The following is a 57,671-nucleotide window of genomic DNA, read 5'->3' as shown; positions in this document are numbered from 1 at the left end:
GTTCTCAGGTTGAAAAGACCAGACGCCATATGGCGCAATCATGATATCGAGGTAAGTCAAAGGAATACTGTGTCTTATGGGACTTGTTTCTGTTTTGAAATCACCGACAAGTATCTTAGTTGTTGCATCTTCTTCTTCAACTAAAGGAAGCTTATCTGCGGAAATGTTACTGCTTATAGCATCGGACATTTCGGTTTCACCCGCAGGTAGGGCTGTCCACAGACTGAATGATTCGACATAGCCGTTATTGGGGGTCATGGTGTCTTTGTGTATGACTCCGTTACCTGATGTCATCACATGGATATCACCACTTGCTAACGTTACCCGGCTACCGGCTGAGTCAAGATGACGCAGCTTTCCAGTGACGGGGTAACTTATAGCTTCGATGCCTGAGTGGCCGTGGTAATCAAGACCTGTATTCAGCACAACTTCTTTTGCTTCAAAGTGATCCCATAGTACAAAGGGGTCAATTTCACTGATGTTATCGTCTGTAATAAAGGCCGTAATGGTACCTGCTTTTTGGCCGTAGCGGACTTTTGTTATCTTTCTTGTGTTTTTCATGAGCCAATACCAGATTAAAAGAGCGAGCAAGATGAAAATTTATAAGTTTGACTTTTTTAATTGAGAAATGATTTCAAATATATTCATATTGATTAAATCTTAGACCTTTGATGATAATTTTCTCAAGGTGAAATCACCTTAAAATTAGTGAAATTTAAAGGGATTAATAATTGTTAATTATTAGTTTTAAGATGCAATCTCACATGCGCAATGCTTAAATCGTCAATCTTTATGCCAGGTAATGAAATCAATACATGCGGGTATGTCTGATTGGTTAAACATCTTCAACCAGCGAGCCTGGTTACTTTGAAGTTTATCGCCTGGTCCCTTCACCTCAACCCATTGGTATTGATTGTTTTTGAACATAATAAGATCAGGAAAGCCTGAGCGATTATTCCTGGGATCAAATAGCATACGTTCAAATAAGTGGGATAGGGTAGAGTAAGGAATGCTATTTACCGTTAATTCGATGATGTCTTTGCTTAGACTATGCCAGTTAACCCAGTCGTTACTCAGGCCTTCCTTCTGATTATAGATTTCCAGCCAGTTACACCATGAGCCTGAGGATATGTGTTCAAGGCGCTCTGCTATCATCTCCGATCGCTGAGTTCTGAATTCCGGAGTGAACATATCCCGTGGTGAGCGTTGATATGGGTTCAGAAATGCTCCCGGAATGGGAGAAAAAATGATATCCCAGAAAGCCAGACCAAACAGACCGCAAATCAGGCTGTTTTCAAGATAAAAAACAGTCCACCCTTGCTCGGTATAATAGTCAACGACTGCCAGCTCAACGCGTTGTTCGGTATGAGGTAAAACCAAGTGGTTTTCGTTAAATGAAGTTTTTTCCGCAGGAGAGAAAGGGCGTTTTAGTTGACGACTTAGCTTCTTTTCTAACGTCAGGGCGACTTCACTTTCTTCTTCAGTTAGCGGAGTGTTCTTCAATTTAAGTGTTAGTGTCAGCGCTTCGTCCTGAATACCGAGCTTATCTAGGATACGGATTTGACGCTCACGAGATGGGGGTAATTCACTTTGTCTGAAAAGTGTCAGTGCTTCCTCTTGCATGCCAAAACGTTCAAGGTCTCTGGCAACATGATTGATGAGCTTCTGACGCTTCCGCTCCAGTGGCGGCCACTCAAAGCGGGTGGGAATATTACTTACCATATTAACAATGGCATCATGGTTTTTCTGTTCTTTCGCATTCCAGTAGTCATCCGCCAGCGAGGTCAGAACAAGCCAGCTCTCAATTTGTTCTCGTGACTGGAATAAACGCGTTTCTTTATCAACCGGGTAGGACTCGAACTGATGAAGTCCGAGGTCAGAAAGGACAAACTGGCTCAAATCCTGATGGCTGTTACCAAAGAAAAGCAGCAGAAAAATCTCCAGGTTCTGCTGGTGGCAGATGTAGAAGATAGTTTGTCCGAATTCTTCGAGCTTCGGAGATAGCTGATAGAGTTTCTCAAGTAACGCCGCTTTATGGGTGGACTTGTGTTTGTTAAGAGCGGGAAACAGTGTGAGCAGTTCCGGCTTAGTAAAAAGAGGTGCTATGTGTTCTGTGCACCAGTCTGGGTTATTGATTTCAATGAAACCCGCTTTTGCCAGTTCTCTGGCAGGCTGAGTCAGTTCACCAATTTCAGGGTAGTGGAGTTTGTCTTTTCTGTAATAAAGGCCTTTTCTCGAAAGCAGACGTACATAAAGCATCCTGGCTGACGGGGATAGCTGCCTGAAAGCTTTAAGCCAATCTGTTTCATTTTGGTTGAGGAGATCAAGGTAGTGCTGTTCAACTGAATCAACCAGTCGTTGGAAGTTATGGAGGTAGTAATCTGAAGCGAGTTCGGATGGTTGCATATTGTTGTCTTAATCGAATAACTCAACGCTAAGGACAAATAATTATTCTTATAACCCATGAATTTTTTGGAAAAAAGTTATATTCATAATAATTCTCAATCGCTAACCCTGCGCGATATTGATATCATAACAGTAACGTCTTGATTGTATAAGGTTTGTTGTGTTGACTCAGTTAAATGTCTTCATTCGATTATCAGTGCTGCTTCTGTTGGTAAGCGTAGCATTGCCTGCATGGGCAACAGGTTTACCAGCAGATAATGATGCAAAAAGCTCACGGGATATCGTCGGTGCTGTTTGCATTATTCGGCATGATAATCAAATGATTATGTTGTCTGAAGTTATCACCCAAAAGTTTGCGTTGCCCGGCGGTTATATTGAGCGAGGGGATTCTCCGAAAGAGGCAGCCATAAGAGAAGTGCTGGAAGAAACCGGTATAGATGTAGAAGTTGCAGAACTGCTTCAGTATCGCGAGCGTGCTGCAATATTCAGTTGTGTTGCTAAAACACCAATTCTGGTCTCTTCATTTAAGGATCGGACCGGTTACCCGATCGTTGCATCCTGGTTTGCTAAAGATTATTCCGTTGAAGTTAAACGCGTCTACCTTGCGACCCCGAATGATATTGCGCAAAAGGATTATCGTTATCCGGATGATGCGCCTCTGCTGAATTCATGGTTGGAAAGAACCCCGAACAGCGAAATTGAAATTTATCGTGACCTGTTGGAACAGGTTAACCCTATGCATAAGTTGGAGTTAAGCTGGATTCAGCAGCTGCAATCGACTGTCAGGGCAATGCCGGATGCTTCCCGAGCGATTTTGGAAGCCATCGTCTATTTGGGTAATTTACCCGGCGAACCGATCTTTATTGCTTTACTCATTATCTTTGTTGCCGGATTCTTTGGTCCTCATGCCTTACTTCAGCTGGCTGTATTATTGTTTGTTGCTATTTTTACAGCCAATGCGCTTAAGCTTGGTTTTGCATCACCGCGACCGTCCGACATTATGCCTGAATTGCAGCAAGCCAATGCTTACGGTTATGGTTTCCCAAGTATGCATACTTTGTTGGCGACCATATTATGGGGCATGTGTTGGCAATTGCTTTCCCTTCGTGTCGGCAGAACATTCAGGTGGCTATCACTGCCACTATTCCTGTCTCTTGTTGTTTTAATGGCTCTGGCTCGTGTCTGGTATGGTGTTCACTTTATTAGCGACACGTTAGCCAGTGTATTGCTGGGAATTGTAATGGTGGCGATGATGATTCTCTGGCATGGAGCATCATCTTTTTCCTTGCAACGTTGTATCTCAGATAAATGGTTCTGGTTCTATTTAACAATGCTGGTGGGTATTACAGCTGCGCTGACCTTCACACCTTCTTTTGCTTATCTTTTTGCTTTGTTGCTGGGGATCTTTTTGGCCGTTGACTGGTTGCCAAAACATGAAGTTTCTATCGGACTGTTACCGAAGGCTCTGACAACTGCCTCGATACTGGTTGGTATTCTACTGATTAACTTCTGTGTGAAATGGCTGGCAGCGCAGGCATCAGTGAGCCTGATTGTGTTGAGTATTCGTTGTTGTGGTTTTGCGTTTGCCGGACTGTGGCTTGTTGCCGGATCATCAATTTTGTCAGAAAAAATAGCGGCTAAATTTTCTTAAATGTCATAAGGCTGCTTTATTGCTCTTCGTCACACTTTGTTTCATATACTTTGTGAGGTAAAGTGGATGAAAACGATCTTATAAGAGGCCAGTAGTCGTAGGATACGGCAGCAATACTGGACAAGGAGAGCAATGTTACCTGCACTGACACATCAGCACAGTATTGACGATGTCGTACTGTCTTTTCTGACTGAACTCGAAAACGCCGGTTTCAGCGGCGATATTGAGCAGACTTACGCCAGCCGTTTGGCTGTTGCTACCGATAACAGTGTTTATCAGCAATTACCGCAGGCGGTGGTTCTGCCAAGATCGGTCGACGATCTTATTCTGATAGGCAAAATGGGTAAGAACCCGGCCTATAAATCAGTCACTTTCTCGGCCCGTGGGGGGGGGACTGGCACCAATGGTCAGTCGCTGACACCGGGTATTGTGGTTGATTTGTCCCGCCATATGAATCAAATCCTTGAAGTGAACCCGGAGCAGGGGTGGGTCAGGGTTCAGACTGGTGTCGTAAAGGATCAACTGAATGATGCCTTGCGTCCGCATGGCTTTTTTTTCTCACCGGATCTGTCGACCAGTAACCGTGCAACCATTGGTGGCATGATTAATACCGATGCTTCCGGACAAGGCTCGCTTAAATACGGTAAAACGTCTGATCACGTGTTGTCACTGAAAGCCGTCCTTGCTGATGGTTCACTGTTGGATACTGAGCCCTTATCCCAGGCGGCTATTGCCGATATTCCTGATAACAGCGAACTGGCTACCGGTGCACTCAAAGTTGCTTCTCAAGTTTGCCGTGATAAACGTCAGCAGATCCTCGATAAATTCCCTCCGTTAAACCGTTTTCTGACTGGTTATGACCTGAAGAATGTTTATGATGAAGAGCTGAAAGAGTTCGATATCACTCGCTTGCTATGTGGCTCTGAAGGATCTTTGGCTTTTATTGCCGAAGCCAAACTCAATATTACCCCGATCCCGAAATCTCGTACCCTGGTTAACATTAAATACGACAGTTTCGATTCTGCGCTACGCAATGCTCCAATGATGGTGGAAGCTAAGGCACTGTCAGTCGAGACGGTTGACTCGCGGGTATTGAATCTCGCTAAGCAGGATATTGTCTGGCATACCGTCAGTGATTTATTGACCGATGTTCCCGGTAAAGAACTGCTGGGGATCAATATGGTGGAATACGCCAGCAATGACTCTGAAGAAAATCGGTCTCAGGTTGATGCTTTGTGTCAGCAGCTGGATAAGTTGATGGAGCAGGGCGAAAGCGGAGTTATCGGCTATCAGGTTTGTGATGATCTTGCCAGCATCCAGAAAATTTACGCCATGCGTAAGAAAGCGGTAGGTTTGCTGGGGGCCGCGAAAGGCAGTAAGAAGCCGGTCGCATTTGCAGAAGACACCTGTGTGCCACCTGAAAATCTGGCGGATTTCATTGCTGAGTTTCGTCAGCTACTTGATGATAAACAACTTGATTATGGCATGTTCGGTCATGTCGATGCTGGGGTGCTGCATGTTCGTCCTGCGCTGGATATGTGCGATCCGAACCAGGAACGCCTGATGAAGGAAATTTCTGATCAGGTGGTGGCGTTGGTGGCTAAATACGGCGGCCTGATGTGGGGGGAGCACGGTAAGGGTTATCGCTCTGAGTATGGTCCGGCGTTTTTCGGTGATGAGTTGTTTACTGAGCTGAGGCGCATTAAGGCGGCTTTTGACCCTGATAACCGGATGAACCCTGGTAAAATCTGTACGCCGCTGGACAGTGATGCTGACCTTGTGAAAGTCGATAGTGTAAAGCGTGGCTTTTATGATCGCCAGATCCCGCTAAAGGTGCGTGACAGCTTTAAACAGGCGATGGAATGTAACGGTAACGGCTTGTGTTTCAACTACGACACCAGTTCGCCGATGTGTCCGTCAATGAAGATCACAGCTGATCGTCGCCATTCACCGAAAGGCCGTGCCGGACTTGTTCGTGAATGGCTGAGACAGTTAGCAGAGCTGGGGATTGATCCGACCAAGCTTGAAACAGAGTTGATGACAAAGGCGCCGACTATTAAGCAGATCATTGATCGTTTCCGTAATACTTTCGGCAAAGGGCGAAATGAGTACGATTTTTCTCATGAAGTAATGGATGCGATGAATGGTTGTTTGGCTTGTAAAGCCTGTGCCAGCCAGTGTCCTATCAAAGTTGATGTTCCAAGCTTCCGGGCGCGTTTTCTGAACCTGTATTACAGTCGCTATCAGCGTCCGGCCAAAGATTACCTGGTGGCTTATGTTGAAAATTACCTGCCGTTGATGGCAAAGGCACCGGCCACATTCAATGCCCTTATGAGACCAGAATGGTCGAAAAAGCTGACGGAAAAAACTATCGGCTATGTTGATATGCCGAGCCTGTCTGTTCCTACCCTGAAAGAAGGTCTGGACGGCCACCATTCGACACGCTTTGATTTGCATTGGCTGCAGGTATTGTCTGAACGTGAACGCCAGGACTATGTGCTGATTGTCCAGGATCCGTTTACCAGTTTCTATGATGCAGAAGTGGTCAGGGATTTTGTTTTCTTGATTGAGAAGTTGGGCAAGAAACCTATGTTGGTGCCGTTTAAGCCTAATGGCAAGGCGCAACATATTAAAGGTTTCCTACGTCAGTTTGCCAGAACCGCACAGAACACTGCAGAGTTCCTGAATCAGCTGGCTGATCTGGGCATACCTATGGTGGGCGTGGATCCTGCTTTGGTTCTTTGTTACCGCGATGAATACAACGAGATTCTGGGGGACAGCCGAGGTGATTTTCAGGTGCTGACAGCACATGAATGGTTGTTGCCATTGCTGAATGAATTCCCGTCTTACCCGCTGCGTAAAGAAGATATTTGGTATTTGTTTGCGCACTGTACGGAGAAAACCCGATTACCTAATGCAGAAGCAGAATGGGGAACCATTTTTGCCCGTTTCGGCGCTAATTTACAGCCTGTTTCAGTCGGGTGCTGTGGTATGGCGGGTACTTTCGGGCATGAAAAAGATAAGGTGGAATGGTCGAAGAATATCTACGGTCTTAGCTGGCAGCCAAATCTTGAGCAACTTGATAACGAGCGTTGTATGGCGACAGGTTATTCATGTCGGAGTCAGGTGAAACGCCTGGAGCATATCAAGATGAAACATCCGGTTCAGGTGTTGCTGCGTATAGTTAACAACTTACCAACTTGCTAATTTATCCTGAAATAAGAGCTAACTACTAGCGTAGCTAGTGGTTAGCTTTAAGCAAGTATTCCTCAAGCTGTTCTGAAAGCCACTGAATTATTTCCCCGCGTCGTGATTCTGCAGGGCTTATTTCGCCGTAAGTCTGCCAGTTCATGGCTTTGTTATGTTTCAGTACTTTTATCGTCCCTTTGCGCAGGTATTGATTGATCAGCAGGGCTGGAACATAAGACCAGCCTGTACCATCCAGTACAGCATCTCTCAGGTGCTCAAAGAACGGCAGGGCGATAAATTTGCTGGTATGGGGATTCACCGGCTTCAGGCCATTTTCGTCTATATAAGCCAGTACGACTTCTGTATAAAGCGCCAGATCTGTGCTTAACACCTTTCGCAACCGGCTCAACGGATGATCTTTGTGCGCAACAGACATCATCCGGATTTGTCCCAGTTCCAGGTGGTTGGAATGGGTCAGTTGCTGATTCGGAGGAAGGAGACAATAAGCCACATCGATGATGTTTTGCTGTACCATCTCTTCCAGCTCAGGTGGCGGTGCAACATAAATTGAGATGCTGGTGCCGGGGAATTTTTCACTGAGCTGCTGAACCAGCTTTCGCCACAAGGATTCTGGTAAAGCATCATCTCTCGCGATTCGCAGGGCCGATTCGACACCGTCGTTATGGTGTTGGCATTTAGATTTAATTTCATCGGCGATCATCAGTAAACGCTCACAATCATTGGCAATGGCTTCACCGATATCTGTCAATTGAACCGTGTTTCCGCTGCGTCTAAGCAGGCTAACACCAAGTTCGTCTTCAAAAGCGCTGATAGCTGCGCTTACAGTTGTGCGGCTTTTATCGAGCTTACGAGCGGCTTCGGCAATGGAACCGCACTGACCGGTATGGATAAACATTTCTATCTGGCTGACTTTCATGGTTAAGCCCTTGTATTTGATATGAACATGAAGTTAGGCTTCGTTTTTGATTTTTTCAGCGACGAAAAATTTAGCGCTCAGTGATTGTAGCAATAAAAAAATATTAGGTAACATTAACTTAGTTACATAAGTGAAGTGTGTCCGACGAAAATAACGTCGGTTGGTTGAGGTGTTTATGTCTTGTAATGTGCAGCTTGAACGTCGCCTGCTGCAGTTTTCGACCATGTCCTCTTTCTTATTTGCCATCATGGGCATTGGGTTAGGACTGTGGATGGGCTCTCTGGTCATCGTATTTGATGGTGCTTATTCATTTATCAGCCTTGCATTAACCGTGGTTTCACTTTTAGCCGCTGCTTATATCCGTAAACCTGAAGTGGCAAATTCTTCTCACACGGTTGCGAAAATCGAACCCGCAGTTATTGCCTTTAAAGGTATGGTAATTACTGTAATGTGTTGTATTTCGTTCTATTCGGCTGTGGTTGCGATTATTAACGGCGGGCGAGAAGTTGATACCGGGTTGGCTTTATTGTTTGGTGTGATCAACGTAGTCGGTTGTACTGCAACCTACCTGGTGCTTAAAAGCAAAGGCCAGCAAGCACGTTCGGCGTTGGTGGAAGCCGAGTCAAAGCAGTGGGTAATGGATACTGTGATCAGCGGGGCGGTGATGTGTGGTTTTATTATCGCTACGGTTATGACTTGGACAGGCTATGGCGAGTATGCTGCTTATGCGGATCCCGTGATGGTTGTGGTTGCGTCTGTGTATTTTGTGATTGTGCCGCTGAAAATGGTTTATGACGCGGTGAATGAACTTAGGGGGTTATCCCGAACTCAATATGACGAAGTCTCAGAATTGAGTTAATGCTTAAAACCGTTCACATATCGAAGTGAAGATTTAGGCGGGAAGGTGTAAACCTCCCCGCTTTCTTTATTGGCTTTTCTCGTTGATAAATTGCCAAGATAAGCCGCTAAAGTTCTATTTGTGGCAAAGCAGCAGCGTTTGTTCGATTTCACGGAAAAATGACGCGGTATTAATCAGCGATCCTGCGGTCAGCCCCGGCACACCGTAAATCTCAACTTGGGTGCTGTATTTTGTCTGGACTTTATCGACAAGCAGATCAAAATCACCGTCACCGGAGAGCAGAATAATGCGGTCAACGTCCGGAGCATGTTCGATTACATCCAGAGTGATACCGACATCCCAGTCACCTTTTGCCGAGCCGTCGCTGCGCTGGATAAAAGGTTTCAGTTTAACTTCAAAGCCAATACCGCGGAGGATATTTTGAAACTGACGTTGCTTTTCGTCACCGCGATGGATGGCATAGGCGTAGGCTGCGACGACTTCACGATCTTGCGTGGCTTCAGCCCAGAAAGCGTTGTAATCGAAATTGCAGCCATAGGTATCTTTGACTGTGTAATAGATGTTTTGAACATCAACAAAAATAGCGACTTTTTCCACAATAACTCGTAGCAAATAAATGACGATGCACAGAGTGCCTATTCACGGAAGAAAACTCAAGTCACAAAGGCCTATAAACATAGATTATGTTTGAACTTTGAAGAATGATTGCGGACTTGTAGAGTGGCCTGAAACGTGTGACAGTATCAATGAGTCAGATATTTAGATTTGCAGAGAAGAATTATGCTGATGAAAAAAGTGCTGGTGGCAGGGTTATTACTTAGCTCGGCAAGCGTATATGCGCAAAGTTGTCCGGTTGATGTTCAGAATGAAATTCACATCGACGGTGAACAGGTATCTGTTTATCAGGAAGGGCAGCCGAAAATGCTGATAGATGAAAACAACCAGGTCTATATCAATGGTAAAAAGGTAGATTTGGATGCAATGCAGCAGAGAGCCGTAGCGGCCTACAGCCATGGGGTGAAAGAATATTTGCCCAAGATGGCTGATATTGCCAATGACGGAGTAGGTATTGCCGGGGATATTCTGAACGAAGTGTCATCGAGCTTTGATTCAAAAGCTTCTTTTGCCAAGGTTGAGGCGCTGATTGGTGAATACGGTCAGAAAGCGCATGACAAGTTTTATCAAAATGGCGAATTCGTCATGCCTGCCGATATGTTTCAGACAGTTGATACAGACTGGAAACAGGAGTTCGATCAGGCGATGAAACACGTTAGTGTCGAGTCGATGTCAGGTTTGTTTGCTGCTTTATCGCAGGAGATGAAAGACGGCGAGATTAACTTCACTGAGCTTCAGAAAAAGTTCTCTGAAATGAAAGCCAGGATTGAAGAGAAAGTTCGAGCCCGTTCTGGTGAAGTCTCTGAGAAAGCAAATGAATTGTGTGATTCAATTCAGGGGCTTGCTCAAGAGGAAAAAGAGCTACATCGCACCATTCCTGAACTGAAAAACTACCAGATGTTTGAGATCTGATAGGCCAGATCAGTGTTTGGTTTGGCATAGATTAAACGAGTTAGGAAAATAATGTTGCCTCACTTGATGTTAGAGACAAACCTGACTTGTAATATGTGTTAAAGTGCATTGGTGGATAAGTGAGATAGCCGAGGTAGGACAATGTTAAAGCTTGCCGTTATTTTGGTGCTATTGATGCTGGGTATTTTGGCAACGAAATACCTTGATGAGAAATCGCAGCAGAAACTGTTAGTTGGCCTAGGTATCATTGTCGGCTGTGCGGTGGCTTTCCTTATGGCAACAGAGCTGATGCGCTAGCCAGATAAAGAAAAACACAGAATACTGAATAAAACAAAGCCCGCAAGAATGTGGGCTTTGTTTTTATCGGATGGCTAGTACAGGGGAATTACCTTGCCTTGGCACGACTACGGTTTGGTTTTCCGTTTCCGCCCTGACGAGGCTTCGAGCCAGCCGGCTTACCATTGCTGCCATTGCGGTTTGGACGACCGGTATTATTACCGTTACCGTTGCGGTTACCAGCGGGTTTACCGTTATGACCATTGCCGTGTTTCGCGTCTGGTTTGCCTTTGTTATTGCCGCCGTTTCGGTTGCCGGACTGACGCTTGCCATCAGTGCGGATATCCGGCTGTTTGGCATGCTTGGTTGCAAAGCGTTTGGCACCATGACGACCGGAACCACGACGTTGTGCCGGTGTTAGTTCAGCTTCGCTGCCTTCAGCCGGTATCAGGCAACCCGGACGATCACCGATCAGGTGCTTTTTGCCCATGTTGACCAGCGCTTCTCGAAGCAACGGCCAGTTCGCAGGATCGTGATAGCGAAGAAGAGCTTTGTGCAGGCGACGCTGGCGCTCACCTTTGGCAACAAACAAATCCTCACGCTTCTTGTATTTCACACGCTTCAGCGGGTTGGTTTCCGAATGGTACATCGCGGTTGCGTTACACATAGGCGACGGGTAGAAGTTCTGTACCTGATCGCACTGGAAATCATTTTCCTTCAGCCATAGCGCCAGATTCAGCATGTCCTCATCTGTTGAGCCTGGGTGCGCTGAAATGAAGTAAGGGATCAGGTACTGTTTTTTACCTGCCTCTTTACTGTATTTCTCGAACAGCTCTTTGAAGCGGTCGTAAGTGCCCATACCCGGTTTCATCATCAGATCCAGAGTGCCTTTCTCTGTGTGCTCCGGTGCGATCTTCAGGTATCCGCCAACGTGGTGGGTAACCAGTTCACGGATGTATTCCGGCGATTCGATAGCCAGGTCATAACGGACACCGGAAGCAATCATGATCTTTTTGATACCGTCGACCTTGCGGGCTTTGCGGTACAGATCAATGGTGTGCTTATGGTCAGTGTTCAGCTTCCTACAGATCTCCGGGAAGATACAGGAAGGACGACGACAGTTAGCTTCCGCTCGCGGATCAGAACAACCCAGTCGATACATGTTAGCTGTCGGGCCACCAAGGTCCGAAATCGTGCCGGTAAAGCCTGGAACCTTGTCGCGGATATCTTCCAGCTCGTTCAGGATCGATTCTTGTGAGCGGTTCTGAATAATGCGGCCTTCGTGCTCGGTGATAGAACAGAATGAGCAACCGCCGAAACAGCCACGCATAATGTTCACACTGGTTTTGATCATGTCGTATGCCGGGATCTTGGCCTTACCGTATGAAGGGTGTGGCACGCGGGCATAAGGAAGACCGAATACGAAGTCCATCTCTTCAGTTGTCAGCGGGATTGGCGGCTTGTTAATCCAAAGATCACGGTCACCGTGTTTCTGGATTAGCGCACGGGCTGAATGCGGGTTAGCCTCCAGGTGCATTACTCGGCTGGCATGAGCATAAAGAATACGGTCATTACGCAGCTTTTCGTATGACGGCAGACGCACAGCCGTGTATTCAGAATCATGGCGTGATGGCTGAATCTGAATTGGTTTCGCTTCCGGTTCCTTCTGCGCTTTATTGGTTTCACAGTTGGATTCGGTTGCGTAAGGGTTTGGCATCTGCATTGCCTTGCCCGGCTTTTCGATACGGCTTGAATCGATTTCCTGATAGCCTTCAGGAACTTCTTTCATGATTACTGCAGTACCGGCAATATTGGTCATGTTTGCGATGTCTTCACCGTTTGCCAGGCGATGAGCGACTTCAACCAAAGCACGTTCTGCGTTACCGAACAGCAGAATATCGCCCTTGGCATCAAACAGGACTGAGCGGCGTACTTTATCTGACCAGTAGTCATAGTGAGCCAAGCGACGCAGGCTGGCCTCAATACCGCCAAGTACGATAGGGGTATCTTTATAAGCTTCACGGCAGCGTTGTGAGTAAACAAGCACGGCACGGTCAGGACGCTTACCACCTTCGTTATTTGGCGTATAGGCATCATCATGGCGAAGCTTGCGATCAGCCGTATAGCGGTTGATCATTGAATCCATGTTACCGGCAGTAATACCGAAGAACAGGTTCGGTTTCCCCAGCTCCATGAAGGCGTCTTTGTTGTTCCATTCCGGCTGGGCAATAATACCGACCCTGAACCCCTGTGATTCCAGCAGGCGGCCAATGATAGCCATACCAAAGCTTGGGTGGTCAACGTAGGCATCACCGGTAACGATGATGATGTCACAGCTATCCCAGCCTAGCGCATCCATTTCCTTGCGAGTAGTCGGCAGGAAGGGTGCGGTGCCGTAGCATTCCGCCCAGTATTTCGGGTATTCATTAATCTTTTGTAAAGTCATTTGCTTACAGTTGCTTGCTTACTTTAAGGGGCATAAAAGGGGCAGTTCGCTTTGCGCGATTGTTATTAATCTTTGGTGCCCCAGCCGATAACATTCCGCATATTGGATGCGTTATGCCTGAATGAGTTTATAGCCAGTATTAATCATGGTTCGCAGCTCTGTACCTTCATCGGTCAGAAGCCGAATAAAACAGGGAGAGACCATCATCTCTGTATTGTTGCCGAAGTCGACAAACACAGAGGGCTACAAAAAGGGCATGAGTTTACCATGTTCAGGCTGTAATACATCAATTTCTCTTGCTGAATACATGAATGTTAGTTGTTATTGAAGGATTTGTGCTTTTATTGCGGTTTTTGATGGCAATAACCACAAATTATCACAGGTTTTAAGCGGGTGAAGTTGATCATATGATTGGCATCAGCTAAGTCATAATTCTTGTATATAACGCACAATACGCTATTCTGTATCGCGACAGGCAGTCGTAGTGGTTTTTAGCGGAACAGGAAAATATGTACACAATATTTTCGTTGCTCAAGTGGGTGGTTTTGTTCTACCTGGTTAAAATAGGGCGTATTTCTGAATCGACTTTTTTGAAGTTCAAGCGTTTGACATTAAGCATGCTGACAATGGCGATGCTGCATGTCTCTATGGCTGTCCATCTGGTTGAATCGGTAGACTTGGTGAACAATGGGACCGGTGATGGTTACTATTTAAGGCGTGACATTAGTATTTGATTTTGAAGAAGGCACAGCTGGTTACGCTGTGCCTATTAGTATTTCTTGCTCTGTGAATAATATAACCTCCTCAGATAAGCCATTTCTATCCAAAGGATTTTGCGAGTCCTTTTAACAGTGAAATCTTTTCCTGCATTTGATGCGATGACTGTTCCAATTGTTCTATCTGAGCTAGGTTGCTTGTTGATGAATCAGAAATGTGATGAACATTCTGGCTGATATCGGCTGATACTGTTCCTTGTTGTTCGGCTGCTGTTGCTATTTGGGTTGCGATATCAGAGATTTCATCAACCATAGTAATGACTTCATGTATGTTGCCGGCAGTAGTTTCGGTGTTTTCGACACATAAACGGGTTCTTTCAATGCTTTCAGTTGTCCGTGTCTGCCACTCGCTGAGGCTGGCATGAATGCTTTCGATGCTGGTCTGAATTTTCTCGGTCGCTCCGTGGGTGCGCTGAGAAAGGGCGCGAACTTCATCGGCAACAACGGCAAAGCCACGTCCCTGCTCTCCGGCCCGGGCTGCCTCAATTGCAGCGTTGAGCGCCAGCAAGTTAGTTTGTTCGGCAATGCCTTGAATTTCGCTCATCATAGCTTCGATTTGTTCCGAAATTTTCACTAGAGCTTGTGCTGTTTCTGCGGTTTTTTGTGTTTCAAGCGCCAGCTCATCCATTGCGTTTTGAGTGACATTCAACGCTTCAGAGGTTCTTGCGCATTGCTCTTGAGCGGCATATGCCTTATCGGCTGTCTGCTGGGTATTTTGCGCGATTTCACCGGATACGGCCGACAGTTCTGCGACGGCTGTCGCTATCATTTGGGTTTCCTGATCCTGTTGAGTAATCGCATCTTTGGAAGTGAGTGATATTTGATGCAAGTTTTCGGATACATTAACCAAAGCGACAGAGGCATCATCAACACGACCCAGTACTGTTTTCAGTCTGGCGTCGTTAAGCTGAAGGTGGAAATCAGCAATGGATGCTTTTGAATCGCCACTGTAAATAATTCGGGTAAGGCTATCGTATTCTTGGGTTAGCTGTTCGAAAAACAACGGGGTAGAAAACAGCTCTTTACGGTAAAGCAAAAACAAGAGCGTGACAGGAAATAGGGAGCTGATAGCAGCGTATTCAGCCATGAAGTAATGAGCCATTGCGATGGTGACCGTTGTTATCAATGCTGCAAGTCCAAGCTTTTGCCAAACAGACAAGTGAAAGGAGTAGGGATTGTTTTTGTTGTTAAGCTGCAGGTAAACCCTGGTGGCGTTGTTGACCATTTGCTGGCTGGGCTTTCTTCGGACAGATTGGTAACCGCAAACCCGGTTATTTTCGTAGAGTGGTGTGACATAGGCATCGACCCAGTAGAAGCTGCCGTCTTTACAACGATTTTTTACCACCCCTCGCCACGGTTTTTCGTCTTTCAGATGTTGCCAGAGGTCGGCAAAGGCTTCGGGTGGCATATCCGGATGACGGATGATATTGTGGTTATGGCTGACCAGTTCTTCTTCCGAGTAACCACTGACATTAATGAACTCTTCATTGGCATAAGTGATAATACCTTTCAGGTTCGTAGTGGTTACCAGTTGGGCATTTTGTTCCAACACGACTTCTTTGTCAGTTACATAGCGATTCTTTCGCATTGAAAATCCCTCTTCATTACATCAATTTATGGCTTGACGACAGAGGCGGTACAAGGTGCTCTACAAGTCATTGTTCGGTTTGGTATTCCTGCAACAATACGGTATAAACGCCGTTCACTAATAAATCTAGATGCATATAAAAGAAAAGCCCACAATTAGTGGGCTTTTGTCGGGATATGGTCGAGTTTTTATGCCGGAACCATGATTTGTGTAGCAACAATAACAATTACTACACCAACGAAGACCGGTACAGATGTACGTTTAACGACGTCAAATGGAGACAGTTTTGCCATACCTGATACCGCAACAACCACGCCAGATACCGGAGAAACGGTACGGCCAAGGTTAGATGCCTGAAGCATTGGAACAACCAGGTAAGCCGGGTTGATGCCCATTTTCGCAGCAAGGCTTGGGATCAGCTCTACGAATGCGTAGAAAGGTGCGTTACCTGAACCTGTAGTGATCGCGGCAATAGTGGTAATTGCAACCAGCAGGATCATCAGGAAGATACCGCCTGCACCGGCAACCTCTGCCAAGTGAAGTAGGTTGTCGATAAAGCCGACAGCTTTCAGACCCTGAGCAAATACACCTGCGGCAATCAACAGCATAACAACGCTTGAGAAGGCTTCAGCCATGCCCTGGTAAGCGGCGTTCAGACCTTCAAATACGGCATTGGCTTTACGGTGGCGGATAAGTTCGATGATCGCAGCCAGGAACATGCAGATAACCAGAATGGTTACGATGTGCAGTTCAGGCAGAAGCTTACCGCTGAACAGCAGAACGCCGATGATTGGTGTGAAAGGCAGAATGCAGAAGAACTTAGGTGCATCGACTTTTAGTTCACTGACATCCAGTTTTTCATGAACAACACCTTCTTTGTCATCCAGGTAGCGCTGCCAGAAGAAGTGCGCGGTTGCCATACCGATAATGGCGATAATTGAGATTGGCAGGGTAGTTTTGAATGCAAAGTCGATCAGTTCCATATTGGCTGATTCTGCTGCAATGATTACGTCGCCTGAAGTCGGTGACAGAATAATCGCTGCCGGTGATGCACAAATTGCGGCTGCCGCACCACGGCTGATACCCATGTTAACCATTACCGGGAACAGGGTTGCCATCAGCAATACACCAAGGCCAGTTGCAGAAGCAACAGCCAGTGACATCAGGCAAGCAACAAAGTAAGCCGCAACCATCAGTACATATGGTGATTTGATGAACTGCAATGGTTTTGAGGCCATTTTAACAACCATGTCGTTGGCACCGATCTTGGTCATATAAGTGGCAAAACCACACAGGATCATGATCATCATACCAAGACCACCGGCACGGTAGCCCAGCAGGTATTTGATGTATTCGAAAACGTCAGTAGCCGCGTTACCCGTTGAGGTAACACCGGTTGGCAAAACGTCTTTACCTAATGCAGCAGTGATAGCGAGCAGAATAATACCGCCGGTCAGTAGCACTCCAGTTGCTGTGTATCCTTTAAAAATGTAACGGCCTACACCCACAGCGACCAGAAGACCAATAAGTAGTTCCAACATGGAAAAGTCCTCTAAACCATAAAAATAAGACAAATAAAGTCGAAATGTGCACCAGATCAAAATACTTTGTTACACATTATTTCTGGAGAAATTTACCGTAAAAACACGTATTTAACGACATGAAATGGTTGTGTTTATGATCTGAAACAGTATTTTTATTTGATGGTTATAGGGCTGATATCATTGTGATAAATTTGATTTTCCGGATTGTTTTTGCAGTGTTAAATCATAACTTTGGGAGATACTTCCAACGAATGCATTATGGTCAAATGCAATGCTCTTTTAACGTCAGAAATATCAATTATTTGTGGTGCTTTTGAGAAACTCCATAAAGGCTCGATCAGCAATAGAGAGGTAACCGTTTTTACGCCAGGCAATAGCGATTTCCAGGTCGACTCTGTCTGTGAAAGGAACGGCAACCACGTCTTTTTCGTGCTCAGTTACCATTTCAAGCAGGGCTGTGATTGCAAAGTCATTACGGACAATTTTCAGAATCATCTGAAGCAGATTGGTTTCAAAAGCTATATGTGGTTCGAAGCCATGTTGTAGACACACGCTGTCGATAAATTCTCGGTGGAAATAACCTTCTTTGAACATCACCAGTTCATGTTTAAAAAATTCACTGAAGGTGATCGATTCTTGTTGTGTCAGCTCACTGTCTTTGCTGACAACTGCCACCATCTGTGAGCTAAGAAGATGCTCTGTTTCCAGGTGTTCGGGCACATCGGCATTGTGGATTATGCCGAGGTCTAATTCACCGTTGAGCAACATTTTACGAATAGATTGGGTGCCAGCTTCAACAATAGTCAGTTTGAGGTTCGGATAGCGACTTTTGAAGCCCATCAGGATTTCCGGGAAATAGTATGATCCCAGCATACTTGGCAGACCGAGCCGGACTTCACCTTTCTCCAGTCCTTTCAGTTCGGCCATTGCAATATTGGCATCTTTCACCTGCTGAAGTATTAATCGGGCATGAGTCAGCAAAGTCTCACCTTCATGGGTCAGCACCACTTTGCGTTCATTGCGGTGAAACAAGGGTAACTCCAGCTGCCCTTCCAGTTTTTTGATTGCAACGCTTAGTGCTGGCTGGGCGATATTCAGCCGCTCGGCGGCACGAGTAAAGTTAGCTGTTTCGGCGAGTGTGACAAAGTAGGTGAGTTGGCGAATATTCATGGCTATAAACTTTGTTTATCGTAGTTATACTTTTAATATATTTTCATTATTAAGGGTGGATTGCTACCGTTTTAATAGATTTTTAACGTTTGGCAGTTACAACCATGATTGATATTAAAACGCTCGAATACAAGCGTGCGAGCTTTGCCCTGGCTGTAGGGTCTTTTCTGATATTTTGTAATTTGTATCTCTTCCAGCCGATGTTGCCATTGATGGCTGATGAGTTCTCGGCAAGTGCGACTCAGGTTAACTGGTTGCTGGCAGCGGGGACACTGGCATTAGCTGTCATGCTGGTGCCTTGGGCGGTGAGTTCTGAAGTGGTTGGGCGTCGACGGATCATGTTGGTCAGTCTGTTTTTGTTGCCTGTCATTGGTATGCTGATGTTGTTCGCCGAAGGTTTGTTGATGCTTAGCCTGACAAGAGCTGCGATGGGGGCTGCTCTGGCTGGTTTTGCTGCGGTGGCCGTTGCTTATATGGCGGAGGAGTTTACATCAAGGGCTTTAATGTTGGCGGTTGGCAGTTATATCAGTGCAAATTCTCTCGGTGGAATTGCCGGTCGTTTGGTTGGTGGGTTTCTCTCTGATCATTGGGGATGGCATGTCGCAGTGGTAGCAATGTCGATTTTCAGTTTAGCCGGAGCCATTTTGGTTTGCTGGTTGTTGCCAAAACAAAAGAATTTCAAACCCAGAAAAGGGCAGCTTAATGTCCACCTGATTAGTGTTATAGAGCATTTGAGAATACCTGTTCTCAGGTATGCCATGCTGATTGGCGGAGTAAACTTTGCCCTGTTTGTTAACCTCTATTCGGTAATGGGGTTCCGCCTTGTCGCTGAGCCGTATTCAGTACCTGTCAGCTGGGCTTCAATGATCTTCTTGTGCTACCTCAGTGGTACGGTTACGGCCCGGCTTAGTGGTCAGTGGAGTTTAAAACACAGCCCGGTGACAGGCATGATCCTTGGTACAACAATTAGCTTACTCGGTATGTGGGTTGCGGCAGCCGACAGTATTGCGGCGATGCTGGCTGGTCTGATGCTTATTAGTTCCGGCTCGTTCTTCTCTCATTCATTGGCTTATGCCTGGGTAAGCCAGAAGGCTGTTAGAGCTAAAGCCACTGCTACGGCACTCTATTTGGTTCATTATTATGTCGGTGGCAGCTTAGGTGGTTTTTATCTGATTGCCTGCTGGCAATATGCGGCATGGTCGGGTGTACTGGTTGGTGGCTCAGTTCTGTATGGATTGATTTATTTTCTTTGCTTCATTCTGAGTAAAGAAAAAGCCGCAGCAGAAATAACAGCAACCACGGCTTAACGGAGAGAAGAGGTGGATGGTCGAATCAGAATTTGAACTGGCCGACTACTTCGTCAAGTTGCTGCGCCATTTTCGACACATTCTGGCTTGCTTTAGATGATTGACTGACCGCAGTGGCGGTATTCATGGCCAGCTCTGAAATTTGGGTGATGTTCTTATCAATTTCGGCCGACACCATAGCCTGTTGCTCCGAGGCTGAGGCTATTTGAATGTTCTTGTCAGAGATCTCTGTAATGGCGGCAACAATGCGGTTAACGGCGTCAGTCGCCTGATTGGTCTGACTGACAGTAACCTCCGTCTGCTTCTGACTTTTCTGCATGATATCGACGCTTTCAGCCACGCCATGATGCAATTTGTCTATGGTGTTCTCTATCTCTTGGGTCGAACTGTGGGTGCGCTGAGCCAACTGGCGAACTTCGTCTGCAACAACAGCAAATCCCCGGCCATGTTCACCGGCTCGCGCGGCTTCAATTGCCGCATTGAGTGCCAGAAGGTTGGTTTGCTCCGTGATTTCACGAATAACGCCGATCACTTTGTTAATATTGGCACTTTCGACTTCTAAGCGTTCTATCAATGACTGTGAGCTGGCGATGTCTGTTGCCAGTGCTTTAATAGATTGACCTGCTTGCTGACTGATTTGCAGACTCTGGCCAGCTTCTTCTTTTACGCGTTCCGCGGCATTGGCGGCATCATTGATGTTGCTGGCGATTTCATTACTGGTCGCCAGTAATTCGTTGATGGCCGCTGCAACACTTGATGATTCGCTTTGTTGCTCTTCGGCGTTTGTTAGACTGTTGGCCGATGCAGCGGTTGATTCTTTGGCTGCACCGGACAGCGATTGAGATATATCTGCGATACCAGAGATGATGGACTGGAGTTTTGAGGTGAATTTATCAAAGGAGTGGCTTAACTGAGCCAGTTCGTCATTGCCGGTGTCGTTCATCCGGACTGTCAGATCGCCGTTACCTTCCGCTATGTCTTTCATCATACGGTTGACGTTACTCAGGCGACGGGTGATTTGATGGCTGATAAACAGCAAGACAATACTCATAATGACAGTGATGAAGGCGCCGACAATACCCAGCGTTAAGCGCTCTCTGGCCTGTAGTGTACTGATTTCATTTAATATGGTCCGTTCCAGTTGATTGAGATCTTGCTCTAAGGTTCTGACTGCTTTGCGAAGCTCGCCATATAAACCATCGGTATAACTGAAACCAATCGTCGCGTAACCTTCCACTAATTCGTCAAACATGATTTGGTACATGGTTAGGTTTCGCCTCAGTGATCTGAGTTCTGCTCTGCTGTAGGGCTTGTCTTTGATGGTTTGCTGCAGCGTATCAAGATTATTGTTGAAGTAAGTCTGGTGTTCCGGGTTTTTGGTGATGATGAAGTCTTTTTCATTGCGTCTCAGAGTGAGCAACATGCGGTAAAGCTGTTCATCTCCGGTCATCAGGATGGCCTCTTCGGCTGTGTTGGCGGCATTAGCTATATTGCCTCGTAAGCCTTCATCCATATTCAGACCAATCAGGATAGCCTGATCGGTAATCACATTAAATTGCGTGGAGTACTGGTCTAGTGCAGCTAAGGCATGATTAAAACCGGCTTCATGCTGCGGGTTATATTTTCCTAATGTGTCTTTGACTCGGTTGAGCCTGTTGGTAAGTGTGCTCTGGTCCTGGTTGAATTTTTTGATGTAGGTCGCATCAAGTCGGGTAAGGAAGTCTTTTTCATGACGCCTGAGTTTAAGCAGATCAGTTTTGCTTTGAGCTGTTTGCTGAGCGGCTGTTTGTAATTCTTCGACTTTGGTGAAAGAGAGCTTTTCGAACAGGGCAAAGCCGGCCATAGCGGCAATAAGAAGAAAGCTGATGAGGTACAGCTTTGCTTTAATCGTTTGAAAGGAAAGTATGCGCATTAAGTGACTCCCGTAGGTGTTGTAAACGTTGCCAACGAATAACGATTGCCATAGGGGGTATTAATCCGAACGAACGTTTTATGTTTTCGGTAAACGGTTCGTCGTTCGGTAATAGCTACTGCGCACTTCAGCTACTGGATAATCATCCTGATTATGTTTCCCTGGCTGGGCCGTCAGAAATAAACCTAGTTAAATTAGCTGTACATAGATGACGGAATTTCTTCTGGCACATTGATAACTATAGGATCTCATTCATTAAATGAGTAACTTGATTCTCATTAATTTTATAAATTGAAGGGAATCCAGCATTAACAGAGAAATGTATTAATGGAATGATGAGAGCGGAGAAGAGGCATAAAAGAAGAGGGCCTGTAGGCCCTCTTGATGCTGTCTTGTTACTCGATAGCCATTGCTAGCAATGAAATCGGGTGGATGGTTTCGAGATCTGTGTTTTCTTCAATTTGCCATTTACAGGTTTCACAGTCTGTAATGGCAAAGTCAGCATTAGACTGACGGATTTGTTTAAACAGGCTCTCACCGATAGCCATTGAAGTATCGTAGTTTTCGGTTTTGAAACCGTATGTACCAGCAAGGCCGCAGCACTGGCTGTCCAGTACTTCTACTTCAAGTCCCGGAATCATCTTCAGCAGCTCAATGGTATACAGACTGCCGCCGGTGCGCTCAAGGTGACACGGTGTATGATAAACAATCTTCTTGTTGATAGGCTTCATCTTCGGCTTTCTGCCGTTCATGAAAGCTTTTAGCAGGAAGCGGGTAACATATTCAATTTTATCGGCAACCTGGCTGTTATCGACTTTCAGTACGCTCGGGTATTCTTCACGCAGAGTGAAAGAGCAGGTTGAAGATGTAGACACAATTGGAGCGTCATATTTCTCGATCGCTTCAGCGAATTTTTTGACATTCAAGCGGGCATTTTTCTTTGCTTTATCGAAGAAACCATTGGCAATCAAAGGTACGCCACAGCATTTTTCTTTATCAAGCAACTGAACGCCGATACTCATCGAGTTCATTACTTTCACGAAGTCTTTACCAAGCTGCGGGTTGTTGTAATTTACGTAACAACCGTGGAAGTAGTGAACCTGTTGCGGATACAGTGCCTGGCTGGTGCAGTTTTGTTTGTACCAGCGGCGGAATGTTCCGTGGGAATATTTCGGTAAGGTTTTATGGTCATGCACACCAATGGTTTTGTGCATGATTTTTTTTACCGGTTTTAAGGCGGTAACAGCATTAACAATCGGTGCAAACGGTGTTGCTGTTGTACCCATCAGATCGGTATGGCTCAGAACAAAATCACGGATTGTTTTAATGTTCATCGGCATTTTGGCATGCTCAGAGCGTGCCGCTGCAATCATGTCACCGATTTTTACTCCGGAAGGACAAGCGGTTTCACAGCGCTTGCAGTTGGTACATAGCTTCAGGGTTTCATCATAGAAATCCGGGCTCTTGATTCGAAGACGCTCGCCATCAGGGCCACATTGCTTTGGTCCAGGGTATTGCGGGTTAGCTTTTGCTACCGGGCAGTAAACGGTGCAAACAGTGCACTTGATACATTGATCAAAGCTTGTGTCTTTTTTTGGAAGGCTCATGCGAAAGTCCTTTCTTGTTGTTCGTTTTCCAGGGTCTGATGCCGTTGCTGTTTCGCGATGATTTGCTCGGCGACATAGTGGCCGGTGCTGATTGCCACGCCGCTGCCACAACCTTCATAGACCGGATCATAATGGGCGAGTAGGGCGCCCGCGCAATAGAGATTGCTGATGGTCTGATTGGCAATGGATGGCTGTAGCTGCTCGTTGCAACGAACGCCCATTTTCATAAATTGATGACTTTGCTTGGCAAAGAATTCGTCCTGATACCAGTCATCACGGTTTGCCGGCGTCGCCATATCAAGGCCAAAGACCGGCTCTTGTACCTGATGACGTTCAGCTGCCATTCCACGACTAAAGAAGCTGCCGGTTGCGATCAGGAAATGATCGGCGGTCAGCGGCATATCATGGTGATGGCGAGTGTAGATGCGGGTAAGTTTTCCGTCTTCGATATCACCGCGCAGTACTTCATCACCGGAAAGGATCAGTCCGCCAAGCATCTGGAAGTGCGATTTCATCGCTTCTTCGAGGCGGATACCAAGCAGTGACGGCGGCATGGTCGGAATTTCACAAATCTTAAATCCGGTCAGGCCTTCAAGTAGCTTGATAGTCGCAGCACCATCCCCGTTACCAAAGATTGAAGGCAATACCACTAAATCGGCTTTGCCGACTTTTTGGATTAGCCCTTTAGCAAAGGCATGAAGTTTGGTTTCATCACGCAATACGCGGGAAATATCGATAGAACGGAATTCACAAGGATTACGTTGCATGTTTTCGAAATTCGGCAGCTCTACGGCGGCCGTTATTATTTCAACGTCCTTGAATTGTGGCAGTTTTGCCAGGTTATCAGCAGCCAACTGAGGTTGAAAATCACGGAAGCCGTCAATGGTGACCAGAGCAATTTTGCTCAGGCCGGCAGCCAGTTCATTTTGCGGGAACTGATGAACAGTCTGCTGAGACAGCCAGGTTGAGCGGAATGTACCCATCGGGGTGATACGGAAGTGGTTTGAGCCATCTTCCTGAGCCGTCAGGTAAACACCGCGTTTTTCCATCGTACCTTGGTACCAGGCAATTGCTTTTCGGGCGGCGTCTTCACCCAGTTTGCTGTAGGGATGCTCCGGGCTCTGTTGTTTCAGGGCTTCGAAAGCGGCAAACGGGTCAGATACCGGCTGGCCGTCAGGCAGATGGCTAAGAATATCAATGGAGCCGGATGAGAAGTGCAGGGCACTTTGGCCTGCTGCAATTACAGCAGTTTTTAGTCCGGCTTCAGCACAGCGGATTGCACAACTCAGGCCGGCAACACCACCGCCAATAATCAAGCTATCGAATTTCATTGTGCAACCTCTTCTGTTTTTTCTTCTGTGTTGAGTGGTTTTTCTGTTACTTGTTCTTCTGTAGTTTGTTCTGTTGCGACGGTTTGTTCTGGCAAATCACTGACGCCGAACAAGCCTTCGTAAATCCAGTAAGTAAATTCACCTTCGCGCATTGCATCGCCCCAGAAGACCGGCTTGATGCCTTTCCAGCGTTCTTCAAGGAAGTCGCTTAGCAGGTGGCTGGCCTGAGTTCCGGATGTCTGGCCGTATTCGGAGAACAGACCTGCGGCACGGTAAGAACAAAGCTCGCCCTGACATGGTCCCATGCCGACACGGGTACGGCGGCGCAGGTCAACCAGGTTGTGGACGTCCAGCTCTTTAATGGCATACTCAACTTCGCCGCAAGTTACCATTTCACATTCACAGATGACGGCCTGGCTCTTCTTGTCGTTCTTAAGGAACTTCTCTGCTCGTCCGCCGTGGCGATAGTAAGCAGACTGGTAAATAGGTTTTGCCAGGCTGGCGGTATGTTTGGTTTTCTCCGTTGTTGCCTGCTCTGAACCCGGCAGCGGTTTTTCATGGGTGATACAAGGCTGGGTGTTACCCAGTTTCTTGGCGACCAGATCAGTTGCCCACTCGGCCATCATGCGGTAGGTCATCAGCTTACCGCCGGTGATGGTGACAAAGCCGTCCATTCCGTCACGCTCAGCGTGATCAAGTAGGACAATACCGCGGCTGATGTTTCGGCCACTGGTGTCTCCGTCTACGGCTACCAGCGGACGAACACCGGCATAAGCTCGTAGCACGCGGGTGTTAGCCATGATTGGAGCCAGCTTGGTGCCTTCTTCAAGCAGGATATCAATTTCTTTGCTGGTGACACGTAGATCGTCGATCTTGTCGTAGTCAATTCGTTCAGAAGTGGTGCCGATCAGGGAAATGGTGTCACCCGGTACCAGGATGTCTGCATCAGACGGTTTACGGCAGCGGTTAATTACCAGATTGTTGATTCGGTAATCGAGGATCAGCAGGGAGCCTTTTGCCGGGAACATCTTGATATTCAGATCGCCGTACTCACAAATCTGCTGACCCCAGATCCCGGCGGCGTTGACTACCTGTTTTGCTCGAATCTCAAAATCTTCACCGGTTTTCAGGTTCAGGCATTTGACACCACGAACTGTGTGTCCGTCACGGATAAGGCCGGTAACCATGGTGTGGTTGAACAGGCGGGCACCGTGTTCGACCGCATCCAGCACATTAGATGAAGACAGGCGGAACGGATCCAGTGTGCCGTCTGGTACTTTTACTGCACCAATCAGGTCAGGGTTACAGTTCGGCTCAAGTCGAAGTGCTTCCTGTGGGGTTAATTGCTCAACATCGATATCTGCTTTCTGACAAGCGGTAATAAAGTCTTTCTGAAAATTGAGATCGTCATCAGGTAGAGATATAAAGAGGCCCTGTGTATCTTCAACGCAGTGGCGGGCAATCTTTTTCAGGATACGGTTTTCCTGAATACATTCTTCAGCTGACTCCTGATCAGTTACCGCATAGCGGGCACCAGAGTGGAGCAGGCCGTGGTTGCGTCCGGTTGTCCCTGACGCCAAATCATCCCTTTCAACCAGAATGCATGGAATGCCTCGTAGTGCACAGTCGCGCATAATGCCAGTACCCGTGGCACCACCGCCGATAATCACAACATCTGTTTCAAACCAACTTTTCATGTTCGTTTTCGCTTATCGTTATTGGTCAGGTTTGCAGGGACTATGTAAATTCCCTTTCTTATGGGAATAAATATGCCACTTTTGATGAGGGTATTATTTGATCTGTTACACATAAATGAGCGAACGAACATTCGTATACGCTCATTATGGCTCGTTTGTTTGAAAACTAAGCAAAATAAGAGCCACTTTGGGCTCTTATCATTGATTTAAGACTCTTTGACACGGTGAAAAGGGAGTTATTGCGATCAGGTGTATGCTTTTCGACATTCGTTTCCCTGATATTTATAGCCGGCGGATGGAAGCGGTAACAGTCACGACCCGAATCCTTGCATTCATACAATGTTCGATCTGCTCGATCTGCTCGATCTGCTCGTTCGACAAAGGATGACAGGATATCGCTGCTGAATAAGTGGATGATCCTATGCAAATGATTATTATTTTAAGTGTTTTGATCGAGGTTTGTGTTTAGATTAAGGGCGCGGATATACTGCTGCATTCACTGCCTGATATTGGTATGATCCGGGCCCGTTTTATTTAACTCAGGTTTACATATGTTTTCAGGTTATTTGCCGCTTTTAATCCCGGCATTGCTGGGCGCTCAATTGATTCTGACGCTGGTGCTTACAAAAGGTGAAATTTGCCCGGGTCAGCGTGGCAGGGTCCATAAAACATTGCCTGTTATTTTGGTTGGGTGGGTGCTGGTGGTGATTAGTCAGCCTGTTGCTTTGCTGCCTCTGCTGACGCTGGCATTTTTTGCATTCAAGGTGAAGACCGGCAAGACGCGTGATGCGGGGCCACTCAAAATGCTTTATGCTTCTGACGCTCTGGCATTTTTGAGTTGGGTAATGTTGCTCCCAGCAATGTCATTGCCTCAGATTGGCCTGAGTTTTATGGCTGTTGCACTGTTCGGTGCTTTGTTGGCACATCTGCTTCTGACCCAGGCTCGTACTCGTTTGCAAGCTTTTCACCGTCTTTTGCCTTTTAGTGGTTTTGTCAGTGCGATCCTGAGTGTATTGATGATGCTTTGGCTGCTGAGCGGCCTTGAGGAACAGACGATAACTGCGATGACAGGCGATGTTGTTGCTGCGCTGGCCTTATTAGTGTTGTCTCTGTTGGTCTGGAGTGGCCATATCTTGTTGACTAAAACTGTTAATCGTTGGCAATTACTTGTCGCAACTGTGTTGCTGACATCATCCGGTGTGATGCAGATGGCGATGTTCTGATTTATTTCGCCAAATCGATATTTTGTGATGAGCCCTTCCAATCGGAAGGGCTTTTTTTCGCAGGTTACTGTGGAATAGCTATGCTTAATTTGAGCAAGTGACCAACTGAGCAATGTACGAGATGTAAGGGGTTAGTATGGAAATTAGTAATCTGCTTAAAATGGATGGCAATATTGTCCTCGGCATTATTAATGAAAAACTTCGCCTCGAGTGCGACACAATTGATGATCTGGTAAGCCGCTACGAACTCGATTCTGAAGAACTGAATAATAAAATGGCCGAATTGGGTTATCGTTACGATCCGATCACCAATCAGTTCAGATAAAATCTGATAAGCGATCAAAAGAGTTACATAAAGCCGCCTTGATCTGGTGTTGGCTTCAGATCAGGCGGCTTTAATTCCTTCCAAATGAGTCTGGCACTGCTGTTTTGCTGTGGCAAAAAATGCTTGTAGGTAATGTCGGTCTCTTTCCGATGAGCGGATTGCGGCAAACAGCCTGCGCCAAAGCCCGTCACCCAATGGTTTACTGACAATCAGCCCTTGCCGGGCAAAATCATAGATAGCCCAGTTGGGCAGGGCGGCAACGCCCAATCCGGCAGAAACCATTTGCACCAGCATCAACGTATTGTCGGCCTGTTTCCAGTTAACCGGTTCTATCTCAGCTGGTTGAAGGAAATGCTTCACCACATCAAGGCGACTTTTTTGTACCGGATAGCTGAGCATAGTTTGATCCGCAAGATCCTCCGGAGAGATGTAATCTTTGTCAGCCAGTGGTGACTGAGGTGAAACCACCAGCCGCATTTCGAAATCGAACAGAGGTTCAAAGTGAATTTCACTGCGCGGCTGAATATCGGATGTGATCACCAAATCAAGTTCTCCAGCACTCAGTGCCGGTAGCGGTTCGAAGCCGAAACCTGACGAGAAATCCAGTGTTACGCTGGGCCAGTTGATTTGGTATTCCTTGAGGGCGGGCATCAGCCACTGGAAACAGGAGTGACATTCAATGGCCATATGCAGGCGACCGTTAGCATCTTCTTTCAGGCTGGCGAGCTCATATTCGGCTCTGGCAATACGCGGAATCAGTTCGTCGGCCAGGCGCAGCAGAATTTCACCTTCAGCAGTAAATTTTACCGGACGGGTTTTGCGCAGGAACAGCTGGCCGCCAAGTCGTTGTTCCAGATCTTTCAGTTGGTGGGAAAGGGCGGATTGAGTCAGGCACAGTGTGTTAGCTGTTGCTGTCAGTGAGCCGGTATCTCTGAGTACGGATAATGTTCTTAAGTGTTTTATCTCAATCATCGCTGTTGTGCTGTCCTTATCACTGTTTATTTCTATATCCCTGTAAAACAGGTGGTTTTAAACTTTTCCTTCACACCTGGCTACTCAGAAACTGTTTTTCAATGTAACCGTTAATTTTGGATGTGTAAACATCTGGACGTCTATTTGGTTTTTAAAAAAATGCAAGCTCTTGTATATGAGTTTTATTCATAATCAATGTGAATGATAAGAAATTGTTCACATCAGAGCCTTCCGTCATTGTTGAAGCATCAACACTTACAGGATGTGAGAAAGAACAATGACAACACAAACCGCTAAAACAAAGACACATATTCTCGGTTATCCACGTATTGGTAGTCAGCGTGAATTGAAATTTGCTCAGGAGAAGTATTGGCGTGGCGAAATTGGTCAGCAAGAGCTGAAGGAAGTCGGTAGTCTGCTTCGCCACCGTCACTGGGGAGAGCAGGTCGGTGCCGGGCTGGACTATGTCTCGGTCGGTGACTTTGCCTGGTACGATCATGTTTTGGGTACCAGCATGTTGTTAGGGCATATCCCAAAGCGTCATGACAACGGTTTTCCAGACCTTGATACCCTGTTTCGTGTCGCAAGGGGCAGGGCTCCAACAGGTTGCGCGTGTGCCGCTTCAGATATGACCAAGTGGTTTAATACCAATTATCACTACATAGTGCCGGAATTTACCGCAGACGATCAGTTCAACGTCAGCTGGCAACAGCTGTTCGAAGAGGTCACCGAGGCCAAACAAGCCGGTCATCAAGTTAAGCCGGTATTGTTAGGGCCTGTATCCTACCTATGGCTGGGCAAAGAGAAAGAGCAGGGGTTTGACCGTTTATCACTGTTACCGCGATTGCTAACGGCCTATCAGAAAGTTCTGGCCAAACTGGCCGCTCTGGGCGTTGAATGGGTGCAGATTGACGAGCCGGTTCTGACGCTTGAGTTGCCGAAAAACTGGGTAGAATCTTTCAGGTTGGCGTATCAGGTGCTTCATGGTAGTCCCAAGCTGCTGTTGACCACATACTTTGATGATATCACTCATCATCTGGATAAAATCGTTGAGCTGAATGTAGATGGCCTGCATGTTGACTTGTCCGCTTCACCTGAGCAGCTTGAAGCTGTTGTTGCTCAGCTTCCGGAGCAATGGGTGCTTTCTGCCGGCGTGATTAACGGGCGTAATGTCTGGCGGGCAGATCTGGCAAAGCTGCTTGGAATTCTTGAACCGGTGAAATCTAAGCTGGGAACGCGCTTGTGGCTGGCAAGCTCATGCTCATTACTTCACAGCCCGATGGATTTGGAGCTGGAAACCGATCTTAACCCTGAAGTGCGCCAGTGGTTGGCTTTTGCCAAACAGAAATGCCGAGAGATTTCTCTGTTGGGTCAGGCACTGGATGGTTGTGAGGCTTCCCGTTCCGAATGTATTCATTACAGCGCACCGATTAAGGCAAGGGTCAACAGTGCTTTTGTAAATAACCCGGATGTTCGTCAGCGAACATTAGCTATTTCACCGATATTTGCCGAGCGTAAGGCGCCTTATTCCGAGCGAGCACGGTTACAACGATCAGCTCTGGATTTACCCTTGTTGCCGACAACGACGATAGGTTCGTTCCCGCAAACGGATGAAATCCGTGTTCAGCGTCGTGACTTCAAAGCGGGAAGGTTGGTTGAAGCTGACTATAATACGGCGTTGAAAGGCCATATCACGGACGCTATAAAACGCCAGGAAGCATTAGATCTGGATGTGTTGGTTCATGGTGAGGCAGAGCGAAATGATATGGTGGAATATTTCGCTGAGTTGCTGGAGGGCTTTGCTGTTACTCGTTTTGGCTGGGTGCAGAGTTATGGCTCACGTTGTGTGAAACCCGCGGTAATTGTATCTGATATCTATCGTGCGAAGCCGATGACGGTTGAATGGGCTACTTATGCCCAATCTCTGACTGACAAGCTGGTGAAAGGTATGCTAACCGGGCCGGTGACGATTCTTGGCTGGACATTCCCGCGTGAAGACTTAACCCGTGAAGAGATTGCGAATCAGATTGCGCTGGCACTGCGTGATGAAGTTGCTGATTTGCAGGCTGCCGGAATTAAAGTTATCCAGATTGATGAGCCAGCTATTCGAGAAGGCCTCCCGCTTAAAGCCAGTCAGTGGCAGGCTTACCTGGACTGGGCAGTTAATGCCTTTAAGATTGCGGCGGCGAGTGCTGATCCGGAGACACAAATCCATACCCATATGTGTTACAGCGAATTCAATGACATTATTGAGTCGGTGGCAGCACTGGATGCCGATGTGATTACTATAGAAACATCTCGTTCGGATATGGAGTTGCTTAAAGCATTTGAAGAGTTTGACTACCCGAATGAGATTGGCCCCGGGGTTTACGACATCCATTCCCCGAATATTCCGGAAGTTGAGCATATCGAAAAGCTGGTGGAGAAGGCTGAATCGTTAATTTCGGTTGAACGTTTATGGATTAATCCGGATTGTGGTCTTAAAACCCGTAACTGGGAAGAAACAGAGGCAGCGTTAAAGAATCTGGTGACAGCGGCGAAACAGCTGCGTGAGCGTTACGTTTCGAATGTACGGGTGAAAACGGGTTAACATGAAGTCGCCAACTCAGTGAGCAGCAATTAAACAAAAAGAGCGCTACTGGCGCTCTTTTCTGTGAACATAAAGCTATAGCCAAAGAATCGTTTGATGGCTATTTCAGTGGGCGATTATTGCTCCACTGTCCGCTGGAAAGTCAGGCTGTGAGTAGCGTTTGTCAGCGTCAGCTCGTTGCCTGAGATGGATGCATCGCTCCATTCGGTTAACGTGCGGCTCATTAGCTGTTCCATTTTCATTGCCGGCTCCGGACAGGCCATCATGGTCATGCCCATTTTTTCAATGCGGAGCTTGCTGTCTTTCAGTTCAGCCTGACCGAAATAGCGGTTACAGCCTGAGTGACCGTGTGCGGACATATCCTGGCTTAGCTCTAGATTTGGAGCGCGGAATGGTTCTGGCAGGTCAATGGTTTTATTATCAACTTTTGTCAGTACCCAGTTGTGGGTAACAAGATCAGATTCGGCTACCATGTCGGAATTGTCACTGTCGAATGCACATGCAGCAAGAATAGCGGGTAGGGCTAGTACGGCCAGAAAACGTTTTTTCATAGTATGATTTCCTGAGTATGTTTTTTATCCGGTCGCATTCGAGCATAAGTTTGCTGAATAGGGCGTAAACAACTTATCGGCTCTGATGCGCATGTTTTTATTGCTGCTGTCTTGTTGCAGCTGTTTTGTTGCGGTGTTGCTTTTGATTCAGGGTGATGGTTTCAATTAATTGCTTTCCGTCACTCTATATCAGCGAAGCTTGTTGTTTGTTGAACGAGAAACACGCAATAAATAACAAGCTTTTCTATAGTTTGCCAACATGTGGACTTAATTATGTTAGACGGATGTCATAACTTAACGTAAGTGATTACTCTGGCTGATTTTTAACCATGTGCAGGTGGACGTCCTGTTGCGGAAACGGGATCGAAATACCTTCTTTATCGAAACGTAACTTAACCTCTCGGGTTATATCCCAGTACACATCCCAGTAATCATCGGTTTTCACCCAAGGACGGACAATAAAGTCAACTGATGAGGTGTTAAGCGTATGAAGTTTGATAGTTTTTTCCGGTGAGCGCAATACCGCCGGGTGAGCATCAACGATTTCATTCAGCACGCGTTCAGCATGTTCAACACTGTCGCTGTAACCGATACCAAACACCATATCAACGCGTCTGACTCGTTCATGTGTAACATTCTTGATGGTATCGCCCCAAATCTTGCTGTTAGGGACGATCAGTATCTGGTTATCGAATGTTTTGATGGTAGTGCTGACAAGGCTCATGTGGCTGACCTTCCCTGAAACACTTCCGGCTTCAACAAAATCCCCGACATCAAACGGACGATAAATCAGCAGCATCATACCGGATGCAAAGTTTGATAGGGTATCCTGCAAGGCGAAACCGATGATGATACCGGCGACCCCGAAACCGGTCAGGATAGGGGTTAAGTCGAGACCAATTTGAGACAGGGCGATCATTAAGCCAATAATGAAAACACCCTTGCCGGACATTGAAATGAAAAAGTCCTGCATCAATTTAGACATGCGCAGGTTAGGCGAGGCAACGGCTCTGGCTACCATCTTACGGCTCAGGTTCTTCAGGATATTGAAGATAAAAATGATCAGGCCGAAGACGAAGACTTTGAAAAGAACCTGAGGTGTATTGTCCAGCAGCCATTGGCCGACATTGCCTGCCCAGGTGGAAAGTAGAGCAATGAGCACTTTCGGGTTCAGTATATCGTCAGTCAGGTTGCCTGTAGTTTGAAAAATCTGTTGGGTGTAGGCTGTGGTATCGATATCCATTTTGTTTGCCAGTTCAACCAGAAAATTCAGGTTGTCGATATCACTGGCAAGGTTTCTCTGCGCCAACAGATGAAGGATTTGAAGCGACGGTTTTTCTGCTTCCGAAGCGGCTTTGAGCTGTTTTGACAACATCTTCTCTTGCTGGCTGTCAAAAGTAAGCGAAGCCGACATAAACTCAAGCCGGTGCTCAATGTCTTTAATGAGTTCAGCCTGACGCTTTGGATCTGGTATTCCGAGTGTTTCCAGCCATTTGTAGTTGACCCACTGTTGACCGAGCATTTCAGTGTAAAAGCGTCGGGCCTCATCCAGACGTTTTTGCACCATCAGCTTTTCTTCCTGTCCGGCTTCATCCAGCTTCTTCTCTTCAGCCGTAATTTTCTCGCCAAGGAATTTTGAGGCGCGGGAAATAAAGGAGGCTTGTTGCTTTACGTATTTTGTTAGCAGTGGTGTGGTTTCGTCGGTGCGACTGTCAATGAGATCTTTCAGAACAGCTCGCAGCTGATTGTTTTTATTAAGCAACTGCATGTCGATGACATTTCTGGCTGAGCCGGTTTTGGTAAGAGATTCCTGGTAAAGAGTGGCAATCTCCTGCTCAAGGTTACTTAATTTTTGTGAGAGTTCATCACTTGGTTGTGCCATGACTAACGATGACATCAGCAGTAAAACAATCATCACTATACGCATGTTACAGCTTACTCCGGCTAACAGTTTGTTCTGCAAATAAAAAACATTATGACAGTTATAGGGGAATTATAGTGATGGTGAAATGGCATTGTCAGGTTAAATTTTGACAAAAAAAGCCCATACCGAACGGTATGGGCAAATAGCGAGTGTTTACAGTTTTATTTGCAATTGCAAGGTGTGTCAAAGGGACACGACAAGTCAGTACTAAGTTTTCTTAACCTTAGCTGGCAGTGAATGCGGTTTCGCCTGTTGATGATGCTTCACCTTGCTTAACCGGGATTCGGAAAAGAATGGTGTAGCACACCGGCAGAACAATCAAAGTAAGCAGGGTCGCAAAGCCCAGACCAAAGATGATAGTTACCGCCATGGCCTCGAAGAACGGGTCAAAGATAAGTGGGATCATCCCCAGCATGGTTGTGATTGCAGCCATACATACCGGTCTTACACGGCTGACTGAAGAATCAAATACTGCATCGTATGGTGATTTACCTGCATCCAGTTCAGTCTGAATCTGGTCAACCAGAACGATACCATTTTTAATGATCATACCGCTCAGACTCAGCATCCCCAGGATTGCCATAAAGCTCAGTGGGGCATTCAACAGCAGCAGACCAGCAGCAATACCGATGATAGCCAGCGGAACGTTGAACCAGATAACCAGTGGCTGGCGCACCGAGTTAAACAGCACCACGGTGATCAGGAACATTGCCAGGTAACCCATTGGCAGTGAACTGAAGATGCTGGCCTGGGCATCTCGTGAAGTTTCATATTCACCACCCCATTCCAGGCTGTAGCCATCCGGCAGAGGGATGTTCTCGATCTTGTCGCGGATCCGGCGGTGTACTGAGTCGGCGGTTTCCTCTGTTCCAAGAATCGGGTCAGCCAGCACAGTCAATACACGCTTACGGTCACGACGCATGATGATCGGGTTTTCCCACTCGGTATCAAATGATGAGATCAGTTGGGTAACCGGAACAAAGGTGTTGTTCTCCGGGCTCCAGACCTGAAGCTTCTGCAGGCTGTTGGCATCCAGTCGCTCTTGTTCTGGTGCGCGGGCCATGATTGGCATCAGGTGAGACTGCTCGCGGTAAGTACCAATGGTCATACCGCTGAAGTTGATCAACAGTGCGTTATCAAGATCCTGTTTGCTGATGCCTACCTCACGTGACTGAGCTAGGTTCAGTTGCGGGCGAACAACCGTAACCTGATTGCGCCAGTTGTGGCGAATGTTCTCTGCCGTTGGTTCTGCAATCATGATTTGCTCTGCCTGATAGGCCAGCTGACGCAGTACTTCAGGGTCTTCGCCGTAGAAACGTGCTTCAATCTTTGCTGCCGGAGACGGACCGTTTTCCAGATATTTCACACGGAATTCAGCTTCCGGATAACTATCACGAAGGTGGGCGGTCAGCAATGGCATGCCGGTTTCCTGTTGTTCCAGGTTGTCCATCTCAATGATTAGCTGAGCATACGCCGCGTAACCTTTTTCTGGCACATAGGGCAGTACGAAACGCTGTGCACCTTGGCCGATAACAGAGGTCAGGTTTTTAAGGCCAACATTGTTTTGGGCCTCGTAGCTGAGAATGTCGTCTTCAATGGTGTTAATGAATGTTTCTGTACCGCGGACATCAGTACCTTCCGGCATCCACACATCTACAAAGAAAATTGGAGTGCTTGATGGCGGGAAGAAAACATTTTTCACATGACCCATACCGAAAACAGCTGCAACCAGCATTACCAATACCAGACCGATACTCGCTACGCGGAAACGCATTGCAGTCGTCAGCAGGGCACGGTACAGGTTGAAGAACCAGCCTTTATACAGATCTTCCGGTTCACCTTCTGCATCACTGGCCTTACCATCTTGAAACAGCAGGTGACAGAAGAAAGGCGTAATTGTGATTGCTGTGATCCAACTGATAAACAGAGAAATAAGCAGAACCTGGAACAATGATGCACAGAACTCACCGGTTGCATCCTGAGACAGGCCAATAGGCGCAAAAGCAATAATGGCAATAATGGTTGCACCAAGCAGTGGCCATTGTGTCTGTTTGACAACCTGACCTGCCGCCTCAAAGCGGGTTTGGCCGCGCTGAATGCCAATCAGGATACCTTCAGTCACAACAATGGCATTATCAACCAGCATCCCGAGGGCGATAATGAGTGCTCCGAGGGAAATGATCTGTAACTGAATTCCCAGTACGTTCATTACAATGAATGTACCGAAAATGGTCAGCAGCAGCACTGCACCCATCAGCAAGCCGGAGCGAACTCCCATGAAAACAAGTAGTACTACGATAACGATGGCAACAGATTCTGCCAGGTTGATCAAAAAGCCTGTAACGGATTTCTCAACGACAGATCCCTGGTCATAAACAGTATTCAGCGTCATGCCAACCGGTAGCTGTGATTCAAGCTCAGTGATTTTGGCAGAAATTGCTTTTGATACATCAACAACATTTACACCAGTGCTGAATGAAATACCCAGCGACAGGGCATCCTGACCCATGTTGTGATAAATGATGTTTGGTGTCTCTGTTGTCGTCTTGTAGACAGTTGCAATGTCACCAAGATAAACCAGATCGGCACTGCCCGGAGGGCTGACCAGAAGGCGGTTCATTTCTGAAACATCATCGAACTCACCGGTCGGGTGAATACGGATGCGGTTTTGACCAATAAGCATCTTACCCGCGTTAGAAACCACATTCTGATTTTGAATCTGACTGTAAATGTAGTTCTGATCCAGACCTAGCGCGGTCAGTTTTTCCTGGCTAATTTCTACAACAACCTGTTCTTCAGGAGCACCGACTACGGAAACTTTTTTCACTCCATCTACCAGCACCAATTCACGGCGCAGATAATTGGCGTAGTTTTCGAGTTCACGATAGCTATAGCCTTCGCCCTGAATATTCAGAAGGATGCCGAAAACATCGGAGAAATCATCGATGATTTGTGGCTGTACGGTACCCGGAGGTAGATCCGCAACAGTGTCATTGACCTTTCTGCGCAGTTCATCCCAGATTTGTGGCAGTTCACTGGCGTCGTAGCGGTCTTCCATTTCGACTTCGATTTGTGAAAGGCCCGCACTGTTAATCGATGTAATATGTTTGATTTGCTGCATCTGCTGGATAGCGTCTTCCAGCGGCAGTGTCACTTCTTCTTCTACCTGCTCAGGTGATGCTCCTGGGTATGGGGTAATTACCAAAGCCTGTTTGATCGTAAATTCAGGAAATTCAAGCTGACCCAGTCCACTAAATGAAACTGCACCGCCGATCAGCATCAGCAGGACAAACATCCAGCTGATTACTTTGTTCTTAATACTGTAATGAGCAACATTCATGGATTAAACGCCTCGTTCCCAGCGCAAAGGTTTCACTTCCATGTTGTCTTTTACTGCCGTGGCTCCGACGGCAACAATCTGATCACCGATGTTCAGACCGGAAATAACTTCAACACCCGTACTACGGGTTTGGCCAAGGGTCACAGTAACGGCTTCCAGCTTTTTACTGTCTGGCTGGTAACGCCAAACCTTGGATTCATTGGTATTGTCTGTGCGAACAATTGCTGTCATCGGCAATACAGCAACAGGCTGTTGTGCGCCGTTGAAAGATGACATATCCAGTAACAGTTCAGCGCTCATGCCCGGCAGGACATTCAGTTCGGCTGGTGGAGTGAGGGTAAATACCACTTCATAGGTTTGGCTGCCAGGGCTTACTTTGCTTGCATGCTCTTTGTATTGAACAGGGTAAACCGATGTTTTCCCGCTTGAGGTCATGGTCGGGTTAAAACCGTTCTCAAGCGCCAGTGTCTTTGGTGCCTGAAAGCGAACCATTGGTTTGAAGGCTTCATCGAATGATGTATCTCTTTTAAGCGACATCAGCAGTGATTCCGGTACTTGAATACTGACATCAACTTGCTTGTCGCCTTGCAGGGTAAGTACGACCTGAGTCGCTTGGACATTTTGGTGGTTGTCTAGGTGGACCTTTGCAACGGTACCAGAGAATGGAGCTTCGAGGCGTGTATATTCTAGCTGGTCACGAGCAGTGTAGAGTGCTGCTTTCGCTGATTTCAGCGCAGCCTTAGCAGTATCGTATTCCGCTTTTGAGATCAGCTTACGTTTGTAGATCTCTTCCTTACGCTTGAAGTCAACCGAAGCCAGATCATGATTGGCTTCAGCATTCAGTAGTGCGTTTTTTGCATCACGATCATCCAACTGCGACAGTAGATCCCCTTTTTCTACATGTTGTCCTTCAGTCAGGTTAAGTTTTTTCAATTCACCATTGATACGAAATGCCAGATCAGCCTGTTGGCTGGCAGCAACTTTTGCCGGGAATGCGCGCAGGTTTTGAGCGACATTATCGTCAATTGTCACCAGCTTAACCGGCCGGACCACAGATGATGGTGTGACAGCACTTTCGACTTGTCCGCATCCGGTTAGCACGGTTGATATCATTATTGAAATAAGGCTGATTTGCGCCAGTTTCATTGTCGTTATTTCCTGTTGTGATATGACGAGCGAAAATATAACCTGTATCAAGGTTGCTAAAAACCGGACTATTTGGAATGCATTGTTCCAAATTTTGCAACAAAAAGAGGCCGGTTTTTTCTTTACAATGATGTAGTTTTTTGAACACACGGGTACAGGATGAAAACGGAAGATATAGAGCTATTCCATCGGGTTGTAGACGCTGGAAGCCTGATTCGGGCAGCGGAAATTTTTGACTTGCCAAAGTCTAATTTGAGTCGACGGATTAAAGCTCTGGAAGAAGAACTGAATATTCAGCTTTTCCAGCGGAATAACCGAGCTATGCAGCTAACTGAAGCCGGTGAGAAGTTCTATGAAAGGACGAAGACGATTCTGAGTGACCTTGAGCAGAGTATTCAGGAAATTACTGCGCCGAGGTATGAAATTTCCGGACACTTACGGGTACAGTTGCTTCCATTGCCGAATATTGTGGAAATTGGCCGAATGATCTTCAAATTTATGGACTTGTACCCGAAGGTCAGTGTGGAAGTGCTTATGAGCTCTGAAGAGTCTAACCTGGTTGAAAATCATATTGATGTCGCTTTGCGGGTAGGGGATAAACTGGAAGACTCCAACCTGATTGCTCGTCCGCTTACATCATCGTCATTCGGGTATTATGCAACGCCGGAGTATATTGCTAAACATGGTAAGCCGACTACACCGGAGGAAATTAAAACCCATAACTTTATTCGCTATCGTTTCCCGAACGGACAGATTTTAAATGATTTGCCACTGGAAGGCAGAGAGCCTATTTCTGTATCAGGAAACCTGGTGATGAACAGCGTGCCACTCATTATGGAGGCGTGTTTGCAAAATCGTGGAATAGTGTTCATTCCGGAGTTTTTAGCGGATTTTTATATTGAAAAAGAGATGTTGGTAAAATTACTCGAAAACCAGGATCCGGTTATGCGGCTTGGTTGGCTGGTATATCCGTCTCGTAAATATCTGTCGCTTACCGTCAGAACCTTTATCGATTTTATGCTGACAGAGCTTGAAAAAATGCCTATGTGTGAGCATCTGGAAGCTGATGTCCGCGGAATGGCGGTATAAAGCAGACGTAGCTAAATTATGAACTGGCTCAATGAATCTCTTTAAATCTATTTGTATTATTTAATCCATATGCGCTTTGTTTTTATGGCGCTAGTTTCACTTTGTTAAATAATAAGACGCTAGTAATTTTAGATTTAAAGGATAAATAATGAATAAAGTAGCAGTTGGCATAGCGCTTTCTCTTTTATTATCAGGTTGTGGTTCGGTAAATAACGTTTTGGTAGAAAAAACCAAGAACGTAGAGTATTACCGTATATTTGACATAAAAACTGATGCTGATCGTTATGAAATTGCAGAATCTGCAAGTGATGGTTTAGGTCGAAATGTAAATGATGCTCAAGAAGCTCGACCAATACCAACCTCAGCAGAACTACCAGAAAAGCCGGGCAGATTTGCTTTAGAAAATCCATTTAAAGGCTCAAAATTTGCGGCATTTGCAAGTAGTGGGGGCCAATTGGGAGTGAAAGTTGCGACTTGTGAGGGAGCTTCTTGGACGGCTAAAGCAAACCGCGAAATCTCTGGGTCTTCAAATTTAAATCTAACTGCATGTCTATTCCCATATAATGAGGGATACCATCTGGATTTGTATGCAACTTTTACAAAGAAAGAAGGCGGGTTATTGGAGATAAGTCGTCAGATGTCGAATGCTATGGTTGGGACTCCGGAAGAATGGACTGAAAAGACGTTTTTAGACATAGTTCGTCAAATTAAAGCAGAGACTGGTGCAACGATCACTTATTTAGAAGGTTACCCAAAATTAAGTGGCACACCTTGGCTTGATGAGGGTGACGACATCACTGCTAAAAATTAATCTTTCAAAAAAAGGCCCCCTCATTAAGAGGGGGCAATACTTACCATCGCTTTTATTATTCGCTTACAACGACTTTGAGCTGAGGAAGTTTTTCTTATTGGCTCATTAGCCGAAATCACCGTTTACGTAACCACGGGTGCGGTCATCGTGCGGGCTGTTAAACAGTGAATGAGTGTCATCGTGCTCAACCAGTTCACCCATCAGGAAGAAGGCCGTTCGGTCTGAGATACGACGCGCCTGTTGCATTGAGTGAGTAACGATCACGATAGTGAAGTCCTTTTTCAACGACTCCATCAAATCTTCAATTTTCTTGGTTGCAATTGGGTCAAGCGCAGAAGTAGGTTCGTCCATCAGGATCACTTCCGGTTCCATTGCAATGGTTCGGGCGATACACAAACGCTGCTGCTGGCCACCAGACAGACCGAATGCGTGAGATTTTAGGCGGTCTTTCACTTCATCCCAAAGTGCTGCGCCGCGCAGTGATTTTTCAACCACGGCATCAAGACGTTTCTTGTCACTAATGCCTTGAGCACGAAGGCCGTAAGCCACGTTTTCATAAATGCTCATCGGGAATGGGTTTGGCTTCTGGAATACCATGCCCACTTTAATGCGAAGCTGTGCAACATCGATGTTGCCGTAAACATCTTCGCTGTCCATGGTTAGCTTGCCCTGGATTTTTACGCCTTCAATCAGGTCATTCATACGGTTCAGGCAGCGTAGCAGGGTAGATTTACCACAACCGGACGGGCCGATTAATGCGGTTACCTGACGGTTCGGGATTGGTAGACAGATTTTCTTCAGAGCCTGATTTTCACCGTAGAATAGATCCAGGTTTTCAATTTCAAATTTGTTCATCATTTTCTCTTCCCCAAAAATTAGTAAGTCGCAGTGTTGAATCGGCTGGCGATAAGTTTGGTAATCATGTTAATCACAAGAACAATCACAATCAGGATGGTGGCGGTTGCGTATGCCTGATTCCATTCGTGAATGGTGTAGAGTTCCTGGGTCAACTTATACAGGTGAACGGTTAGCGTACGGCCTGAGTCCAGCATGCTCTCAGGAATACGCGCCACCATACCTGCTGTCATGAATACCGGTGCAGATTCACCGATAACACGACCTACGCTGAGGATGATGGAGGTTACGATACCAGGCATCGCGCTTGGCAGAATAAGTCTCCAGATTGTGTAGATTTTTGAGGCACCCAAACCGTATGAACCTTCACGGTAGGTTTGTGGAACAGCCATTAAAGCCTCTTCTGTGGTTCGGATAATCACCGGAAGAATCAGGATACTCAGAGTCAGTGCACCTGACAGGATCGAGTAGCCGAAGCCCAGAACGACCACGAAGAAAGTCATACCGAACAGACCGTAGATAATCGACGGAATACCGGCAAGAGATTCAGTACAGAAGCGGATCACTTTAACCAGACGGCTACCGACTTTTGCATATTCAGTCAGATAGATAGCAGTCATGATCCCCAGAGGTGCCGCAACGGCGATGGAAGCTGCAACCATATACAGGGTTGAAACAATCATCGGCCAGATACCTGATTCCTGACCAATTGTGGTGTAGTTACTGGTGATGAAATCCCAGTCAACGTGGGATAAACCATTACTTAGGATGTACCAGACAACCCACAGTAGGAAACCAACCGTGATGGAGGCAGAAAGCCAAATCACGCTTAGTGCAATTTTATCTTTTAGTTGCTGCTTACCAGCATTTGTAGACTGTAAAGACATAGTGATTACCTCGCTCGCTCACGGTTCAGGTAAAGCAGAGCGGCATTTAGCGTCATGATGAAAATAAGCAAAACAATACCGGTGGCATAAAGTGCACTGGCGTGAATACCGGTTGCGTACGACATCTCAATGGCAATGTTCGCAGTCAGAGTACGCGCTGAGTCCAGAAGGCCTCGAGGCATTGCAGGGGAGTTACCCATCACCATGATGATGGCCATGGTTTCACCTAATGCTCGGGCAACTCCCAGGATAACGCCAGTCATGATGCCTGAACGGGCTGCCGGAACGAGCAGTTTGAATACCGTAAACATATGTGAAGCTCCCAGTGCCAGAGAGCCTTCTTTATAGCTACGCGGTACTGCGCGGATAGATGTTTCTGAAACTGTGATTACGGTTGGCAGGATCATGACAGATAGCACAATGATACCTGCAAGGATTGTGTTACCGGCTGGCACCGAGAATACGTCCTGGATTAGTGGCACGATGATCACCAGGCCGAAGAAACCGTATACAACTGAAGGGATACCAGCCAGCAGTTCGATCATCGGACGAATCAGGTTTGCCAGACGAGCCGGTGCAACCTCTGCAATGAAAATAGCAGTCAATACGCCAATTGGCACACCTAGTACAACCGCACCGGCTGTTGAAACAACAGACGCTACGATCATCGGGGCAATACCGTAAAGGGCTGGCGGAAGCCAATCCATACCAAATACGATGCCTTCTACACCAGCCTGGGCAAAGGCGTCGAAACTTTCGCGGAAGATAAAGTAGCCGATAGTAATTAGCGACAAAATGCCAAGTGCGGCACTCGATAAAAATAGGTACTTAAAAAAAACTTCGCGCCAATCAGTTTTATTTTTGGTCTTTAGCGAAGGCCCTTTAGGTGGATTTTCTATGTTATTTGCGATGGTCATAATCTGTACTCCGATATTGATCAAGCTTTGGCTCATTCATATATCAGGGAATCAAGAAAATCCGGCCACCGTCATCGACGATGACCGGACAAAATATCAGCTAAATTATTTAACTGAGATGAAGCCTTTTTCTGTAACAATGTTTTGTGCTTGTGGAGTGTGAATCCACTTCAGAAATTCTAGTGCAGCTTTAGAAGGACGGCCTTCTTTATACACAACAAGGAATGGACGCTGTACGCTATATTCACCGGCTTTGATTGCTTCAATAGATGGTTTGTGGTTGTCGATAGCCAGTGGTTTAACTGAGTTATCTACTGAGCCCAGAGAGATGTAACCGATAGCAAATGGGTTGTTCGCTACGATTGTTTTTAGCTGCCCGTTACCGCTGGCAACTTGTGCGCGCTGAGAAATCGCAGAAACTTTAACACCGTTGATTTTCTTCTTTAGGCTCATGATGTCTTCGAAAGCGCCACGAGTACCAGATGCGGTATCACGGGTTGCAACTACGATTGGCTTGTTTTCACCGCCAACCTGATTCCAGTTAGTGACTTCACCTTTATAGATTTGAGAAACCTGCTCTTTAGTCAGGTTAGAGACGGGGTTGTTATTGTGAACAACAACGGCAATGCCGTCGCGAGCGATAACTACCTCTTTAATGTTGTCTGCTTTTTCAGATGATTTCAGGTCACGAGAACTCATACCCAGATCAGAAGAACCGTCGTGTGCGGCACGGATACCAGCAGAAGAGCCCGGGCCCTGAACTTCAACAACAACATCGTGAGAGTTTGCATAGGTTTCACCAAGTACTTCCATGATAGGTGATACGGAGCTTGAGCCTACAACTGAAACAGTTTCATTTGCGACGGCAGTGTTAAATACCATTGAACCTGCAAGGGCTAGTGCACCAATAACCTGTGTTTTCATTTTCCTAATCCTTAAAAAGCTGGCCTTATTGCCAATAGGTTTGAATGAACGATAAAAAGGTTAGGAAAGTTTTATGACAATCATGTTTCAGAAGTTTGAACACTCTATGACGATGCAGATAAGTGCTTAATGATTGATCTATTTGTGGAAATGTTAACTTCGCGTTCTGTTCATAATTTAAACTAATTAAACCGTGTTTTTTATAACAAGGGTGAATTGTTATTAACGATAAGTGCAAGATTTTTCAAAGAAAAATCGGCTGATAATTTTGTAGACATTTGTGTGATCCAGATCTATATTGTGCGCTCTTTAGTCAGTCTGAATTACCTACTGTATTTTTGCGGATACAAAAATTAAATTTGAGGCCAAAATGCAATTTTCATTGAAAAACTTATCCATTCGTTACCAGGTATTGATGCCTGTAATGTTAATGGTGGTAGTGCTCTTTACGACTTTGATGATCACAAAAGGAAAACTTGATAACGAACAAGAAGTGATCGCTCAAAATACCGATGCCCTGGTTGAGTATAAGGATACACTGGCCAATATTGATGATCGCGTCTATCCGCTGCGTATAAGTGCAGTGTACGCTATTTATGATCCTGCGCGCCGCGACAGTTTTAAAGGTGAGCTGGCCAGTGCAGAAAAAGAAATTGCACGTGATCTTAAATTGCTGGAGCAGGTCGATGCTTTCAGAAGTGCGGCTGACAATGTTCATTCGGCGATTCAGGACTACATTGCTTACTCTAATCGTGCGGTTGTTACCCTGAATCAGCACGACCGTGGTGAGCTGTCTGAACAGGAATTTAATAATTTCATCTCTAAATACCGTGCTGTCGGCAATCGTATGGTTGAGTCTATCAACGAGCTTTCGCAGCAGGTGAATTCATACTCGACCAATACATTGGATCAGAGTGCTGAAAATAGCCGTAATATGATGAACAGCGCGACGTTCGCGATTCTGGCTGTATTTGCTATTGCTGTGCTTGTGGCCTGGTGGATGTCTGGTTTGGTGGTTAACCCGATCTTCAAACTTCAGTCTGTGATGCGTGATGTGGCGGCTGGTAACCTGCGTGTCAATGCAGAGCAGGACGGTACTAATGAAATTGCTCAGCTGAGCAGTGATGTAAACCGTACTGTCAAGCAGTTGCACCAGACGGTTGATGCACTAATCCGTATCAGTGAAGATGTGGCATCTGCTTCCACCGAACTAGCTGCGGTAATGACTCAGTCTGAAGCGAATGCTCAGCAGGAGCACAATGAGATTGATCAGGTTGCTTCTGCGGTTAACGAACTTTCAAGTACAGCTGAAAACGTCAGTGATAACGCAACTGCTGCGGATGCAATGGCTAAGCAGACTGATGAACTGGCTCGTGAAGGTTTGAGCATCTTCGAGCAAAGCAGTGCGGCAAGTGTTCAGATGAACAAGACTCTGACAGAAGCGGCAGACGTTGTAACTCGCCTGAAAGAGCAGTCTGAACAAATCAGCAAGGTTATTGAAGTTATCCAGGGTATTTCTGAGCAGACAAACCTTCTGGCTCTGAATGCTGCTATCGAAGCCGCTCGTGCGGGTGAATCCGGCCGTGGTTTTGCGGTAGTAGCCGATGAAGTACGTATGCTGGCAGCGCGTACCCAGTCGTCGACTCAGGAAATCCAGGCAATCATTGAAGAGTTGCAGTCACAGTCTAACCAGGCGAATGACAGCATGCAGAGCAGCCTGGAAATGCTTGAGCGTAATCAGGAACTGTCGAATCGTGCTAATGACGCATTGGTTGGTATCACAGAATCTGTAGTTCAAATCAGCGATATGAACACTCAGGTTGCAACAGCCGCAGAGCAACAGTCTCAGGTAACACAGGACATTAATCGCAATGTCACCAATATGTCGGAGATTGTGAATCAGAACGTTGCTGGTATTAGCCAGAGTGCGACGGCCAGTAATGAATTGTCGCAGCTTGCTGAGAAGCAGAAACAGCAGCTTTCTTTCTTTACAATTTAAGCTGAATTAAAATAGCTGAATAAGTGGAAAAAGACCTGTCCCTGACAGGTCTTTTTGTTTTCATATAAAGAAGAACATAAAAACCGAGGCCCGAAGATATCCATGCTTAAAAAAGCACAGCAAATGGTTGTATTTAATGCTCTGACAAAACAGAAGAGCTTTACCCGTGCAGCACAGTTGCTAGATATTTCCAGAACCCAGGTTAGTAAGCAAATACAGCAGTTGGAAGAGAGGTTGGGGATACAGCTTGTCCAGCGTACAACACGTTCGTTTGCACTGACTGAGGCCGGACGAAATTTTGCCGCTCATTGCGCCAATATCGTTGATGAAATTAATGAAGCGGAAAGTGAGTTACTGGTTGATTCAAATAGCCTTCATGGTTCATTACGTGTTGGTATTGCCCAGTCTTTTGCTTCGAACCATATCGGCCCATACATTAGTGAGTTCCATGAGCGATATCCGCAGCTTAATCTTGAAATGAGCCTGTTTGATCACCGCGTTGATCTTATTTCTGAACAGCTTGATTTATGGATTGGTATTATGGATACCCCACCAGAAGGCTTTGTGGCCCGCCACTTGGTTGATTGCCAGTTTGTATTGGCTGCCAGCCCGGATTATTTGGCGAAGCATGGGGTACCATACCATCCAAATGACTTGAAAGAACATAACTGTATTACCTATTACAGCCGGGAGCGTAAAGATACTTCCTGGAGCTTCAGCAAAGACGATGAAAACTTACAGGTTAAGGTAAGGGGTAATTATCGAGTGGATTCGGCTGATGCTATTCGTGATGCCACTTTGGCAGGGAATGGTATTGGTTACCTGGCGACGTATCTGCTGAAGAATGAGTTCAGGGAAGGGCGGTTGATTCGCTTAATTCCTGACTGGGAACCTAATCAGCATATGCCGTTATATGCGATTTATCCTCGCCATAAGTTCTTGCCTGCTAAGGTAAAAGTGTTCATTGATTTTGTCCGTGAGCATATTGGAGAGCCTGCTTTCTGGGATCGGGAACTGATGTAGTTTGTAGCCAACCACTGGGTTATTGGTAAATAACGTTTAAAATTTGCCATTATTAGACGCAGGATCAGCACGAAGAAGCTGCAGCTTCTTCGTGCTTTTTTATCAGTGGTACATCAGATACTTAGTTTGGGTATATGGTTCAAGCTCATACTTGGATTCAAGGAAAGTGATTAAGTCCACTAACTGACCTACAGTCATCACATCATTGTAAACAGGCATCACGGATTGTCCTGAAATCTGAACATCTTTTAAGTTGTAACCTTTTGCAATCTGATGAGATGGGTTGATCACCGAAGTAACCAGTTCCGCGTAGGTTTTCAGGCTCTGTACTTTCCCGCCCAGCTCGACCGAAAGCTGGTCTTCTGAATCTGCTGGTCTTTCAAAGCCTTCCATTGCATGACAGCTAAGACATTGCATTTCAAGAAATACCTGTTGGCCTTTGGCGGGATCGCCGGCAGGTAAGCTAAAACCTCGCGGACCGTCTTCACAGCCAGTGAGGCCGAACACAAAAAATATCATTGTTAGTATTAGATGTTTTTTCATGAAATCACTCCGTATTCGTACATTGCCAAGCTATTTATGAACATGCTGTTGAGTATCTTATTGACAAGTGTAGAGGATGATGAAAAAAGCATCGGCAAAATAGCCGTAAATTGAACAGGGCTAATAGTGTGATCATGGTCACTATTGTCACTTATGCTAACAATAGTATCCCGTATGAGCACCAATCTGCCGTTTTCGTTTGCTTTGCCGATATTTTCCTCGATTTTTTTGTTTGATGTATCAATTCTGTAAATTTGCATAACAAATTGATGCTTGTCACAGTTTTTAAAATCCCTAAAATGCCGCCGCAATCGTTTTACTAACCCACTAATTAACATTGGAGAATGACCATGGGGCATCTGGTCAGCATCTTAGGTATTGTTTCACTATTTGCGGTTGCAATCTTATTTTCGGAAAATCGTCGTGCGATTAGCTGGCGTGCAGTAGGTGGCGCGTTTGCAATCCAGATTCTGTTCGCAGGATTTATTTTGTATGTGCCTGTCGGACGTGAAGTTCTGAACACAGTATCCAATGCCGTCTCTGGTGTTATCGACTACGGTCGTATCGGTTCTGAATTCCTGTTCGGTGATCTGGCTAAGTTTAAAATTGGTTTTATCTTTGCCGTTAACGTATTGCCGACAATCGTATTTTTCTCTTCACTGATCGGTGTGCTTTACTACCTGGGCATCATGGGTTGGATTATCCGTGTTCTGGGTGGCGCGCTACAGCGTGTACTAGGTACCAGCCGCACTGAATCTATGTCTGCAACGGCTAACATCTTTGTTGGTTCTGTTGAAGCACCGCTGGTTGTTCGTCCATACCTTGCCAGAATGTCTCGCTCTGAGCTTTTCGCAGTAATGGTTGGCGGTCTGGCTTCTGTAGCCGGTGGTACGCTGGTTGGTTACGCGGGTCTTGGTGTTGAAATCAGCTACCTGATCGCTGCAAGCTTCATGTCTGCACCTGCTGGCCTGATGATGGCGAAGATTCTGGTTCCACAAACAGAAACGCTGACTGATGAGCCTCAGGTTGATGATGAAGATGAGAATGCGCCTGTTAACATTATCGACGCAGCATCTCAGGGTGCGCTTAGCGGCCTGCAGATTGCGATGGCTGTTGGTGCAAGCCTGCTGTCTATCATTAGCTTGATTGCTCTGCTTAATGGCGGTCTTGGCCACCTTGGCGAACTGATTGGTGTTGAAAACCTGAGCCTTGAATTGCTGTTTGGTTACATTTTCGCACCAGTTGCATGGCTGATCGGTGTGCCATGGTCAGAAGCAACAGTTGCTGCAAGCCTGATCGGTAAGAAAATTGCTGTTAATGAATTTGTAGCCTTCGCTGATCTGATGGCTGTTAAAGATCAACTAAGCGCTCACTCTCAGGCTGTTGTTACTTTCGCATTGTGTGGTTTTGCAAACCTGACATCAATCGCAATGCTGATGGGTGGTCTGGGTGGTATCGTACCAAGCCGCCGTCCTGATATTGCACGTCTGGGTCTGAAAGCTATTTTTGCAGCGACTCTGTCAAACCTGATGAGTGCAACGCTGGCAGGCATCTTCCTGTCATTCTGATCAACAAGTATCAGTTACCAAATAAAAACAGAGAGCTTCGGCTCTCTGTTTTACTTTTGGGGGTATAGTTAAATCCGTTTGAATGGATTTATGTACTGTTGCATTTAAGACCTAAGGACAGAAGTAATACTAGTGGGCCTGTAACTACCGCTTTGTCTTAAAAATGAGATAGAGACTGGCTCGCGCTTGTTGAAAAAGCGGTCTTGGTTTTATCAATACTTGCCATTAGCTACTTGTTCCCGGTAGCATCACCGCTTTCATTCCTCTTATTAATCAAGAGATAGCCATGAAATCACCTGTCGATAAGTTGCTGCAAAGTCATGAAAACCTTGTTCATTCGGAAGGAATGAAGGTGACCTCCCATACTCAGCGTGAGGATGGTGACTGGATCCTTCATACGCTGATGGTTGAAGGATGCGAAGCTCCGTTTAAGTTCAGGCGTACAAAGAAATACAAGAGCCTGAAAGGGGCAAAGGTCAATATGACGTATTATCCTGTTACAGAAAAAGTTGCCGGCTTTGATATCGAAGTAATGAAGGTGGTCAGAGTTAAACTTTATTGAATTCCACAGCAAAAAATAAGTTACAACCGCAGCTATGCATGTTCAGAGATTTCATTCTCAGATTTTTTATCTTTTTCTTTATTTTCAATGAGTAGCTGCGGTTCTGCGGTGGTTCCATCATCTTCCTGCCTGTGACACAGAGCGCAAGTTTTAACATTAGTCTCCTTAATGTAAATCAAGGTGTCATTACCACAATGGCGGCAGGTTCCTGAAAAGCTAAGTGTTTGTGTTTTAGGCTTGTTTGATACACCCGGCATAGCGATATCCTTTCCAACTGCTCATTTCCGATTTATCCGCAACATGTCAATGCATTGTTATGCATACACGGCTATCTACCAGACTAGACCAGAATTTTTTTAATAGACAAGTTTTACTAATTTTGTCTTCAAGTAAGCTCCAGAGGAAAAAAGGCGCTCACCGAATACCGGGAGCGCTTCAAGTAAAGGGGATTGGAAATTAGCAAATACCAAAAAGAGACCGATTTCTTTTACACCTCCGTTATCTATCTTCAATTAAAATCACGATTAATTCTTTCGGGCCGTGAGCACCATAGGCCAGTGTTTGCTGGATATCAGCGGTTTTAGATGGCCCGGAAACCAGAATGGCATTTGTCGGCATACCGATATGCCACGCCTGTTGCCTTATCAGTTCAGCGAAGTTGTTGCTGAGTGTTGAACGTTTGAGTAGTGCGACATGTGTTGGTGGTATCAGTGACAGTGTTCGAGGCTCGTCTGTACCCGGCCACAGAACTAAAGTGCCTGTATCGGCAATGCCAGCCAGACAATGGGTGATACCTGCGTCGACCTGTTCAAAAAGCTCATGTTTCCATTCTCTGATGTCCTGATCAAAGCTGATCACATCACTTTGTCCTGATGCCTGTTGGATCTCATGAATGAATTCTCCGTCTTTACCAATCGCGATGCGCTTGAGCTGTTTAGTTGCAACTACTTCTGTCAGGGTGCTTTCAAGCAGCTCGACTTTGGTGCTAATCACTTCGGCATGGCTGGCAATCATAGCCTCGACGAATCGTTGTTCCCGCTCTTCATCTGAGTCGGTTTGCCACGAGCTGTAGCTATGATTGTTTGAGCTGACAGGGTGCGCGCCTGCATCACGAAGTCGGGACAAAATTGTAGAACGTGCTGGATTCATTTCTTTCTCCTTACTTCCGTGCCTTCATCAGCTGATGCAATGTTTTGTCAGCAGGCTTCGGCGCTGTTCGACATTGAGTCCATGGGCCCAGGTTGCTTGGAATCAGTGCTTTCAGTTTGGTTGCCGCATAAGTACCTGAATGGTAAAGCGAAGGGTGAGTTGCGGCATAGGCAAAGCCTTTCATCGCCATTCTTTCCGTTGAATTAGCTGCGGCTTTCTGGCCGTCAATTTCTTCATTTCCGGGCTTTGGTGGATTCTTTGCTTCATAACGCAGTCGCTGCAGCAGTTCCGGGATCGGGATTCTGACCGGGCAGACTTCACCGCAGGCACCGCAAAGGCTGGAGGCGGTAACCAGATCTTTAGTTTGCTTCAGTCCCATTAAGTGTGGGGAGATGATCTTTCCAATCGGACCCGGATATACCGTGCCATAGGCATGTCCACCGATACGGGTGTAGACAGGACAATGATTCATACAGGCACCGCAACGGATACATTGCAGCGTTTTACGCATCTCCTCGTCGCGGTAGGCTTGTGAACGTCCGTTGTCCAAAAGAACTAAGTGGACTTCTTCCGGGCCGTCGAGTTCACCGCTACGTCGTGGCGAGGTGATCATGTTGAAATAGGTCGTGATGGCCTGGCCTGTTGCCGATCGGGTAAGGGCACTATAGAGCGGTGGTACGTCAGATAGAAATTCCACTACTTTCTCTATGCCGGTGATGGCGATATGGACGTCAGGTACAGTGGTACACATCCGGCCGTTGCCTTCGTTTTCGACAAGACACAATGTCCCGGTTTCTGCGACGGCAAAGTTAACGCCGGACAAGCCGATTTCAGCATCGCGGAATTTTTCCCGTAGTCGGGATCTTCCTGTCTGAATCAGAGCGTCTACATCCAGCGTCGGGGTGAAATTTTCCAGATTATGTTCAAAAGTATCGCTGACTTCCTGCTTATTTTTATGAATGGCGGGCATGATGATGTGTGAAGGCTTGTCGCCATCTAACTGGACGATATATTCGCCCATGTCACTTTCCAGGCATTCAATACCGATCTTTTCCATTTCGTGGTTAAGTTCAATTTCTTCACTTACCATGGATTTGCCCTTCACAATGGTTTTGGCATCGTGCAAGCGAGCGATATTGGCAATGATGTAGTTGGCTTGTTCGGCATCTTCAGCCCAGTGAACCTGGATACCGTTGTGTCTACATTTTTCTTCGAGCTGCTCAAGCAGATCCGGTAATTTGCTCAGGCAGCGTTGGCGGATGGCTTCAGCCAGCTCACGAATGTTCTTCTCTTCAGCCGGATCCGGGAAAGCAGAGCGGCGTTTATCGCGGAGGTAATCCATCGCACCGCGGAAATTCTGACGCAGTTGTTGATCTGCCAGTGCAGATTTTGCTTGCTGATGGAAGAACTGCGGTTCCTGATCTTTAGTGTGTTTAGTCATGGCGACTTCCTCCGGTTCTTTCCAGCAGGAAGCTGGCAAGATGGCGTCCGCGCATGGTTTTTCCCTGATACTCCAAAGCTCCGTTGATATTAAGCAGACACCCCCAGTCAGCACTGACCAGCTGTTCAGCGTTAGTGTCTGACAGGTGGCGGGTTTTATCTTCAACCATTGCCTGGCTGATGTTCGGGTGGCGAACGGCAAAGGTTCCGCCAAAGCCACAGCATTCACTTTCGTAGGCTTGTTCTCGCAACTCAACATTATCAAGCTGGTTGAGCAACTCGGTTGCCGTTACATGGACATTCATTTCCCGACGGGCGGCACAAGAGGTATGCATGACGACAGAAGTTGGCTGGCCGTGATCTGTCAGTTTCACCCGGCAGACATTGACCAGGAATTCGGTAAGCTCAAATACGCGATCACAGAAACTTTCAACTTTATGTTGTTTTTCATCACCTTTAAACAGGCGGCGATAGTGATGGTGCATCATTCCGCCGCAAGATCCAGAAAGAACGACGACAGGCCAGTTTTCATCAAATAATGCTATCTGGCTCAGTGCGACTTCCTTAGCTTCATTATCGTAGCCTGAGCTGTAAGCCGGTTGGCCACAACAGGTTTGTTTCTCGATGAAGATGACTTCAATACCTTGCTGTTCCAGCAGCGTGATGGCATCCAGTCCGGCTTCAGGATCGAACATGTCGACCAGACAGGTGGCGTAGAAATATACTTTGTCCGGCTTGGCTGGGTAGATTCGCATCCTGGACTCCTTGAGAGCAGTAGGCTATTTCATCCGGCAGTCTGGCTTGTGTTCTGCTGCCTTGCTGCCGGATGAAATAGTGGTGTTGCAGGTGGTTATTTCTGTTATGTGGTGAGTTATTACTGTGTTAATTGTATTAGTTCATCAGTGCATCTGTGATATGGAAGCCATAGATGATTGCCAGACCAATCAGACCGGTAACAACCAGGTAGTAGAACGTTGGGATTACTGTTTTACGTAGGGTGGCACCTTCGCGTCCAAGCAGACCAACAGTTGCCGATGCGGCTACCACATTGTGGATAGCGATCATGTTACCCGCTGCTGCGCCGACAGCCTGTAGTGCTACAACTGCTGCACTTGAGATTGTCAGGGTCTGAGCAACTTCAAACTGGAACTGGCTGAACATCATGTTAGACACCGTATTCGAGCCTGCGATGAATGCACCTAAAGCACCGATTGTTGCACTCAGTGCCGGGAAGAAGTCACCGACAAGGTTTGATGCAAAGTTAGCTGTTGTTACCGGCATACTTGCAAGGTCGGCAGCGTTAACACCAGAGTTGATGAAGATACGGACCATCGGGATGGTGAACACCAGTACAAAGCCTGCGCCAATCAGTGTTTTGCTTGACTCTCCGAAGGCTTTAACCAGAGGTGTGACCTTACGTGATTGCAGAAGAACTGCCAGCAATGCTACGAAGACCAGAATGCCGCCCGGCAGGTACAGTGGCTGGATAGCCGCACTGATACCGGTTTCGCCTAGGATGTCTTTGAAAGACAGGCTGATCCCGACAAGGAAACCTTTGAAGTCTGCGCTAACACGGCTTGCAACCAGAATGACTGCCAGCAGTACATACGGAGCCCATGCTAAAGCCATGTTCATTGGCTTTTTCTCATCGTCACTTAGATCCATTTTCAGGGAACCAAGCCACTCTTCCGGCCACTTGTCTTCGCTCTCGAAATCCCAGTGGTTTTTAGGTACCAGGAACTCTTTCTTAGCGGCAACAACAACGATAGCCAGACCGATCAGACCACCAATCAGTGAGGGGAATTCAGGCCCCAGGAATACACCGGTCAGGGCGTAAGGGATAGTGAACGCAAGGCCGGCGAAAATTGCAAATGGCAGAATTTCCAGACCTTCTTTCCAGCTCTTATTCTTACCGAAGAAGCGGGTCAGCATCATTGCCATCAGAACAGGCATCAAAGTACCGACGGTGGCGTGAATAAGCGCAACATTGGTGGTGATTTGTTGTAGGTAGATATCCCAGGTAGAGCCGTTGGCGACCAGGGATTCAGTAATGTTATGGGTATCCAGACCTTTGTTAACACCAACAATGATTGGTGTACCTACCGCACCGAATGAAACTGGTGTGGACTGAATCATCATGCCCATTACAACTGCAGCCAATGCCGGAAAACCGATAGCGACCAAAAGTGGGGCGGCAATAGCTGCTGGGGTACCAAATCCTGAGGCTCCCTCGATAAACGAACCGAAGCACCAGGCAATAATGATGGCCTGAACCCTACGGTCAGTTGAGATGTCTGTAAAGCCGCTTCGGATAGTAGCGATGGCACCGGTGTGCTTAAGGGTGTTAAGCAGGAATATGGCACCGAAAACAATCCAGAGAACTGCAACTGTAATTGCAAGTCCTTGCAAGGTTGAAGCGAAAATACGGGTTGCCGACATGTCCCAAAACAGCAGGGCGATACCGACAGTCATGATAAAGGCTACAGGCATGGCTCGTTTCGCTGGCCAGTTCAGGCCGACCAACAGAACCGCAGCAACCACAATGGGTGAAAATGCGACTAACGCTAGTAGGGTTTCGTTCATAGTAGTACTTCCTTAGTACAGGTGTTTCTTGTCTGGCTACTTATACGCTGTTATGGATTGTAGGTTGTTTGTTAACGAGGTGTGACATTACCGCTTTATTTTTTTCTGATATAGGGAAATAATGAAAAAGATTAATTCCAAAAGTGGTTAAATTATGGCCAGGACAGATGACTTAATTCTTTTTGCGCAGGTAGTCGAGTGCGGTTCTTTCAGCAAGGTTGCAGAACAGAATTCCCTTACAAACTCAGTAGTTAGTAAACGAATTGCGAGGCTGGAAGAAGATTTGGGCGTTCAGCTTTTGTATCGGACGACGCGAAAGTTAACAGTAAGTGAAGCAGGAAAGGTTCTGTATCAGGGTGCAAAAAATGTGAAGCAGGCAGCGGTAGAAGCGATTGATGCTGTCAGTGGATACGGTGAAAAAGTAAGCGGTCATGTCAAAATGTCTGTACCGACGATATCCGGTGATTTGCTTCTGGCAGATGCAGTGGCTGAGTTTTGCACTATGCATCCCGGTATGTCGGTAGATATGTCTCTTGATAATCGCTTTGTTGACCTCATTGAAGATGGTTACGATTTGGTTATTCGGACCGGATATCTGGAAGATTCGAGCCTGATTGCCCGTCATATACTGGATTCGCAATGGGTAATATGTGCGGCTCCTTCTTATATAAGCAAGCATGGCCGGCCTGCCATACCGCAGGACTTGGTTAACCACAATTGTCTTCAATACGCTTACCAGACAACAGGTGCCAGCGAGTGGCAGTTCATTGGTGAGCAGGGTAATTACATCCAGCGTGTCAGTGGTAACTTTTCAACTGACAATGCGGCAGCACTCAGGAAAGCCGCTTTGGGAGGATACGGTATAGCTTATGTGCCGCGTTGTCTGGTTTATCATGATTTAATTGAAGGTAAGTTGGTTGATTTGTTCCCTGACCAGGTTGGCAAAAAGCTCGGCGTTTATGCAGTGTATCCTTATACACGTCAGCCATCGCAAAAAATTCGACTATTAATTGAACATATCCGCAAGAAGTATCTAGAAATGCATTATTATTTTTAGGTTATATTTGTATTTTATTGAGGTTGTTCAATATCAAATAAAGTATTATTTGATGTAATAGATAGAATTGTAATTAGATAGTAAAGATAGGGAATAAAATGAATTGGTATCTTCATGTCCTAAAAAATTACGCAGTATTTAAAGGACGAGCACGCCGAAAGGAATATTGGTACTTCTTTCTGATCAACTTAATCATAAGTATTGTCTTAGGATATGTTGATAGCGCCTTGGGCACCCCCGGCGCAGCTGAGGGGGCGGGTGCCATTGGTGCCGTATATTCACTTATTGTTTTAGTTCCGGCGATCGCAGTCGGTGTTCGTCGTTTGCATGATACAGGACGTACCGGTTGGTGGATGCTGATTGGCCTTATTCCTCTTATTGGGTTTTTGGTTCTGCTGTATTTCTTTGTCCTTGATAGTAATCCAGGCAGCAATGAGTATGGACCTAATCCAAAAGAATCAAATCATAATCAGGAAGGCAGCTTTAAAGTTTAAACCACATTTTACTTGTGGTAATTGCTGTTATTTTAATTAATTAAGAAGTAAAAGCCCGGCAAATTAGTCGGGTTTTTTATTAAAATCAGTAGCCTGTAGCATTTGAATCTTATTAATGAGAATGAATGTGTATTATTCTCCCAGATAATCAGTCAATTAGCGGATAAAAGTATTTTATTTTAAAGGGATAGGTAGTGATATCTATTTTCTGATAACTGATAATAATTACCGTGTAACCATCTACAATTAATACCGAGCTGAAATTGCTTTGGTAATTGAATGATTCGATTTTTATCGATTGCTTCTATTTGAACTATTCATCAAATGTGAGCTTGTAATGCTTACCTTATTTGAAAAGGTTAGCAGGGTAGTTATTGCTATTAATAAAACCGGAAAGGTTGTTAGTTGGCTGTTGAAATAAATCATGCCACAAGTAATTAGTGGAGAAACGTAATGAAAATGAATAAGGTAGCGTTATCTTTCCTGGCAGTATGTATTGGCTTTTCAGGATATTCTTTAGCATCTGAGAAAGATTACTCTCATTACGAAAGTGGTGGGAGTGAAGACGATTATAAAGGTTATGAAAAATACAAAAAACATAAAGATCATTACAAGAAATATCACCCTAAAGTCAGAGATGCTGGAAGATTAGCTCTGAACCTTGTGGGTAAAGGCAATATGTACGAGAAAGATGTACCTGACCTTGACGGTGATAAACAGCCGGATCCTGCTTCTTGTTTCGATGTTGAGTTGAAAGATATAGAGAAAGGAAGATTAATAGGTACCGCGACTGATTGTCTTTCAGAAGTTATGGAGCAAGATGGCGGGATCAAGTTGATCGGAACTACATTCTTTAATTTACCCGGCGGGCAGATTGTTACACGAGGGCTGACGACTGTTCAGCCGGTGTTGCAAGATACTGTAACTCCGGATGGAGTGGATATCAGCCATATAACAGGCGCATCCAGTGATAAAAATAGTATTATTAAAGCGACAGGAAAGTATAAAGGCCATATAGGTACCGTTAGGTTATCAGGAATGGTGAATCTTGATGAGTTCACAGGCGAAGTTGGTACGCCAATATTCTTTGACTGCTTGTTCATTATTGATTTAAAAGAGATTAAGTTCAGATATCCACATCATTGGTATAAATGGTATAAAGAGCATTATTATCAGGATTTCTATAAAGCTCACTATGGTATTGAAAATGATGAACCTGATAATTCGTATGAAGATACCGGTGATTCAGGCGAATCTTATGAAGACACAGGTTCCGGTGGCGAGTCATACGAGGATACCGGTGGTACAGAAGAGCCATATGAAGATACCGGTGATTCAGGCGAATCTTATGAAGACACAGATTCCGGTGGCGAGTCTTATGTAGATACTGGGGAAACTCAGGATCCATATGAAGATTCCGGAGATTCATATCGATATTATTAAAGTCTGACTTTTTGTCTAGTCCTAAAATAGGTT

The 57,671-nt window shown here is 46.1% G+C and carries 46 protein-coding genes (1 of these 46 running past the window's edge); 19 read left to right on the top strand and 27 right to left on the bottom strand.

The genetic code is table 11. The features are described 5' to 3' along the window. A protein-coding gene (locus tag C942_RS14585; protein WP_007466901.1) for a pirin family protein crosses the window boundary here: on the bottom strand, positions 1-561 show its 5' portion. 270 nt of this gene lie to the left of the window's left edge; only the first 561 of its 831 coding nucleotides appear in the window; its start codon is at positions 559-561; its stop codon lies off the left edge, out of view. Positions 562-783: 222 nt separating this feature from the next. Continuing rightward, positions 784-2,406, bottom strand: a complete 1,623-nt coding sequence (locus tag C942_RS14580; RefSeq protein ID WP_007466899.1) for a VRR-NUC domain-containing protein — start codon at positions 2,404-2,406, stop codon at positions 784-786. A gap of 160 nt (positions 2,407-2,566) precedes the next feature. On the opposite strand from C942_RS14580, the gene C942_RS14575 reads away from it, so the two are divergent. Together C942_RS14575 and ydiJ are read left to right on the top strand one after the other, a co-directional pair. Continuing rightward, on the top strand, positions 2,567-4,057 hold the full coding sequence (locus tag C942_RS14575) for a bifunctional NUDIX hydrolase/phosphatase PAP2 family protein (RefSeq protein WP_051035827.1): 1,491 nt from the start codon (positions 2,567-2,569) through the stop codon (positions 4,055-4,057). 132 nt (positions 4,058-4,189) lie between these two features. Next, positions 4,190-7,264, top strand: a complete 3,075-nt coding sequence (gene ydiJ / locus C942_RS14570; protein ID WP_007466894.1) for a D-2-hydroxyglutarate dehydrogenase YdiJ — start codon at positions 4,190-4,192, stop codon at positions 7,262-7,264. 34 nt (positions 7,265-7,298) lie between these two features. Here the strand turns inward: ydiJ and C942_RS14565 are convergent, their stop codons facing one another. After that, complete coding sequence (locus tag C942_RS14565) at positions 7,299-8,183, bottom strand: LysR family transcriptional regulator (protein ID WP_007466893.1); 885 nt, start codon at positions 8,181-8,183, stop codon at positions 7,299-7,301. A gap of 175 nt (positions 8,184-8,358) precedes the next feature. On the opposite strand from C942_RS14565, the gene C942_RS14560 reads away from it, so the two are divergent. Further along, the gene (locus C942_RS14560) at positions 8,359-9,042 is read left to right on the top strand and encodes a cation transporter (protein WP_007466891.1); all 684 of its coding nucleotides are present in this window, start codon (positions 8,359-8,361) and stop codon (positions 9,040-9,042) included. Between the two features lie 114 nt (positions 9,043-9,156). On the opposite strand, the gene C942_RS14555 is transcribed toward C942_RS14560, so the two are convergent. Next, entirely contained in the window at positions 9,157-9,639 is a 483-nt protein-coding gene (locus tag C942_RS14555) for a LabA-like NYN domain-containing protein (protein WP_007466890.1), read from the bottom strand. Positions 9,640-9,822: 183 nt separating this feature from the next. Here C942_RS14555 and C942_RS14550 point away from each other — a divergent pair, with 183 nt between their 5' ends. Further along, positions 9,823-10,569, top strand: coding sequence for a YggN family protein (locus tag C942_RS14550; protein ID WP_007466888.1), 747 nt, complete (start codon positions 9,823-9,825; stop codon positions 10,567-10,569). A 141-nt stretch (positions 10,570-10,710) separates the two neighbouring features. Further along, positions 10,711-10,866 (top strand): hypothetical protein, encoded by a 156-nt coding sequence (locus C942_RS25110; RefSeq protein WP_007466886.1) that lies wholly within the window; start codon positions 10,711-10,713, stop codon positions 10,864-10,866. A gap of 88 nt (positions 10,867-10,954) precedes the next feature. Here the strand turns inward: C942_RS25110 and C942_RS14540 are convergent, their stop codons facing one another. Continuing rightward, positions 10,955-13,291 carry a YgiQ family radical SAM protein gene (locus C942_RS14540; protein WP_007466884.1) on the bottom strand — a complete coding sequence of 779 codons (2,337 nt, stop codon included), beginning with the start codon at positions 13,289-13,291 and terminating at the stop codon, positions 10,955-10,957. Between the two features lie 509 nt (positions 13,292-13,800). On the opposite strand from C942_RS14540, the gene C942_RS14535 reads away from it, so the two are divergent. Further along, positions 13,801-14,025, top strand: coding sequence for a hypothetical protein (locus C942_RS14535; protein WP_036800325.1), 225 nt, complete (start codon positions 13,801-13,803; stop codon positions 14,023-14,025). Between the two features lie 85 nt (positions 14,026-14,110). Here C942_RS14535 and C942_RS14530 read toward each other — a convergent pair whose 3' ends face one another. From C942_RS14530 to C942_RS14520, 3 genes are all read right to left on the bottom strand, one after another. Further along, positions 14,111-15,655: a methyl-accepting chemotaxis protein gene (locus C942_RS14530; RefSeq protein WP_007466877.1), complete on the bottom strand. Its 1,545-nt coding sequence runs from the start codon at positions 15,653-15,655 to the stop codon at positions 14,111-14,113. A 188-nt stretch (positions 15,656-15,843) separates the two neighbouring features. After that, entirely contained in the window at positions 15,844-17,196 is a 1,353-nt protein-coding gene (dcuC, locus tag C942_RS14525; RefSeq protein WP_007466875.1) for an anaerobic C4-dicarboxylate transporter DcuC, read from the bottom strand. A 297-nt stretch (positions 17,197-17,493) separates the two neighbouring features. After that, entirely contained in the window at positions 17,494-18,369 is an 876-nt protein-coding gene (locus tag C942_RS14520) for a LysR family transcriptional regulator (RefSeq protein WP_007466872.1), read from the bottom strand. A 104-nt stretch (positions 18,370-18,473) separates the two neighbouring features. On the opposite strand from C942_RS14520, the gene C942_RS14515 reads away from it, so the two are divergent. Continuing rightward, entirely contained in the window at positions 18,474-19,676 is a 1,203-nt protein-coding gene (locus C942_RS14515; RefSeq protein ID WP_007466870.1) for an MFS transporter, read from the top strand. A 25-nt stretch (positions 19,677-19,701) separates the two neighbouring features. Here C942_RS14515 and C942_RS14510 read toward each other — a convergent pair whose 3' ends face one another. The 4 genes from C942_RS14510 to glpA form a co-directional block, all read right to left on the bottom strand. Next, positions 19,702-21,588, bottom strand: coding sequence for a methyl-accepting chemotaxis protein (locus C942_RS14510; protein WP_007466868.1), 1,887 nt, complete (start codon positions 21,586-21,588; stop codon positions 19,702-19,704). A 395-nt stretch (positions 21,589-21,983) separates the two neighbouring features. Next, entirely contained in the window at positions 21,984-23,195 is a 1,212-nt protein-coding gene (glpC, locus tag C942_RS14505) for an anaerobic glycerol-3-phosphate dehydrogenase subunit GlpC (RefSeq protein ID WP_007466866.1), read from the bottom strand. Then, the gene (glpB, locus tag C942_RS14500) at positions 23,192-24,526 is read right to left on the bottom strand and encodes a glycerol-3-phosphate dehydrogenase subunit GlpB (protein WP_007466864.1); all 1,335 of its coding nucleotides are present in this window, start codon (positions 24,524-24,526) and stop codon (positions 23,192-23,194) included. Before glpB ends, glpC begins: the two co-directional genes overlap by 4 nt. Beyond that, the gene (gene glpA, locus C942_RS14495; protein WP_007466863.1) at positions 24,523-26,223 is read right to left on the bottom strand and encodes an anaerobic glycerol-3-phosphate dehydrogenase subunit A; all 1,701 of its coding nucleotides are present in this window, start codon (positions 26,221-26,223) and stop codon (positions 24,523-24,525) included. Before glpA ends, glpB begins: the two co-directional genes overlap by 4 nt. Before the next feature lie 551 nt (positions 26,224-26,774). Here glpA and C942_RS14490 point away from each other — a divergent pair. Together C942_RS14490 and C942_RS14485 are read left to right on the top strand one after the other, a co-directional pair. Then, complete coding sequence (locus C942_RS14490) at positions 26,775-27,446, top strand: hypothetical protein (RefSeq protein ID WP_007466860.1); 672 nt, start codon at positions 26,775-26,777, stop codon at positions 27,444-27,446. Between the two features lie 136 nt (positions 27,447-27,582). Then, positions 27,583-27,771: a DUF4250 domain-containing protein gene (locus tag C942_RS14485; RefSeq protein ID WP_007466859.1), complete on the top strand. Its 189-nt coding sequence runs from the start codon at positions 27,583-27,585 to the stop codon at positions 27,769-27,771. Between the two features lie 60 nt (positions 27,772-27,831). Here C942_RS14485 and metR read toward each other — a convergent pair whose 3' ends face one another. Further along, on the bottom strand, positions 27,832-28,743 hold the full coding sequence (gene metR, locus C942_RS14480; RefSeq protein WP_007466857.1) for an HTH-type transcriptional regulator MetR: 912 nt from the start codon (positions 28,741-28,743) through the stop codon (positions 27,832-27,834). A gap of 277 nt (positions 28,744-29,020) precedes the next feature. On the opposite strand from metR, the gene metE reads away from it, so the two are divergent. Further along, a complete protein-coding gene (metE, locus tag C942_RS14475; RefSeq protein ID WP_007466856.1) occupies positions 29,021-31,333 on the top strand; it encodes a 5-methyltetrahydropteroyltriglutamate--homocysteine S-methyltransferase in 2,313 nt (770 codons plus the stop codon). A 116-nt stretch (positions 31,334-31,449) separates the two neighbouring features. Here the strand turns inward: metE and C942_RS14470 are convergent, their stop codons facing one another. The 4 genes from C942_RS14470 to C942_RS14455 all read right to left on the bottom strand — a co-directional run bounded on the left by C942_RS14470 (position 31,450) and on the right by C942_RS14455 (position 38,294). After that, a complete protein-coding gene (locus tag C942_RS14470) occupies positions 31,450-31,884 on the bottom strand; it encodes an META domain-containing protein (RefSeq protein WP_007466854.1) in 435 nt (144 codons plus the stop codon). 307 nt (positions 31,885-32,191) lie between these two features. Continuing rightward, complete coding sequence (locus C942_RS14465; protein WP_007466851.1) at positions 32,192-33,811, bottom strand: mechanosensitive ion channel family protein; 1,620 nt, start codon at positions 33,809-33,811, stop codon at positions 32,192-32,194. 220 nt (positions 33,812-34,031) lie between these two features. Beyond that, on the bottom strand, positions 34,032-37,148 hold the full coding sequence (locus tag C942_RS14460) for an efflux RND transporter permease subunit (RefSeq protein WP_007466850.1): 3,117 nt from the start codon (positions 37,146-37,148) through the stop codon (positions 34,032-34,034). A gap of 3 nt (positions 37,149-37,151) precedes the next feature. Continuing rightward, positions 37,152-38,294 carry an efflux RND transporter periplasmic adaptor subunit gene (locus C942_RS14455; protein WP_007466848.1) on the bottom strand — a complete coding sequence of 381 codons (1,143 nt, stop codon included), beginning with the start codon at positions 38,292-38,294 and terminating at the stop codon, positions 37,152-37,154. Positions 38,295-38,453: 159 nt separating this feature from the next. Here C942_RS14455 and C942_RS14450 point away from each other — a divergent pair, with 159 nt between their 5' ends. Beyond that, on the top strand, positions 38,454-39,383 hold the full coding sequence (locus C942_RS14450) for a LysR family transcriptional regulator (protein WP_007466846.1): 930 nt from the start codon (positions 38,454-38,456) through the stop codon (positions 39,381-39,383). A 148-nt stretch (positions 39,384-39,531) separates the two neighbouring features. Further along, positions 39,532-40,194: a hypothetical protein gene (locus tag C942_RS14445; protein WP_007466844.1), complete on the top strand. Its 663-nt coding sequence runs from the start codon at positions 39,532-39,534 to the stop codon at positions 40,192-40,194. 105 nt (positions 40,195-40,299) lie between these two features. Here C942_RS14445 and pstB read toward each other — a convergent pair whose 3' ends face one another. The 4 genes from pstB to C942_RS14425 form a co-directional block, all read right to left on the bottom strand. Next, entirely contained in the window at positions 40,300-41,049 is a 750-nt protein-coding gene (gene pstB, locus C942_RS14440) for a phosphate ABC transporter ATP-binding protein PstB (RefSeq protein ID WP_036800320.1), read from the bottom strand. Positions 41,050-41,069: 20 nt separating this feature from the next. Next, positions 41,070-41,936, bottom strand: coding sequence for a phosphate ABC transporter permease PstA (gene pstA, locus C942_RS14435; RefSeq protein WP_007466840.1), 867 nt, complete (start codon positions 41,934-41,936; stop codon positions 41,070-41,072). A 5-nt stretch (positions 41,937-41,941) separates the two neighbouring features. Next, on the bottom strand, positions 41,942-42,853 hold the full coding sequence (gene pstC / locus C942_RS14430; protein WP_007466836.1) for a phosphate ABC transporter permease subunit PstC: 912 nt from the start codon (positions 42,851-42,853) through the stop codon (positions 41,942-41,944). 105 nt (positions 42,854-42,958) lie between these two features. Next, positions 42,959-43,777: a phosphate ABC transporter substrate-binding protein gene (locus C942_RS14425; RefSeq protein WP_007466834.1), complete on the bottom strand. Its 819-nt coding sequence runs from the start codon at positions 43,775-43,777 to the stop codon at positions 42,959-42,961. A gap of 370 nt (positions 43,778-44,147) precedes the next feature. Here C942_RS14425 and C942_RS14420 point away from each other — a divergent pair, with 370 nt between their 5' ends. Together C942_RS14420 and C942_RS14415 are read left to right on the top strand one after the other, a co-directional pair. Beyond that, positions 44,148-45,776: a methyl-accepting chemotaxis protein gene (locus tag C942_RS14420; protein WP_007466832.1), complete on the top strand. Its 1,629-nt coding sequence runs from the start codon at positions 44,148-44,150 to the stop codon at positions 45,774-45,776. A 102-nt stretch (positions 45,777-45,878) separates the two neighbouring features. Then, positions 45,879-46,799 (top strand): LysR family transcriptional regulator, encoded by a 921-nt coding sequence (locus tag C942_RS14415; protein ID WP_007466831.1) that lies wholly within the window; start codon positions 45,879-45,881, stop codon positions 46,797-46,799. A gap of 102 nt (positions 46,800-46,901) precedes the next feature. Here the strand turns inward: C942_RS14415 and C942_RS14410 are convergent, their stop codons facing one another. Beyond that, positions 46,902-47,342 carry a c-type cytochrome gene (locus tag C942_RS14410; RefSeq protein ID WP_036800317.1) on the bottom strand — a complete coding sequence of 147 codons (441 nt, stop codon included), beginning with the start codon at positions 47,340-47,342 and terminating at the stop codon, positions 46,902-46,904. Between the two features lie 350 nt (positions 47,343-47,692). On the opposite strand from C942_RS14410, the gene C942_RS14400 reads away from it, so the two are divergent. Together C942_RS14400 and C942_RS14395 are read left to right on the top strand one after the other, a co-directional pair. Then, positions 47,693-48,910 carry a NupC/NupG family nucleoside CNT transporter gene (locus C942_RS14400; protein ID WP_007466827.1) on the top strand — a complete coding sequence of 406 codons (1,218 nt, stop codon included), beginning with the start codon at positions 47,693-47,695 and terminating at the stop codon, positions 48,908-48,910. A gap of 286 nt (positions 48,911-49,196) precedes the next feature. Then, on the top strand, positions 49,197-49,472 hold the full coding sequence (locus C942_RS14395) for a hypothetical protein (protein WP_007466825.1): 276 nt from the start codon (positions 49,197-49,199) through the stop codon (positions 49,470-49,472). Between the two features lie 32 nt (positions 49,473-49,504). On the opposite strand, the gene C942_RS14390 is transcribed toward C942_RS14395, so the two are convergent. The 5 genes from C942_RS14390 to C942_RS14370 all read right to left on the bottom strand — a co-directional run bounded on the left by C942_RS14390 (position 49,505) and on the right by C942_RS14370 (position 54,644). Next, complete coding sequence (locus C942_RS14390) at positions 49,505-49,729, bottom strand: hypothetical protein (RefSeq protein ID WP_007466823.1); 225 nt, start codon at positions 49,727-49,729, stop codon at positions 49,505-49,507. A 241-nt stretch (positions 49,730-49,970) separates the two neighbouring features. Then, positions 49,971-50,621, bottom strand: coding sequence for a LutC/YkgG family protein (locus C942_RS14385; protein WP_007466821.1), 651 nt, complete (start codon positions 50,619-50,621; stop codon positions 49,971-49,973). A 10-nt stretch (positions 50,622-50,631) separates the two neighbouring features. Beyond that, entirely contained in the window at positions 50,632-52,062 is a 1,431-nt protein-coding gene (locus tag C942_RS14380; protein ID WP_036800311.1) for a LutB/LldF family L-lactate oxidation iron-sulfur protein, read from the bottom strand. Further along, positions 52,055-52,816 (bottom strand): (Fe-S)-binding protein, encoded by a 762-nt coding sequence (locus C942_RS14375; protein ID WP_007466819.1) that lies wholly within the window; start codon positions 52,814-52,816, stop codon positions 52,055-52,057. Before C942_RS14375 ends, C942_RS14380 begins: the two co-directional genes overlap by 8 nt. Positions 52,817-52,952: 136 nt before the next feature. Then, positions 52,953-54,644 carry an L-lactate permease gene (locus tag C942_RS14370; RefSeq protein ID WP_007466817.1) on the bottom strand — a complete coding sequence of 564 codons (1,692 nt, stop codon included), beginning with the start codon at positions 54,642-54,644 and terminating at the stop codon, positions 52,953-52,955. Positions 54,645-54,798: 154 nt separating this feature from the next. Between C942_RS14370 and C942_RS14365 the strand changes: the two genes are divergently transcribed. The 3 genes from C942_RS14365 to C942_RS24930 all read left to right on the top strand — a co-directional run bounded on the left by C942_RS14365 (position 54,799) and on the right by C942_RS24930 (position 57,638). Then, positions 54,799-55,701 carry a LysR family transcriptional regulator gene (locus tag C942_RS14365; protein ID WP_036800308.1) on the top strand — a complete coding sequence of 301 codons (903 nt, stop codon included), beginning with the start codon at positions 54,799-54,801 and terminating at the stop codon, positions 55,699-55,701. A 98-nt stretch (positions 55,702-55,799) separates the two neighbouring features. Next, entirely contained in the window at positions 55,800-56,195 is a 396-nt protein-coding gene (locus C942_RS14360) for a DUF805 domain-containing protein (protein WP_036800305.1), read from the top strand. A 453-nt stretch (positions 56,196-56,648) separates the two neighbouring features. Further along, complete coding sequence (locus tag C942_RS24930; RefSeq protein WP_007466813.1) at positions 56,649-57,638, top strand: hypothetical protein; 990 nt, start codon at positions 56,649-56,651, stop codon at positions 57,636-57,638. Positions 57,639-57,671: the final 33 nt, after the last annotated feature.

Origin of the sequence: Photobacterium marinum (assembly GCF_000331515.1) — a bacterium.
Taxonomy (GTDB): Bacteria; Pseudomonadota; Gammaproteobacteria; order Enterobacterales; family Vibrionaceae; genus Photobacterium; species Photobacterium marinum.
Note: the sequence above shows the minus strand (reverse complement) of the source record. Positions and strands in the feature narration are given on the sequence as shown.

What these genes read in the sequence shown, in the direction of transcription:
- pstB (WP_036800320.1), bottom strand. Translation starts at nt 41,049, where the DNA reads ATGAACAAATTTGAAATTGAAAACCTGGATCTATTCTACGGTGAAAAT.
- C942_RS14510 (WP_007466868.1), bottom strand. Translation starts at nt 21,588, where the DNA reads ATGCGCATACTTTCCTTTCAAACGATTAAAGCAAAGCTGTACCTCATC.
- C942_RS14465 (WP_007466851.1), bottom strand. Translation starts at nt 33,811, where the DNA reads ATGCGTATAGTGATGATTGTTTTACTGCTGATGTCATCGTTAGTCATG.
- C942_RS14550 (WP_007466888.1), top strand. Translation starts at nt 9,823, where the DNA reads ATGCTGATGAAAAAAGTGCTGGTGGCAGGGTTATTACTTAGCTCGGCA.
- ydiJ (WP_007466894.1), top strand. Translation starts at nt 4,190, where the DNA reads ATGTTACCTGCACTGACACATCAGCACAGTATTGACGATGTCGTACTG.
- pstC (WP_007466836.1), bottom strand. Translation starts at nt 42,853, where the DNA reads ATGACCATCGCAAATAACATAGAAAATCCACCTAAAGGGCCTTCGCTA.
- metE (WP_007466856.1), top strand. Translation starts at nt 29,021, where the DNA reads ATGACAACACAAACCGCTAAAACAAAGACACATATTCTCGGTTATCCA.
- C942_RS14485 (WP_007466859.1), top strand. Translation starts at nt 27,583, where the DNA reads ATGGAAATTAGTAATCTGCTTAAAATGGATGGCAATATTGTCCTCGGC.
- C942_RS14470 (WP_007466854.1), bottom strand. Translation starts at nt 31,884, where the DNA reads ATGAAAAAACGTTTTCTGGCCGTACTAGCCCTACCCGCTATTCTTGCT.
- glpA (WP_007466863.1), bottom strand. Translation starts at nt 26,223, where the DNA reads ATGAAAAGTTGGTTTGAAACAGATGTTGTGATTATCGGCGGTGGTGCC.
- C942_RS14580 (WP_007466899.1), bottom strand. Translation starts at nt 2,406, where the DNA reads ATGCAACCATCCGAACTCGCTTCAGATTACTACCTCCATAACTTCCAA.
- C942_RS14370 (WP_007466817.1), bottom strand. Translation starts at nt 54,644, where the DNA reads ATGAACGAAACCCTACTAGCGTTAGTCGCATTTTCACCCATTGTGGTT.
- C942_RS14565 (WP_007466893.1), bottom strand. Translation starts at nt 8,183, where the DNA reads ATGAAAGTCAGCCAGATAGAAATGTTTATCCATACCGGTCAGTGCGGT.
- C942_RS14515 (WP_007466870.1), top strand. Translation starts at nt 18,474, where the DNA reads ATGATTGATATTAAAACGCTCGAATACAAGCGTGCGAGCTTTGCCCTG.
- C942_RS14445 (WP_007466844.1), top strand. Translation starts at nt 39,532, where the DNA reads ATGAATAAAGTAGCAGTTGGCATAGCGCTTTCTCTTTTATTATCAGGT.
- C942_RS14530 (WP_007466877.1), bottom strand. Translation starts at nt 15,655, where the DNA reads ATGCGAAAGAATCGCTATGTAACTGACAAAGAAGTCGTGTTGGAACAA.
- C942_RS14390 (WP_007466823.1), bottom strand. Translation starts at nt 49,729, where the DNA reads ATGCCGGGTGTATCAAACAAGCCTAAAACACAAACACTTAGCTTTTCA.
- C942_RS14360 (WP_036800305.1), top strand. Translation starts at nt 55,800, where the DNA reads ATGAATTGGTATCTTCATGTCCTAAAAAATTACGCAGTATTTAAAGGA.
- C942_RS14365 (WP_036800308.1), top strand. Translation starts at nt 54,799, where the DNA reads ATGGCCAGGACAGATGACTTAATTCTTTTTGCGCAGGTAGTCGAGTGC.
- glpB (WP_007466864.1), bottom strand. Translation starts at nt 24,526, where the DNA reads ATGAAATTCGATAGCTTGATTATTGGCGGTGGTGTTGCCGGCCTGAGT.
- C942_RS25110 (WP_007466886.1), top strand. Translation starts at nt 10,711, where the DNA reads ATGTTAAAGCTTGCCGTTATTTTGGTGCTATTGATGCTGGGTATTTTG.
- C942_RS14455 (WP_007466848.1), bottom strand. Translation starts at nt 38,294, where the DNA reads ATGAAACTGGCGCAAATCAGCCTTATTTCAATAATGATATCAACCGTG.
- C942_RS14375 (WP_007466819.1), bottom strand. Translation starts at nt 52,816, where the DNA reads ATGCGAATCTACCCAGCCAAGCCGGACAAAGTATATTTCTACGCCACC.
- C942_RS24930 (WP_007466813.1), top strand. Translation starts at nt 56,649, where the DNA reads ATGAAAATGAATAAGGTAGCGTTATCTTTCCTGGCAGTATGTATTGGC.
- C942_RS14450 (WP_007466846.1), top strand. Translation starts at nt 38,454, where the DNA reads ATGAAAACGGAAGATATAGAGCTATTCCATCGGGTTGTAGACGCTGGA.
- C942_RS14385 (WP_007466821.1), bottom strand. Translation starts at nt 50,621, where the DNA reads ATGAATCCAGCACGTTCTACAATTTTGTCCCGACTTCGTGATGCAGGC.
- C942_RS14400 (WP_007466827.1), top strand. Translation starts at nt 47,693, where the DNA reads ATGGGGCATCTGGTCAGCATCTTAGGTATTGTTTCACTATTTGCGGTT.
- C942_RS14395 (WP_007466825.1), top strand. Translation starts at nt 49,197, where the DNA reads ATGAAATCACCTGTCGATAAGTTGCTGCAAAGTCATGAAAACCTTGTT.
- C942_RS14460 (WP_007466850.1), bottom strand. Translation starts at nt 37,148, where the DNA reads ATGAATGTTGCTCATTACAGTATTAAGAACAAAGTAATCAGCTGGATG.
- C942_RS14535 (WP_036800325.1), top strand. Translation starts at nt 13,801, where the DNA reads ATGTACACAATATTTTCGTTGCTCAAGTGGGTGGTTTTGTTCTACCTG.
- C942_RS14380 (WP_036800311.1), bottom strand. Translation starts at nt 52,062, where the DNA reads ATGACTAAACACACTAAAGATCAGGAACCGCAGTTCTTCCATCAGCAA.
- C942_RS14490 (WP_007466860.1), top strand. Translation starts at nt 26,775, where the DNA reads ATGTTTTCAGGTTATTTGCCGCTTTTAATCCCGGCATTGCTGGGCGCT.
- pstA (WP_007466840.1), bottom strand. Translation starts at nt 41,936, where the DNA reads ATGTCTTTACAGTCTACAAATGCTGGTAAGCAGCAACTAAAAGATAAA.
- glpC (WP_007466866.1), bottom strand. Translation starts at nt 23,195, where the DNA reads ATGAGCCTTCCAAAAAAAGACACAAGCTTTGATCAATGTATCAAGTGC.
- C942_RS14540 (WP_007466884.1), bottom strand. Translation starts at nt 13,291, where the DNA reads ATGACTTTACAAAAGATTAATGAATACCCGAAATACTGGGCGGAATGC.
- C942_RS14425 (WP_007466834.1), bottom strand. Translation starts at nt 43,777, where the DNA reads ATGAAAACACAGGTTATTGGTGCACTAGCCCTTGCAGGTTCAATGGTA.
- C942_RS14520 (WP_007466872.1), bottom strand. Translation starts at nt 18,369, where the DNA reads ATGAATATTCGCCAACTCACCTACTTTGTCACACTCGCCGAAACAGCT.
- C942_RS14415 (WP_007466831.1), top strand. Translation starts at nt 45,879, where the DNA reads ATGCTTAAAAAAGCACAGCAAATGGTTGTATTTAATGCTCTGACAAAA.
- C942_RS14410 (WP_036800317.1), bottom strand. Translation starts at nt 47,342, where the DNA reads ATGAAAAAACATCTAATACTAACAATGATATTTTTTGTGTTCGGCCTC.
- C942_RS14560 (WP_007466891.1), top strand. Translation starts at nt 8,359, where the DNA reads ATGTCTTGTAATGTGCAGCTTGAACGTCGCCTGCTGCAGTTTTCGACC.
- metR (WP_007466857.1), bottom strand. Translation starts at nt 28,743, where the DNA reads ATGATTGAGATAAAACACTTAAGAACATTATCCGTACTCAGAGATACC.
- dcuC (WP_007466875.1), bottom strand. Translation starts at nt 17,196, where the DNA reads ATGTTGGAACTACTTATTGGTCTTCTGGTCGCTGTGGGTGTAGGCCGT.
- C942_RS14420 (WP_007466832.1), top strand. Translation starts at nt 44,148, where the DNA reads ATGCAATTTTCATTGAAAAACTTATCCATTCGTTACCAGGTATTGATG.